Raw genomic sequence first — 57,671 nt, 5'->3', positions numbered from 1 at the left:
ATCCGCGGTGAACTCGCAGCGGTACGGGACTTCGCGTTCGTAGGGGCCGACCGCGTCCTCGAGCGCGGGGTAGCTCCGGCCGGGCGTCGTCAGCAGGACGAGGCGGTCGCTTTCCCCGCCCACGCGCCACACCGCCACTTCGAACGCGGCCGCCAGCACGGATTCGGCATCGAGTCCGTGCGCCGCGGCGAATGTGTCCACCGCCGCGGCCAGTGGTTCCGGATCCCGCAGATACGTCCGCGGACGCCCGGACCGTTCTCCGGCCCCGGTGCGCAGCGCCGCACCGCCGTCGCTGCCGTCGAGGCATTCGGCCCAGGCGGCTCGCTCGGCGATATCGTCGGCCGCGGCGAGCAGATCGTTGTGCCAGGCCGAGAAATCCGCGTACTGAAGGACTGCGCCGGTTCGCGAGAGCGCTTCCCCCGACCGGTATCCGGCGGCCAGTTCCGTCGCGACCTGATACAGCGAGCGCAGATCGGCGTTGAGCGAATGCGCGGTCAGCAGGAGTGCCGGCCCGTCGCCAGATTCAGCCAGCACGGCACGGAACCCCTCACCGGGTCCCGTGCCTATCTCGTTCCGCTCCGCGTTCGCGAGTTCGGCCAGGTCACGCAGTTCCGCCGTGCGCAGTTCGATCGCCGCGGGATCGCCGACGACCTGCGCGGGCTCGGGCCAGCCGGCTCTGGAGACGAAACTCGTGCGCAGCGCTTCGTGCCGATAGGCCACCGCTCGCAGCGCAGAATACAGCCGCGTCCGATCGATCCCGCCGGCCAGCGAGACCCACATCTGCACGGAGCTTCCGGGCGCGGACGACCCCGGCCACAATCCGCGCTGGCGAGGCGAAACCGCGAACTCCGAAATTTCCTGCGCAACCACCAGTCACCTCCGCTGTACGTGGCGCCGACGGACCGCCGCCGGAAGGCGCCCCTCGAATGTCTCCGGGGGCATCAACGACTCCGGCATTCCCGCGCGCGACGCCGGACGAGGCCGCCGTCCGCCAGCGCCTACGACTCGATCCGCGATTCCCCGGAATACCACACGGAGCTTTCTTCGAACAACCACTAATTGCACAAAAAAACATGCGACATAACGTTGAACAACCGCTCGCGGCCACTCCTGAAACCTGCTGTATTCCGCGTAGATCTCCACGGTACCAGCTACCGTGAACTTTTCGCGAAAAAGCGGCCGTCTGAGTGACGGACCGGAAGCGGTGTCACGTTCCGTCGACAGAATGAAGAAACCCGCGCCACCATTTCTCGCCGAGGGGACGCGTTCGGTCGGATCGGACGCGGACGGGGACTGCTCGGCACGAACGCTACGCCCCGGAGACAACAGCGGTCCGCAGGTTCGGGTCGGCCAGAATCGCCGGCTCGGCGAACAAGCAGTCCCGGACCGCGCCGCGGGCGAACAGCGCCTGCTGGTCGGCGAAATGCGGGGAGGCCGGGTCGCTCGATTCGGAGAAGGTGAGCAGCCCCTTGGCGACCGGACCGCGTCCGGTGAACTGGACCGCGAGCAGCATGCTCGTGCCGGTGTTCACCGGGTAACCGGCCTTGGTCAGCCCGCCGCCGGCGCCGGGCGGGACGACCGGCTCGGTCGTGGTTCCGGGTTCCGCGGTGTACTCGGCCACGTCGAGCGCGCCCAAGGTGTCGGGCGCGCCCGGCACCGGAAAGTCCCGGCCGCGTTTCTCACTGTGCTGCACCGCGCCGAGCGCTACGTCGAGCGGGAACCCGGCTGCTTCCAGCGTCCGCCGCGCTTTGTCCAGCGCTTGGCCGAGCACCTTCGGATCAGGCTTCGGCCCCCCGGGGGTATGCACGGGATCACGCGGATCGAAGGCGGAACTCAGCAACGGCCCCGGCGCGACCAGCGCGTCCGGATACGCCGCCAGCACGCCCGCCATAGTTTCCCTCCACAGGACCGAACCCCTGCTGTGCACGGAAAACCGGCCATCCCAGCCATCCAGCACCGCGCACGCTTTGACCACGTCGCGCCAGCCGTCCCCGGCCGACCCGGCGTGCTCGCGGCACAGGTCACGCACCGGCCCCAGCAGCAGCCGCGAACTCAGCGTTTCGTTGGAAAGGACCGCCGACACCAGATCGCCGAGGCCGAATCGCCGGTGCGGCCCGGGATCGGCGAGCAGCATGGCGTTGAACCGAGCGCGCGCGGGCAGTGCCGCCCGTTCTTCGCCCAGCTGCGCGGGAAATCCTTCGATCGGCTGCCGAGGATTCGCGATCCACGGACTGTTGTTCGCGTTGAAGACGTAATCACGCCGGGTCAGCCGCGGCCAGCGCGAGGCGGGCAGCAAGCCCGGTGCCGCCGCCCCGGGCTCGATCAGCCAGTCCTGACCGGGATCACTGCCGTCGAGCAGGCCGATCGGGCTCGCCAGCCACGCCGCGGTCGCCGCGGGCGAGAGATCCGGAGTGCTCGCCGCGTCGCCGTACCAGGTCGCCCCCGCGCGGTCCGCCGCCACGGTGTTCAGCCACGCGGTGCCGTACTTGGCGTTCAGGGCGGCGACTTCGGCGACACTGCTGGATTTCGCGACAGCGAGCCAAAAGTCCAGCTGCCGGACGTTGCCGGCGTTCGCGTCGCGGTACTCGACGGCGCTGGTCGTGCGCCAGCCGTATGCGGGATCCAGCGAGGACAGGTCCACGATGGGCCCGTGCGCGCCTGACCACATCGTCCGGGTCAGCACGACGGTCCCTCCGTCCGGCTCCCGGACCGGCACGGACACCGTCTTCGCACGCATGCGCAGCACCCGATCGCCGACGCGGTAGCTCGTTGGGTCTCCCGGCGCCAGCTTGAGCTCGGCGAACGTGTACCTGGCACCCGGAGCGACAGTGTGCGTCCAGGCCACTCGTTCGTTGAAGCCGATCTGAATCCCGGGCAGGCCGCCGACCCCCGCGCCGTAAACGTCCAGCACTCCGGGAACGGTGAGCTGGCTCTCCCACAACCGCAGCTCGCCCTGCCAGGGGAAGTGCGGATTGGCCAGCAGCGCACCCCGCCCGCTCGCCGATCGTTCGTCGCCGATCGCCCAGCCGTTGCTGCCCACACCCGCAGTGGCGCCTTTCGCCGCGACCAGTCTCCTGGCCGCGTTGGCCACCACGTCCGGCGGGACATGCACATCCTTCGCCCCTCCGGCACCCGGCGGCTGTGCCACAGCGATCGCGGGAAGCAGTGCACGCCCGCTCGACACCAGAGCCAGATCCTGCTGATAGGCAAGGAGATCCACGGGCGAAATGGGGCCGATCCACTGCGCTCCCGCACACCATCCGCGGACCGCCGCGGGTCCGACGGTCCTCAGGTACCGGTTGTATCCTGCGGCGTAACCCGCGAGCATGGCCCGGGCGCCGGCCGACAGCTTCGGCAATTCCTGCCCGGCCCGGTCCGTCAGGCCCAGCGTCCGGTACGCGATGTCCGACGACAGGTACCGGTCGCCCGGACCGCGACCCAGCCACCGCGAGCGCTCTCCACGCACCTTGACGACCTGGTCGGCGAGATCGCACAGCCGGTCCTCGGCATAGGCCCAGCCCTGCCCGAACGACACGCTGCCCACATCCGCGGCCAGAATGTGCGGTACCCCGTAACTCGTTCGCCGGATCTCCGCCCGGTAGCCGATTTCGGAAACAGTCTCCGGCCGATTCGATGGAATTGCGGCAAACGCAGGCGTTGCCACTGCGGAAACCGCAGCCGGGGCCGCGATTTCCAGCGCTCCGATCAACAACGAAACGATGCCGCACGCGACGACCTTCATCATCTGGCAACACCCTGTCTCTCGCACTGGGCGAAACGTCTTGCGCACAGCCGGCAACCGTCTGAGCATTTCACGCGCACGCGGCGGCCCGAGCCATCCGCACCAACGCGCGGGCCGCCGGAAACGGAGGTCCGCCGCAGCCGAACCGAAGGCGAAGTTCGACGACTTCCCAGTCGCACCCTAGAAGTGCCCGGCATCCCAGGGCAAGGCTCAGCGTCGCGAGTCGCGCCCTGCCAGCGGCATCGCCGGTGACGCGCCGCGCTCGCCAAGGGGTACATGCGCACGTCCGCGAACGATCGGTCCCCTGCGCAACTCCTGCGCAGTAACGATCGGCCGGTTCGCCGGTCGAATCGTGACTGCTCATGCCCAAATTGCCGCCGATTGGGTTAATTCCCGTTCAGAGCCTTCGGAAATCCAGTCGATCGCACGTCGCCGACGCTTGACGCGCAAAGTCTCGGCACCCCGAAACGGCCGGTATCGGCCCAGCGCCAGCGCAGCTTGAACACCAGAGCGCTGCTGTGGCACGGAGGCTGGTGTCGTGTGATTTTACTTTGTTCACCTTGGTTTGATGGTAGCTGGTGTTGGCTGGCGGGGCGGGGTTGACAGTGGACCAGCAGGCTGAGTTGCGGGGCTTGGCGAACAGCCCGGATGTGGCGGCGACGGTGGGTACCCGGGCGCGGATCGTGCTCTGGCATGCCGAGGGACGGCTGAAGAAGCACATCGCGGTTCTTGCCGGGGTGTCGCGGCCGACGGTGGATCGGTGACTGGCCAGCTGTGCCGCGGACGGGATCGCGGGGCCGCCGGATCATCGTCCTGGAGCGGGCGGCGAGCAGGTGTCCGCGTCGGTCCGGGCTCGGGTGCTGGCCCTGTCGCGCACGTCGCCGCCGGCGGGGTCGGGCTTGTCGCACTGGTCGTCGAGGGAGATGGCCGGCTGCGTCACCCGCACCGAAGGCGGGTCGATCTCGCATCATTAGGTGGCGAAACTATGGCGGGACAACGGATCGGCACCGCACCGCAGGACACGTTCAAGATCGCCAAAGATCCGGAGTTCGCGGAGAAGGCCGCCGGCATCGTGGGCTTGTATCTGGAGTCGCCTGGTGGCGCGATCGCGCTCAGCATCGACGAGAAGACGCAGGTGCAGGCCTTGGACCGGACCCAGCCGCTGCTGCCGATCACCTTCGGCAAGACCGAGAAACGCACGTGCGGCACGGCGTGACCAACCTGTTCGCCGCGTTGCACATCGGCACCGGCGAGGCCAGCGGGGAGTGCTGCCCCGTCCGCGACGCCGCGAACTTCCTGACCTTTCTGGAGAAAGCGGTGAAACCCCACGCGGGCAAGGAGATCCACGGGGTACTGGACAACCTGTCCACCCACCCCGCTCCCGGCATCCAGAAGTGGCTGGCTGCCAACCCGAACGTCCGGCTCCACTTCACCCCGAACGGTGCCGCGTGGGTCAACCAGATCGAAACCTGGTTCGGGATCATCACCCGCCAATCCATCCGGCGCGGCACCTTCACCAGCGGCAAATCAAACAGATCCGCGACTACATCACCCACTGGAACACCAACCCCAAGCCCTTCGCCTCGACCGCCACCGCAGAGGAGATCCCGGCCCAGGTCCGCCTCGTCCATGCCAACGTCAAAAAGCTCGTCGACAACAACGGAAAGTAAGAACATCAGGTTCACGAGACACTAGAGCTCTGCCACGTGATTTCGGCAGTCTCGCGAGACTCCGGACAGGCCGCTTCGCCCTGGCCGCAGCCGAACTCGCCGACCTACGCCCGGGCACGCTTGCCCGATCGGCTTCCACGGCAGCATCAGCGATCTCTTCCCGCGGCGGAAGATCGGACGCGCCTCAGCTCAGACTGGAGCCTGCGGTCGGCACACGCACTCCGGCCGTCAATCGGCCTGACCGTCGATCCGCATCCAGGCGTGTCGTCGACCCAGCCGTCTTCGCCGAAGCCTTACAGCCACCGACACAGCCTCGAACCTTCGCCTGAAGGCTCGCCCGAGGATCCGCATGCTAGAATACGGCCACATCATTAGATCATGGCGAGCGTCACCTTATGCATTTAGCGCCGAGGAGGAGCTTGTGCCAAAGACATTGCCGGACCATCCGAATCTGGAGCAATTGCGCAAGCAGGCGAAAGAGCTGCGAAAATCAGCAATTAATGGCGACACGGAAGCCATGAAGGCTATCAACGCGATCTTCCCCGCAAGCTAGTCTCGGCGCAGCCCAAACAGCGATCGCCTACGGGTTCCGCGACTGGTCAGCGCTGAAAGCGGAGATCGACCGCAGAAGCTCGATGACATAACAGGGTTGCGAAAAATGATCCCCCCAGTCCGACTTGCGGGGGATACCGCATCGGCAGGCGCAGCCAACGTTGACGCCGTCTGCAGCCTCAACGTTGCCGACCAGAACCGACGACGCACCGACCTGCGGCACCGCAGCGCTGCGCGACCTGGACACCGACGCGCTCGCGTCTGCTATCACCACAGGGATCCTCCGACACAGAGCGATAAAACCGGACTTCCCTCCTGCTTCGTCGAACGCAACGGCCCCTTCGCCGCGCCGCTGGCGCGGAAGGCGAGCAGCTCGGCTGGAACCAGCGGTGAACCCGTGAGCGATTCGGCGGGCTGCGACTTTCCTGCTGTCTGCGCAACTGGCCGACAGGTCACCGGATCCGCGCCTGTGTCCAGATTCGACCCGCACGCTGGAAGCCCCAGCCCGCTGCCCGCATCAGCATCCCGCCGTATCCGCCCCGAGCTGAGCACCGTCACCCGGTCCGCATTCAGCCCGAACCAGGAAGGATGGACGACAACGGCGAAGCCGGCAACGGCTCCTCCGCCGTCGGCGTGCCCTCAGGCGAAAGCGCCGTGACCACGGGACCGCCCCGCGGTTCGGCCGGAGGATCACTCACCGGCATCGACGGAGCACTTCCGCAAGCTGCAAGGCCAGCCACTGAGGACGGTGTCATCAGCCGCCACGGCCGATGAAATAGCTGTTCAGCTATCGCGTGCCAGCGTCTAGGACCCGGACCTCCCCGAATTCGCGACTGCGTAAAGAATCTAGCGCAAGACCCGATCTGCGTGGGACCGTTTCCTCCAACCTCGCCGGACTTCGCGACGGCGGGCCGCTCCGTTGAAGCGCCCGTACTTCGAGATCCACCGGGGCCCGCCGGGTCGAACTCTTCGCCCCCTCGGAATCTGATTGGGCGTCTTGACAGACCCCCGGGAGGCAAAGGTCTTCCGGCTACGTCGGGGATGCCTCCACGGCAGGCTGGATCACGGCAAGATGACCGCATGGCGAACTCGACTAAGGGACAGTTGTGGGATCCGGGCCGCGCGGCGCGGCGATGAGCTGAGGTCGCTGCATGACTGGCTGAGCCGCGAAGACGAACTGTGCGGTCGCGTGCGTTGCGCCCACGACAGCCTTGAGCCCGGCCAGCGGGGCGGCATGCTCGACGCGCTCGTAGTTGCCGCCGGTCCCGGCGGGATGGGCGCGGTGCTGGCAGGCACCTTGTCGTCTTGGATCGCGCACCGCCGTTCCGATATCAAGGTGACGATCACCAGCGAAGACGGCCGGAAGGTCGAACTGGACGGGCACCGGGAGCGGGGCGAGCAGCGCGTCGCGACGGTTCCGAAATTCCCGGCTGGGTGGAGCCAATGCTGGCGTAACCGGACGGCGGCCGGCTTCGCGAAGGCCTGGACTGGTCCTACGAGTACAAGCTGGACGGCTTCCGGGCCTGCATGCGGATCGCGCCGGACGGAACCACCGCACTGGCGAGCCGTAACGGCATCGACTTCACCGACGAGTTCGCGAGTATCGCCGACGTCCTCGCCCCGGCACTCGACGGTAGCGCAGCAGTGCTAGACGGCGAGATTGTGGTCTACAACGAGGCCGGGCAACCGGATTTCGGGCTGTTGCAGGAGCGTCGCGGCCGATGGCACAGCCGCCGCAGCGCCGCTCGCGGCGAGCCGTTCGACGACCTTCCGGTCCGGTTCCTCGCGTTCGACCTGCTGCGCCTTGGCACGGAATCGCTGCTGCGCGCCCCCTACGACGAACGCCGACAGCAGCTGCTGGCGTCGCCGATGCCCGACCCGTACCGAGTGTCGGTGGTGCGCGCGGTCACCTTCACCGAACTCGACGCCGATCGCCGCACGCCCGCCGACCTGCTCGCGCACGTAGCCACCTCCGGCCACGAAGGACTCGTCGCGAAGAACCGCAGTGCGCCCTACACACCGGGCAAACGCACCGACGCCTGGCTGAAGCACCCGCTGGTACAGACCGCTGAGGTGGTCGTGTGCGGGTGGCACCCCGGGCAGGGCCGTATCGCCGGGACGGCTGGCGGGCTGCTGCTCGGCGCGCACGAGCCCCGCACCGGCGATCTGCTCTACATCGGGGACGTGGGCACGGGACTGTCCGACCGCGAACGCGAAGACCTGCGGGCGCGGCTGGAATCCCTCGAACGCGCACGGCACCCGTTCGCCGCCGAGCCGCCGCGCGCGGACGTCCGCCGGGCCCGGTGGGTCGAGCCGACGATGGTCGGCGAGGCCGTGTACCGGAAGTTCACCCGCGGCGCGGGACGTCTGCGCCACACCGCCTGGCGCGGACTGCGCGAGGACAAGCAGCCAAGCGAGGTCACCGTCCCGGCCACGCCGGACACGACAACCGCACGGCCGGAACAAGCGGCACGGGTGCCGGCACCGAAATCGCGTGCGGCCGTACCGGCGCAGCCGTCGGGCGACAAGATCGCAGTCCGGGTCGAAGACCGGCAGCTCACACCGTCCAATCTGAACAAAGCGCTGTACCCGGCGGCCGGATTCACCAAAGGCGAAGTCATCCGGTACTACACGCTGATCGCCCCGGCCGTGCTCCCGCACTTCGCGGGAAGGCCCATCACCATCGTCAGATACCCCGACGGGGTCGAGGGACAGCGGTTCTTCGAGAAGAACATCCCGCGCGACGCGCCCGCCTGGCTGCCGACCGCCCGGCAGCGGATCCTGCAACAGCACCAAAACCATCGGCTGCGCTCTGTTCGACGAACTGGCGGCACTGGTCTGACCCGCCAACCTCGCCGCACTCGAACTGCACGTCCCTCAATGGACAGTCGGCACCCGCGGGCAGCGGCGGACGCCGGACCGGGTCGTGTTCGGTCTCGACCCCGGTCCCGGCACCTCGATCGTCGAGTGCGCCAGAATCGCCGAACGACTCCACGACGTCCTCGTCGACGACGGCCTCGCACCGGTCGCCAAGACCAGCGGCTCCAAAGGAATGCAGGTCTACGCCGGAGTGCGCACCCGTACCGCCGACCGGACATCGGCCTACGCGCAATCTCTCGCACTGCGGTTCGCCGCCGGGACACCGGGCCTGGTTACCGCGAAAATGGCCAAGTCCCTGCGCACCGGAAAAGTGTTCATCGACTGGTCCCAGAACAACCCCGCCAAAACCACCATCGCCCCCTGCTCGCTGCGCGGCCGCGATCAGCCCACGGTGTCGACTCCGATCGCCTGGTACGAGGTCCGCGCCTGCACCCGCCCCGAAGACCTCGTCTTCACCGCCGACCAGGTTCTCGATCGTGTCTCCGCATCCGGCGACCTCTTCGCCGCGCTCGACACGACCCGCGCCCCGCTCCCGTAACGCTGCCGCTTCGGCTCGTCGCGGTCACGTCGAGCCCTGCCGTGCCCCATGCCGCCGAAGACTACCGACCTTCGCAGTAATCCGTCGGAAATCAACCTTCCGCTCAACTGCGACGTTCGCCAACGGCGCGATCCAGCACGGCTGTGCTGGTTGCACTGATGGAAGGGCAAAGCGCGGATACCGGTTTCCGCGGCGGTCCGACGTCAGCCTGGCGGAATGCGAGGCGATGGCCGTCGGCAAGACCGGCGTGGTCATGGACTGCGCGTGCGGGTTCGGATCGCTCTCCTGCGGTGGCAGTGAGCAGGTTGCCTGCCTTGCCGCGGCGGGCAGGCGCATGGGCCTGGCCTTCCAGCTGGTCGACGATCTCCTGGGGATCTGGGGTGCGTCCGCGGTCACCGGGAAGCCGGTTTCGAAGCCAGGAGCAATGTCAAGGATGGGAAGTTCGACTCCGTTGATGGAAACCGTGTTTTTTGTCCGCTGGCACACCGTCCCGCCGGGAAATAACTTGCGGCGGCCCTTCTGGTTTCGGTCTGCTACGCCGCATGATTCTTGCGCATGGCCGGCGTTTCCGGCTTTTCGACGCCGGACGCGGTGTAGTACTGGCCGGCGTCCTGCGAATACCTCTGGAAGCAGGCAGTCCGCTCGGCGAAGTACCGCGGTGCCCAAGCCGTCGGGAAGCAGCGCTTCTGGCCGGCCACCAGCAGCTCAAATCGATTTGCCGGGCCCGCGATTGTCGGCGACGTACCAGGACCGGAGTCCTTGTTTCGAGAATTTCCCCGTGGCGGTCTTGGGTATCTCGTCGAGGAAGAACACCTGGTCCGGCAGCCACCACGAAGCCACCCGGGCGCGGAGGTGATCGCGCACGGTCTCGACGGTGGGCGTGGCCCCCGGACGGGCGACGACACAGGCCACCGGGCGTTCGCCCCATTTTTCGTCGGCGACGCCGAAAACCGCGGCTTCGGAGACGTCAGGGTGGTCCATGATGGCGTTCTCCAGCTCGACGGACGAGATCCACTCGCCTCCGGACTTCACGAGGTCTTTGGTGCGATCGACTATGCGGAGGTAGCCGTGACGGTCCACCGTGGCCACGTCACCGGTACGCAGCCACCCGTCGTCGGTGAACCCGTCCGCGACGGCCCGCGAGCCGAAATAGCGGGCGACGATGGTGGGGCCGCTGACTTGCAGCTCGCCGGACGTGCGTCCGTCCCAGGACACCTCACGTCCGTCGTCGCCGACGATGCGGACCTCGGTGAGCGGAACGGCCGGTCCCGGCGTACCCAGCAATGCGCGCCGCTGCTCGGGGGTACACCGGTCGTGCGCGGTGCCGACGCGGGAGGCGGTGACCACCGGGCTGGTTTCGGTCATGCCCCAGGCGTTGGTCAACGGCACACCGATGGTGTCCTGGTAGCCACGGGTGAGTGCTTCGTCGACCGCGCCGCCGCCGCAGACGATCTGCCGCACGGCGGGCAGGTCATGCCGGCCGAGCACCGGCAGCAGCCCGCGCCAGACGGTGGCGACCGCGGCGCCGAAGGTGACCTGATGGCGGGCGAGCATCCCCGCCAGTTCCGGCGGTGTCATCGCCGGACCGGGGAGGACGAGGCCGGCCCCGCAGAGCATGGCGCTGTAGGGCAGGCCCCAGGCGTTGACGTGGAACATCGGCACGATCGGCATGACCACGTCGCGTTCGTTGATGCCGAAGGTGTCGACCATCAGCAGCAGGCAGGCGTGCAGGACGATCGAACGGTGGCTGTAGAGCACGCCTTTGGGAGCGCCGGTGGTACCCGAGGTGTAGCACAGCGCGGCGGCGGTGTTTTCGTCGGCGACGGCGAACTCATGCCCCGGGTTCGCCGCCCGGCCGAGCAGGTCTTCGTAATCGACGACACGGGCGTCCTCGGGAATCTCGGCGTCGCTGCCGTCGTCCATCACCACCACTGCGCGCACGGTGGTGAACGTGTCGACCAGCGGCCAGATGGCGGGGAGGATAGACCGGTCGACGAACAGCACGTCGTCGGCGGCGTCGTTGACGACATAGGTGATCTGCTCGCCGAAGAGCCGGTGGTTGATGGTGTGCAGCACTCGCCCGGTGCAGGGCACCGCCAGGTACAGCTCAAGATGGCGGTGGCTGTTCCACGCGAATGTGCCGACCCGGGCTTCGGCCGGCACGCCGAGTTCGTCCAGGGCCGCCGCCAAACGCCGGGTCCGCGCGCACACCTCGGCCCAGGTCATGGTCGTCTCCCCGCCGACGCGACCGGACACCACGGTCTTGTGCCCGAAGCAGCGTTCGGCTCGCCGGAAGACATGCGGCAGGGACAACGGACGGTCTTGCATCAATCCGAGCATCTGTGAAGAACCTTTCAAATACGCCGGCCGGAACGACCGGGGCTCGCGGCTTCAGCGAGTGCAGACGAAGCTCGCGGCGTTGTCCGCGTCGCCGGAGCGATACCTGGGCCACTCCGGGTACTGGCAAAGCGGACGCGTGCGGTGGTGCTTCGCGTCGGCCACGACCGGATGCGCAGGCGGCTTTCCCCCTTCGGCCCAGCGCTCGAGCGCGGAGAGCGAATCCCAGCCGGCCGCGAACGCGGGTGTGCCGAAGTTCGCGTGGTTCGCCCCGGGCACGACGTAATACCGCAGGAATCCACTGGTCTGCTTGGCGCCCACCACATCGCGCACACGCTGGTAGTAGTCACTCGTCGAACGGGGAGAGACCAGCTCGTCCGCCGCGCCGTGGAGCATGATCAGCTTGCCGCCGGCCCGGGCGAACGGCCGAAGATCCGCGTCGTTGCGGTCCTCGAGCGTGGACAAGTAGCTGATTCGGCCGAGCCATTCGCCGGGATGGCGAGGATCGACGTCGAGAGCGTTGTGGTGCGCGTCCCGGGTCAGGAAATACTTCACCCATTGATCCCAGAACTGCATTCCGTAGCCGCTGGTGGCCGGCATGGGGTTGGCCGGAGCGGTGGTGCCGAACCCGACGAACGGCGACCTCATGTCGGCCCCGGAAAGGAACGGGAAGCCGGGGTACCCGGTCTCGCCGCTGGCGATCCGGTACGGCCATTCGAAGGCGGAGGACATCGCCCGCACCGCAGTGATCTGCGGATCCGACAGGCAGGCCGGCCCGGTATCGGCCCCGCCGGGGCAGCGAAGTGCGCGCGGGTCGAAATGACAGCCCGCCGGGTTCGAGACGAGCTGGTCCCGGACACCGTCCAGGCCGTCGCATGCGGCCAGGACGCTGTCGTACAGAAGTGTTTGCTTCGCGGCACCGGGAAAAGCGCCGGGCCGGGACAAGATCTGTGTCAGATACCCCAGGTCCAGGATCTCGCTGAGGTTGTTCCAGGCGGGATAGGCCGCGATCACACCGTCGAATGCCGTCGGCCACCGCTGAGCGACGTTGAGGGCTTCGCGGCCGCCGCTCGATCCGCCCGCGAAGTAGATCTCGACGGGTTCCGTCCGGTAGGCCTGCCGAATGAGGAAAAGGCTCGCGTCGCGCGTCTTCTTGAGCGCGTCTCCGGCGGCGAAGTTTGCCAGCGCCTCGTCGTTCGCGCCGAACGACCCGTCCAAGGTCGGCCGGGCGTCTGGACTCTGCTGGTGGCCGGAGTCGCTGGCGAATGTCGCGTACCGCCGGGCCAGCGGAACCGGTCGGTTCGCAGGGCCGAAAGGCACGTTCGCCGTCAGGTCGGGGATGGTGCCGTCGAAGCCGCCACCGCCGAACATCATGGCCTTGCGGTTCCAGCCGGAAGGCAAGTCGACGCGCATCTTGATGTGCGGAGCCGACGAATCAACGGGAAAGATGTCAGCGTCGACCTGGCAGTACTCGACAGTCTCGCCACTGACGAGACTGCGCACCACCGACGTCGACTCGACGCGGCCGCCGATTGTCGGGAGGCTCATCGCCGATGCGGGGATCTTCATCTGGTCCAGCCCGGCGCATCCCGGCACCGCCGTCTGGTACGCAGCCCCGGTCGACGTCGTCGCGGTGGCGGCCCCGGCCCCGCTGAAGGCGAACATTCCTGCCAGCGGAACCGTGGCCGCTAGCGTGACGAGCCGGCCAGCTTTGCCGCGCCTTCCCGATATTCTCCTCATAAAACCCTCACTCTCCGCATCATTCAGGCGCCGGAGGTCCGTGTTTCCGCGCTCGGACGAGTCTCAGCGATAGAGGTGCGCACCCGGGACGGCGTGCGGATCGGCACGGACCTCGGCGGGGTTCGTCTCCGGCAGGAACCATGCGCTGGCGAACGTGACCAGTCCCATGATCAGGATGTAGGCGGCGACCGGCATGGTGCTGCCGGTCTTGGCGATGAGCGCGGTCATCAGGAACGGGGTGCCGCCGCTGACGATGATCGCGGAGAGCTGATAGGCAAGCGATGCTCCCGAGTAGCGCACGTTGGGCGCGAAGAGCTCACTGAGAAAACTCGCGATCGGGCCGTAAGTGAGGCACTGGAACACGAAACCCACCAGCACCGCGACGAAGATCAACGGAAGCGAGGCAGTGTCCACGAGCAAGAAGTACGGGAACGCCCAGACGGCGACGCCCAGGCCGCCGATCAGGATCAGTGGCCGGCGGCCGACCTTGTCCGAAAGGTGACCAGACCAGGGAATCGTCGCGAGCATCGCCGCGGAGCCGGCCAGCACGACCGCAAGCAGGGGGTCGCGCTCGAGTCCGAGCGAACCGGTGCCATAGCTCAGAAGGCCGGAGACGCTGATGTAGAAGAGACTGTTGGTGGCCGAGAGGATCCCGCAGCCGAGCAGGATCGTTCCCCACTTGTTCCGGACAACCTGTGCGAGCGGCGCGCTTTGCACGGCGTTGTCCGGCCTCGACGCCGCCCGTTGCAGCTGACGGAACTCGGCGGTGTCCTCCACTTTGGCCTGAATGTAGACGACGACCGCGAACATCACGACGCTGACCAGGAACGGGAGGCGCCAACCCCAGCTGAGGAACGCCGCGTCCGGCATCAAGCCGCTGGCAGCCACGAAGATCAGATTCGAGATGATCACGGCGACCGGAACGCTGGTCTGCCCGAAGGTGCCGGCGAAGCCGCGCCGCTTGGGACTGGCGGACTCGGTGAGAAGCAGCACGATGCCGCCCCACTGCCCGCCGGCCGCAAGCCCCTGCACGAAGCGCAGCGCGACCAGCAGCACCGGGGCCAGTGTTCCGACCGCCGCCGCGCTCGGAAGACAGCCGATCAGGAAGGTCGCGGACCCCATCACGGCCAAGCAGGTGACCACGACCGGCTTCCGCCCGTATTTGTCGCCGAGGTGCCCGGCGAGCACCCCGCCGATCGGCCGCGCCACGAAGCCTGCCCAGAACGTGCTGAACGCGAGCAGCGTGCCGGTCAGAACTGAGGAATGCGGGAAGAACACGCGGGGGAACACGAGCGCCGCCGCGGTGCCGTAAAGAAAGAAGTCGTACCACTCGATCGAACTTCCGGCGAGTCCTGCGGCCAGCAGTTTGCGGAACGCCCGGCGTGGAGTCGCGGGCAAGCCGGCGTAGCCGGGCTGTCCTTCGGGGTGGGCGAGCGGGATTGCCATACATGCCGCCTTCGTCGAGAGCGGGGACGGTGATGGCGGCCAGGTTAAGTCGCCGTTACCCTGCCGTTGCAGGTGCGTATCATCCACAACTCACGCCTGCTCGGTGGGTCTTTCTGCCACCGGGTATCCGGAAAGGACAGCGCTGTGGCGAACGAATCCGCCGGTGAACCGGAGTCTTCCTCCCTGATGCGCCGACAGCGCGAGCTGGCGTCGTTGTACGCGACGGCCAAGTCGCTCACCGCGTTGGGCGAGCTCGATGCGGTACTGCGGTCGATCGTCCGCCACGCCCACGATCTGATCGGCGCGGACTTCACCTACCTCTCGCTGGTCGGTGCGGACGGGAGGCTGTCGGCGAGGGCGGCGGAAGGAACGATCTCCGCTTCCTTCCTCGCCGCGCATGTTCCGGCCGACGTGGGGCTCGGTGGCAAGGTACTGGCTTCCCGGAGCCCGCACTGGGTGCGCAACTACGCCAGTGCGACCTCGATCGACCGCGACCCGGGCTTCGACCGGGTGGCCTCGGCCGAGGCGCTGGTCGCACTTCTCGGCGTGCCACTGGTGATCCGCGGTGAAGCGGTGGGTGCCTTGTTCGCCGCGGACCGCTCCGAGCGAGCCTTTCCGGCCGAGGAAATCGCACTGCTGAGCGCCTTCGCCGATCACGCTGCAGTCGCCCTCGACAACGCCCGGCTCTACGAGGCGAGCCGGACCGCGTTGCAGGAGTTGCAGGCCGCGTACCAGAAGATCGAGGAACACGTGACCGTGATCGAGCGGGCGCAGACCAGCCACGAGGCCTTGACCGGCGCCGTCCTGGACGGGGCGACACCAGGCGAGGTCGCGCAGCTGCTTGCCGATCAACTGGGTGGGCGCATCACACTGCTGCACCGGACCGGTGCCGTTCTCGTCCACCGAGCCTCAACCTCGAGTCCCTGCCCGAAGCCTTCGGAGATCGAGCTGGCCGACGCGGTCGAGAACGCGCACCGCTCGGGCCGCTGCACGACCTCGGTCGACCCGGCTGGAATCGCTCTCAGCGTGGCGGCAATCCGGGCCGGCGACAGCCGCCTCGGCGCGCTGGCTTGGAGCCGGGAACCGCCCGCGCAGCAGGACTCACCGGACGACACGGACCTGCGCACCCTGGAGCGCGCCACCCACATCATGGGGCTGCTCATCCTCAAGGAGCGGGCCGTCGCCGAGGCCGGCGAGCGATTGACCGGCGAGCTGCTGACCGAACTCATGGTCGGCAGCCCGGCGATCAACCCGGCTCAGCGCGCCCGCGCCCGGGCCCGCAACATCGACGTCGACCGGCTGAACCTGGTCCTCGTCGCGGACTCCCCCGCGATGCCGGCAACCGATCTCGCCCGCTACTTGCACGACATCGCCCGCGATCGCGGCGGGCTGGCCGGGGAACACCTCGGCAAGGCCACGATGATCCTGCACAGCACCGACGACGACCAGACCGCCGAGGAGATCCACCATCGACTGCACCGCACCTTGGCCGGCCCGGTCGCGGTCGTCGGAGAACGGGCGCTCGGCCAGCACTGGTCCCGCGCCTTCGCGCTGGCCAGCCGCTGCAGCGCGGTGATGCGCGCGATCGGGCACACCGACCTGGGTGCCACGACGGGTCGCTATGCCTTGTATGCCATGATCTTCGACGCCGAACGGGCGCACGAACTCGACCGTTTCCTCGCCGATTCCATCGGCCCGCTCCTCGACTACGACCAGCGACGCGGTACCGACCTGGTCAGCACCCTCAGTGCCTACTTCGTCCACCACGCCAACGTCGCCGCGACCGCACGGGCGTTGCACGTACACGTCAACACCCTGCTCAAGCGGCTGGACCGGGTCAGCGACATCCTCGGCCTCGACTGGCGTCACGAGAACGACCTCGAACTGCAACTCGGCCTCCGCTTGCACCAGCTCAGAGCGAACACCCTCGGCACGGTGTGAGCCGCCGCCCTGCGCCATGCGGTCAGGCCCCATGCCGGACGGCACAATGCGCGCGGCAGCGCGGCCGGTCGGATGATTGTGCCGCGGCGGAGTTCGACGGTTGCTCCGGCCAACCGCTCAAGAGCGCGGCGCACGGTGGTCAGGTCGATGAAAGGCCTGGCGAACCTCGGCATGTCGTCGATTCCGACGACGGTGGGCGCATCCGGTAAGCCCTGTTCACGGGCCGTACACACGACTTCCGTCGCGATCACGCCGTTGCCGAACACGATCGCGGCCGGACGGTCCTCCCGGCCAGGCGGCCACCGGGCCGCCGCCCCGCCCTCGTCGTGGTCGAATGCAGGACCTCGTCCCGCCGGGCTTGGCTACCGCACACCCGGACGTTCACGACCGGTCGACGTCACCACCGGCCGTTGGCGCCGCGGAATTGGTCACTGCAGGAGTATCTGCCGGAGTATTAAGAAGCCATCGAAGCAGTGTTGCGGGCTTCTTCCGTCCGCGCCACGTTCAGGGCGCGCCGTCCTGATGCCTCTGGATCATCGTGTCCGGTGCGATCGCGTCCGGCCGGTCGCTGACCTGTCCGTCGACGATTTCGACGACTCGCCATTGGCCGTCCGCCGGCGGATTTCCCGGAGCGCGGAGCAGGATCTGTGGCGCGAACAACAAGCCGTTCACACACCGATGAGGTTTTCGCGCCTCTCCCGTCTGTATGGGTGCGATCGACACACAGGCGGCCGGCATGACACGGAAAACTGATCTTCGGCATGACCCTGACGCTGGACGGCTACATCGCCGAGGCCGGTGCCGACATCGGCTGGAGCGGGCAACGCGCGCCGCAGGTGCGGCAGTTTCAGCCGCTTCGTCAGGGCGACGGCTGCGGCGAGGGCGTCGCCGGCGGGGCCGGCGACGCGGAGTCCAGTGGTCATCAACGGTCGCCGAAGCGCGGGTCGGCCCAGTCGGCGTAGGCGCGGCGGATCGTGGTCGACCCGTAGGCCCGGCACAGCCAGGCCAGCGCTGTCGTGGGGAACGGGTCCGCCCTGTTGGGCAGGCTGGCAATCGCGCCGAGCACCAAGTTCTCGAAGTCGACTTCACCGAGCCAGGACAGCGAGTTTCCCTCTTGACCTGCGGTTTCACCATGCCGACATGTGCGTGACGCGCCGTCGGACCGGCGGTGAAAATTCACTTGTTCGCTTCATCGCCAGCTTATCGGTTCTCCGTAAGGGTGCGCTGGAGTTTGAGGGCCTCGGCCGGAATATGCCCCAACGGGGCAATGGTGACGTATTTGCGCACGTGGGGTCGCCCAAAGCGTTTGCATCCGCCCCAGCCGATGCCATCACTGGTGGTGATCATCATCCAGGCTCACTGCCCCTTTGGGGCGTATCCCGGCCGAGCCCCTGAGACAGCCGATGGATGGTCGCCCACCGGCGCGCCCTGCTACGCCAGCGGTGCCGCGCCGGCGTTCCTGTGGACGGAGAAACCGCTGCGCGAGCAGGGGCTGCGCCCGGCCGCCGGAGCGGCGGACGCGTTCGTCCAGTCCCAGCACGGGCTCGCGGCGCTCTATCTGATCGCCGCCTGCGTGCTGGACAACCCGGCCGCGTGGCCACCTCCCCGTCCTGCCGAAGGCGAGCCCGCAGCAGCCACTCCGCCGTGGTGGCCGTGACTGTCCAGGCGGATTCGACAACGCCAGCGCCAGGCCGCCGCCGCGGCGGCAGAGCAAGAACGCCGGGACAGCCAGGGCTCCGCGGTGAGCACCGGCGTGATGCTCACCGCGGTCGGCGTCCTGGCCGTCGTGATCGGCTGGGGCACCTGGTGGATCGCCGCAGGCGTCGTCGCGATCCTGCTGGCGATCTGCTCCTTCGTCTACGCCAACGACATCTGAACCTCGTTCAGGCGAGAAGGGGGTCCTGCGGCCAACGCAGGACCCCCTTCTCGCTTCGGCCCGTTTCCGAAGGAGCGGCCGGTTCGCGAGGGCACCGGTTGATGCCTGGCCAGGCGTACAGTGCGCGTTTCAGCCGGGCGTGGAGGTCGGCGGGCTGCCTGACCAGCTGTCTCACGAGAGTCGGCGGCTCGTGACACCGTCCTGACGACGGGCCGTCTCAGGTCGCGACCGCGGCGCACCCGCGCCGGGACGGGGACTCCCGGCCCGGCGCGGCACAGAGCCCGAGCGCGCCGCAGATCTCGTCCTCGGGCACGCCGTTCTCCAGCAGCGCTGCCACCGCGCCCCCGTATGTCTCCAGGAGCTCACGGCACTTGCCCTGCTCGGACTCGGGAAGCCAGTTGCACGCGTTGCTGATCATGGTCGCGATCCGTTCCGGGTTCGTGCTGCCGTCCAGCGCCGTCGTCAGGTAGTGCAGGAAGTACTCGCAGAACGCGCACGCCTCGCCGGTCGCCGCCGCGGGCCCGGAGGGGACCGCGGTCCTGGCCGTCGCCGCTGAACGCGCTCCCGTGGCGGCGGACGCCACCGGACCGGCCGCCAGCGCCAGCACCGCTGCCAGGCACATCGCGGTCCATGCCGTACGGGCACGCATCACCCTCACCTCGTTTCGATCGAACGACCCACCGAACACCGGACCATCCCTGCCTAGCACTCCCGGCCGGGCCGGGGTACCGGGCTCACCCGACGGTGTTCGTCATCGATCCGGGTCGCGGCCGTGCTGCGGCGCGGTCACGTCTGCGCCGCGACCCCCCAGCTCTGTCACGAACAGGTGTTCGAGAACGATGCGGTGGTCGTGACCGTTGCCGACGACCGTGCGGGCCCGGGAGCCCGGTGCGCGGGCTTCTGGAGGGCTGGCGCGCCGACGTCGAGGCCGAGCCGCTCGCGCCGGGCCTGGACGTGCCGGCGATGCGCCTCGGCTGGCTGGCCAGCCGGGGCCGGGACCGTGCGCGACCAGGCGCCGAGCCGGCCCGCCGCACGGCCTGACCTGCCCGCCGCGGCCGCAGCCTGGGGCCGCGCCGGACGGTTTGCCGCCAGTAGGTCCGTGCGGGCGCATGCGGATTCGCGTGAGTGGCACTGCCGCCCGCCGCGAGTGGCCGCGTGCCCCCATGGGGCCACTGTCGGCAATCCGCTGAGCCCACTTTGGGCCGAGCGGATTGCGCGGGGCGCGTGTCGGTTCTCCGGTCGGAGTGATTGTCGGGAATGCCATTTTGTACCCGGCCGGTAACGGATAGGTTGGGCTCGTCCACACGCGACAGGAGAAGAGGGCGGGACTTCTCCCCGTCGCGAGCGCGGTATCCCACGAGAGCGTTACTCCAGATTCACACAATGTCGGGAGGGTCGAGCGAGGGGCCGGACGTCCCGCGGGTTCGGAATCCGCGGTGCCGAATCAGGACAATTTCGTTTTCCCCGTGCCCGGACCGAGGTCCGGGCACGGCGAGGCGAGGACTCGCCGCCGGGGAACACCCGCACAGACAGGATCCGTATGCGCATAGCTCGCGCATGACCACCTCCGCCCCGGACCTCCCGCCTCCCCGGCGGGACCGGCCGCACCGGCGGGACCGGCCGCTCCGCGCTCGCCGCCCTGACCTCCACCGCCGCGTTCAGCAACCCGCGCCTGTCCGTTCGCGACCGCCACACCGTGCTGTTCGCGATCGCGAGCCTCAGCGACGGCACCCTGACCCGGGCCTACACGGCCGTGCTGGACCACTCCACACTCGCCTACCGCACACCACACGAAACCCGCCTGAACTACCGTCACCACCACGCCCACGCGGCATAAAACCCAGTGACCGACCCCCCGGGGAACCTCACCCCGTCCAGCCGCCTCCGCGCAGCGCGCCTGCCGGTGACAGACCCGGTCCGGGCTTGCGTCGGCACTGCGGCCTCCGCGATCTTCTTGATCCACCGCTCGTTCGGCTGGGTGGCTAGCGTCTGCTGCCCGAACGGCTCAGTTCCGCCCGCGTTCCCGATGCGCCGAGCAGATCGCGGGTGTTGTGCCCGTGCCGGGAAAGTCCCGCTCGATGTGGTCGCAGAGTTGCCGGATCGCGTCGTCGACGTCGGTGTTCCACAGGATGACGGTGTTGTCTTCGCTGCTGCTGGCGAGCACGCCGGTCCCGTTCCAGTAGATCCCGGTGATCTTTCCGGCGTGGCCGGTGAGAGTCGCCCAGCGGGTCCCGGTGGCGGCATCCCAGAGGGTCACGGCGTCGTTGTTGCCGAATGTGGCGATGTAGCGGCGGTCCGGGCTGAAGTACGGCACACTCGCTGCCGTGCCGGGAGTGAAAAACTCGGCCCTCTTCGCGAAGGTCGCCGTGTCCCAGATGAGGAGCTTTCCCGAGACGGTGAGCATGTTGTCGTTGGAAACCAGCAGCGATCCGTCGCGGCTGAACCTGTACCCCGGCCACGCCTCGCCAGGGTTATCGACGACCTTCAGTTTCTTGATCAGGCTGTAGCCATCGGTGCTCAGGATGTTGATCGTCGTGCCTTCGCTGGTAAAGGCGAACATGCGCCCGTCCGGGCTGTAGCGCGTATTCGCCGCGTCGATCCCTTCGGCGACGTTGCGCACGTACCGCCGTGCGCCGAGGTCGTATAGCCAGACGCCGCCATTCAGCATCGCCACGGCCAAGGTGCGGGAGTCCCGGCTGAAGTCGAACGACTTGGCGTACATCAAGTCTGAGGTGCGAGGCACCTCGACAAGGGCCGAGCCGGTTCTCGCGTCGAGAACGGTGATGCGACCGTTGTCGTTGAACGCGACGACTTTCTCGTCCGGGCTGAGAACCGCGAGACCGCTGACGATGTCGCGCCTGGGGACTGTTGCGATCACTCGGCCTTGCCGTGTGCCGGTGTCCCAAATGACGGTGGGCGAACCGCTGCCTCCCGCGAGTACAGTCCTGCCGGATTCGCTGACCTGCAACGAGGTCGTAACCGGAGGAACCCCGAGAAGCGGGAGATGCGTGCGGTCCCACAGCGCGATGCCGTTGCCGACGATGCCGGCGATGGTTTTCCCGTCGGAACTGACCGCCGCCGACCCGGTCAGTGAGACGTTCTTGGCGAGCGTTGCCAGGAGTGTCCGGCGGCCGAGGTCCCAGACGTCGACTGTGCCGCGAACGTTGACGGTGATTAGCTGTGCATTGGCGCGATCGACCACGACACTGTTCTGAGGGACCGAGTCGCCGGCCAGCTCCGCGACCTGCCGCCGGGTCGTGACGTCCCAGAGCCGGATCGCCGCTGACGCGCGGTTGACGGTTACGAGAGTGTGCCCGTCGGATGTGAAGTCTGCGGAGCTCGTCCACGCGCTCGGCGCCGGCAGTGGTTCCGCGCGGGTGGCTGTATGCAGATCCCAGAGCGCGAGCGCGCCGGTAGCGTCTGTAAAAGCGAGCAGGGCACCGTCTGGGCTGAATGCCACGGCAGGGTTGCCGGCGAGATCCGGCCCGTCGTGTTGTGCGGCGAGAGTGACGGGGGTGCCTCGTCCGCCGGTATCCCACAGCTTCACCTGGTTGCGTCGATCCGCAGAAGCCAGCAGCCGCCCGTCCGGACTGAAGCGGAGCACGGCGACGGCCGTGTCGGGCTCGGTAACGGTGAGCGAGGCCGCGATCGTGCGGGAGGCCAGGTGCCAGATGTGAATATGGCCGTCGACCGTCCCGGCTGCCAGCCGCTGGCTGTCCGGACTGAACATGACCGCGGAGACCCGGTCGAACGGGGCGCCGAACACCGCCACGCGGCGCCGGCCGGGAACATCCCACAGCGTGAGCCTGAGGTCGCCCCCGGGCGCGGCCAGCCACCGCCCGTCCGGGCTCAGCGCGACCCCGACTCTGGCTTTGGACGACGAGGGCAGCAGCGCATGGTAGGCACGATGGGACGCGAGGCTGAGAATCGCGCTGCGGGCTTCGGCGGTCGGCTCGGCGTGGTAGGCGTCGAGGCTCTTCCGGATCGCCGCGGCCGGGTCCAGTCCGGCTTGGGTCTGTGCTTCGGCGGCGAGCTGCCGTGAGGTCGCGGTGCGTTCCTGGGCGAGCGCGTGTTCGCGCTGGCGCACGGCCACGACCGCGACCGCGAGCGCGGCGACCAGCAGCACGGCCAAGCTGGCGGCGAGCCAGCGCAACTGCCGGGTGCGCCGCCGGTGCCGAGCCTGCTCGCGCTTTTCGGCAGCCCGGCTCGCATCAAGGAATTCCCGCTCTAGCGCGGTGAGCCGGACATCCCCGCCGCCGGCCCAGTCGGAGGCGGCGGTCAGGCGGAGACCCCGGTAGAGCGTGCCGGGGTCGCGGTCGAGGCCTGTCCAGTCGCTCGCGTCGCCGGAGAGGCGGCGGTGCAGCCGTAGTCCGTCGCGGTTTTCGTCGAGCCATCCGCGCAGCCGGGGCCAGCCGCGGATGAGAGCTTCGTGGGCGATCTCGACGGTGTCGTGGCCGAGCACGATCAGCCGCGCCGCACTGAGCTTGTCGAGCACGGTCTCGAGATCGCGGTCGGGCAGGTCGAGTTCGCTGCGGCGCAGCCTGCGTTTGGTGTCCTCGGTGCCTTCGCCCAGAGCGGTGAGCCGGATGAACAGCTCCCGCGCCGCACGCTGCTGTGCCGGGCCGAGATCGGTGAACACGGTCTCGGCGGTCTGCGCCAGCGCGTGCGCGATCCCGCCCGCCGCCTGATAACCGCTCAAACTCAGCACCGTGCCGCGGCGACGCCACCACGTCTGCAACATGGCGTGCGACACCAAAGGCAGCGCCCCGGGCTCGCCCAGCGCGTCAGCGGTCACCTCGGCCAGCAGCGCGCTCTCCACGCTGAGCCCGGCGGCAGCAGCAGGCCCGGCGATCGCGGCGCGCAGCTGCTCGGAGGTCATCGGCCCGACCACGACCTGGGCACCGTTCATCGCCTGCGCCAATTCGGGATGAGCGCAGCAATGCGCGTAGAAGTCCGCGCGCAACCCCACCACGACACGGGCGCGGCTGGTCTCGGCGGTCGCGGCAGTGATCAGCGCAGCGACGAATGCCGTCCGCTCGGTGCTGTTTTGGCACACGGTGAACAGTTCCTCGAACTGGTCCACCGCCACCAGCAGATCACCATCAGCCTCGCGGGCCGCCAACAGCTGTCGTACGGCGTGGTGCAGCCCGGCAGGATCGCCGACGATGTCCCGGCGCAACGCCGTCGCCGACCCGCCGGACACCGCGGCCAGCGCGACCGCGATCTCCTCCACCGGGGACCGTCCCGGCGTCACGGCAATGACCGGCTCGCGGGCACCATCCGCCCGCGCGATCAAGCCCGCCTGCAACAGGGACGACTTCCCCGCCCCCGAGGCACCGACCACAGTGACGAACCGGCGGTCCGCGACCGCCGCACGGAGCTGAGCGGACAACTCGTCCCGCCCGTGAAACCGTGCCGCGTCACCGGGCCGGTAGGCACGCAGTCCCAGGTACGGAGCCGCGCTGTCGTCGTCCGAGCGTTCACGAGAGATCGGGGGTGACTGGCACTCCGCGGCGAGCCGGGACGCGGTCTCGTGCCAGCGTCGCTCCCACTCTGCTTTGTCCGCGCCGCATGCCTCCGCGAACGCCACCGTCACCGCGAGACTCGGCAGCTTCTTCCCGCCGACCGCCTCGGCCAGGGTGCTGGACGAGTAGTGCGCACGCTTCGCCAGCGCCCGGTACGTCGGCGTCCCCGCCGCGGTACGGACATCGCGCAGCGCCCGCGCGAACCCGGTCAGCACCGTGCCGTCCGCCGGCAACGGCTGTTCAGCACGCGGCATCGCGTCCCCTCCCCGTCACTGAGGATCGCAGAACGGTGGCCGGCCGCGCATCGGCTGTCCGGCGGACAACCCGCACGGAGCAATCCGGCCGACCGCCAACCCCCTGCACCCGGGCCTGTTCTAGCCGAGCAGCGGTTCTCCGGTCGCCGCGCTGCCGACCAGCGCTTATGCGTCATTTCCTTCTGCGGTCGCTGCCTGGCTGGACCACGACGCGTTTGTCCGGGCCTGTTGTCCGGTGCGACGCGGAGCGACACAGGACAACAGCGGTGAGCTAAACCTGGAACCCGGCCGCCGACGTTGCCGAGCAAACCAGGTTCCGCGCAGCGGCCTATCCCGAATCACGCCCGGACAGTTACCGAGGGGAGACCACCACCTCCGTGCCGTCGAAGACACTGCGCTGTCGCGCCGCCGCCTAGATCGCCGACGGGACAGCCATGGCCTGGCTCGACCTTGCAGCGGCACCGACTGCCGCGTCCGCCGCCCAGCCCGATCGAGCGGCAGCGCAAGCAGGGAAGACCAATTTCGGCCCGCGATGACATTGAGACATAAAGAAAGGTTTCAGTCGACATGGCAAAACCCTCCATAGAAGCGCGGCGTCGGTTCTTGTCGCGTCGAACTCCCACTGGACGTGCGACATCTCCTTGCTCCCCTTGACCACAAGATCGGCAACCGGGCCGTCAGCCTCAGCGGCCCACATGACCACAACGCCCGCAGATCCGCCTTCCGGCGTGGCACGGTACGGCAAAGGATGAGAGCGGGACAGCGAGCGACGTCCTCCGACATTTCCCAGTCGAAGCCGCGCGGGGGCGTTCCCGGCGCAGAAAGGGCAGCCCTGTCGCCGGAACCCGGACAGCACACGAAGGCCTCGCCGACCAGCCAACCAGGAGAAATCATGCATCACCTGCGAATAGCCCTGACCGTGTCCACTGCCGCCCTCGCACTGAGCGGAGCGAGTGCCGCAGCAAGCACCTCGCCTGGGAACGCCGACCCTGCCCATAATTTCTCCGCACACGCCGCTGCCACAACCACTCCCCCGGCCAACGAGCAGATCGGGGCCTGGTGGGGTCCGATCCGGACCTACTCCTACTGCCTCACCGAGTCCAACGACGCAGTGCGGTTCGGGCAGCATGTCTTGGCGACCTGCGCCTGGTACGCGGTCGACCCGTCAGGCAAGCACCGGGGAGACGGCTACTACTACGGGACACTCGAAGGGGACGGCCCGGCATCTCGGCGCGGGTGAACCAACTGGTGGCCGTCGTGGCTCTCGGGTGACCGATAGCGACCGGACTCCTGCTTGGCCAGCCGGCCGCGTCAAACGGATTCGCGGACATCAAGGGGAAGAGGAGAGGCTACGCCGCGATCCATGCATTCACATTCTGGGGCTGGACCGTCGACAACGTGTGGATGGACTGGTCCAGAGACGGCGGACGCGCCTGGATACAGTGCGGCCCCTTCGGCACCCCGAAGAAAAGGCTGTCGATCACCTCGGCCGCAATGGTCACGTCCAGGGACCCGAGCTGGGTGTTCCGGCCAGGAGCGAGGTACGACGGGCGGATGTATCTCGGCAACTGACACTGACCACCAGCGATGCGCCCGGCGGAGACGCTGCTCCTCAAGCTGTTTCCAGCTCGGCCCCGCTTCGCCAGATACCGCGACAACCGCTTGTCCAGCCTCGAGCCGCAAAGGAACTCGCCGTGACATTTCCCAGAGTGCCACAGTATCGGCATTCGCGCGCACAGGAGCGGCGGTGCCCGGGCAACCCTTTCAACAGCGCCCGCCGGCGCGACCCGCCCTCCGCAGTATGACGACGCTGTCAGATCGGGGCTCTGGCACGGTGCCTGCGGTCACCGCTACGCCGACCCTCGGCTGACCGCCGTGCCTGACACGCTCATCGCGAACTGAGCCGCGGGTGCCCGGCTAGAACGGGGATCACGCTGTAAGCCCCAGGGGGCTCGAACATGATTGTTCCGCTCTTCCGACAATCACCCGAACGATGAATTCAGGGGCGCACAGAATCGTCCGCGTTCACGCGAACGCCTATTCAACAGCGAAAGGAAATAAGCATGAAGTTGCGTATAGTATCAGCCGTCGCCGCCGCGTTGGCGACTCTCTCGCTGGCCGCACCCACCGCGAACGCAGCCCAATCAGAAAGTTCGGCGTTCGCCAAGATCTATCTGACTATGATTGTTTCCCAGTGGACACACTGGTCACCGGATTCCAAGCCGTCCTCGCATGCGGGCACGTTGCGAGCAGGAAAAAGCTACTTCCACTGCCGCACAAAAGGCGAACTTTTCCACGACAATGCCCGAGAGAGCGATTGGTGGTTGCGAACCGACGATGACACCGGCCATCGCAACGTGTATGTGAGCGATGTATTCCTTGACGAGGAAAGCTGGAGCAGGGATAGCAGCTTACCGTGGTGCTGATCTGATGCAAAGACCGATCATTCTCCACCGGGCAGGAGAATGGGGGACGAGCCGACCGCGCGACAGTGACCTCAAAGCAGGCCGACCGCGCGATCATATTCGCGTCAAGGGCAAATCGCATCAGGAGGGTGAAGCATGGCAGATCCGAAGGTACTGGAAGCGCAGAAGTGGGTAAACGCGACATACGGGGCGGTCGCCGGATATCGACGGTGCCCAGAGGACGGCCGCCCCGCCTGGAGCACCATGTACTCGTTGACCCGGGCCTTGCAACATGAGCTGGGTATCGCGGATTTGACCGACGCCGTAGGCCCGCTGACCCTGTCCAAGCTTGCGGAAAAAGGACCGCTGGGCCCTGGTTTTGCCAATGACAATATCATTCGAATCGCGCAGCACGCCCTGTTCTGCAAGGGCTACTGGGGTGGAGACACCTACGGCCGATACGATGCCAGCACAGCAGAATCGGTAAACTCGCTCAGGAGCGATACCGGAGTCGGAAACCTCATTGGAACTGTCGATCCGAAGCTATTCAAAGCCATCTTGACAATGGACGCCTATGTTCTTCTCGCTGGCGGAACCGAGCAGATCCGCCATATTCAGCAGTGGCTCAACGGCAGTTACGCGGGGAAGTCGACCTACTTCATAGGACCTTGCGATGGCCTATACTCTCGCGACGTCCAGAAAGCACTGGTGAAAGCACTGCAGTACGAGTTCGGAATCCCCGAGAGCGATGTCAACGGAAATTTTGGCCCAGCGACAAAGGCTGGATTGCGCAATCATCCTCTCCAGTTCGGCGATTCCGGAATATTTGTGCAGCTTTTCAGTGCGGCCTGCGTGTTCAACGGCACGGTGGACAACACGTCAACGGCGTTCAAGAGCACGTTCGACGGCAAACTCGTCGAGTGGGTCAAGGCATTTCAAGTCTTCTCCGCGCTTGAATCCAGCGGCCGCGGAGACTACCCGACCTGGGCACAACTGCTGATTTCGACGGGGGACCAGGACCGCCCGGCCGGAGCAGGCGACACCCGGCACCACATCAGCGTGGATCGGGCCAAGGCTCTGAAGGCGGCCGGCTACCACGTGGTGGGCCGGTATCTCGACGAGCCACCGGACAGCACACTCGACAAGGAAATCCAGCCCGGTGAACTGGAAGCAATCTTCGCCGGCGACATGAGGGTTTTCCCGATCTGGCAGTACAACTCACGACGGCTCGAGGACTTCACTTACGCCCAGGGCCACGAACACGCGAGAAGAGCACACGACCGGGCGCTCGGCTATGGGTTCAACGCGGGCACGGTGATCTACTTCGCGGTGGATTACGACGCGACCGGCGAGGAGATCACCAGCAACGTTGTGCCGTACTTTCTCGGCGTGCAAGCCGGGTTGGGCACCATGGGCAGACGCTACATTCCAGGGGTGTACGGCTCACGCAATGTGTGTGCGCAGGTCAGCAGCCACGCCTACACCAGGTTCTCGTTCGTGTCCGGCATGTCCTGGGGATTCTCCGGGAACCTGGGTTTCCCCCTGCCGTCGAACTGGTCGTTCAACCAGATCAAGGAAATCCGCTTCAGCGCGGGGGGCGACACCTTCGACTGGGACCGCGATGTCATGAACCCGCGAGCCGGCAGCGACCGTGGCGCCGGCCCGGAGAACGTCAACGGCCGTGACTCCGCGCTGGATCGGGTGTTCCGCTACATCGACGAATTGTTCGCCGCTGCTCTCCGTTACAATAGAGGGGATCCCAGCCTGCGGGTCTTGGAGTACCTGCGCTACCCACACTATGTCGATCTCTATGACGGCTGGCAGACCCTGATCGGCGACGTCGATCGTGACTGGATCAGCTACGCGCAGGCCAATGGCCCAGCGAAGCTCGACCGTTTCAACGATACCGCAGGCGGCGTTTCGATCGATCTCGACCACCTCGGCGCTACTGCGAACGCCGTACTGCTCAAGGGCGGTGGTTCTGGCATTGTCCCGGGTCGCGGCGATTTCGGTGGCTGGGGAGGAGACTTGTGCACCTTCTACGGCGAATGGCGCGCGCACAGCGAGGAGTACGCCTCCGGGTACCTCTTCTGCAAAGATCGCCTCGCGAAGATCACGGTACCGTCCACGTTCACCCTGGACGACCTGATCGAAGACGTCGACGGCTACCTCGTCGGCACCGCGGTTCGCAACGGCGTGAAGATCACCGACGCGGTACGAACTTATCTCGGCGGCGACGGACCGACGAAGAGGTTCGCCAACTTCTTCGCCCTCCGGCACGGGGGTGCCGAGCAGACCGTGTTCGACCTGGCGTGGAACATGCTCACCGGCAACACGTACGACGACCTGCAGCTCACCAGCTTGCGGTGGCTGGCGATCAAGTCGACGAGCGGAATGTTCGCCCTCGCCCCCGAAAGCCTGCCGAAGGACAAACTCACTCCGTTCGTCCAGGGCTACGCCGAACTGATCAAGACGCTCGCAAGCCCGTAGCAACGGACCAGGACGACCCACGCTTGTCATCGCAGTGCTCGGATCGGCGGGCATCCTCGTCTCGTTCGCGGTACACAACGCCGGCCGGAGTGCTGCGAACAAGCGGGTCAGGTGGTGTACGAACTTGCTCACCGCGGAGCGGGATCGCCTGACCGCACTGGCACTCGTCATGCAGATCGGGCTCAGCGTGAGGGAGCGTGTTTCCCCTGCGCCACATCCGGGCAAAGATGGGCATGCATCCCCGATCCGGCCGCCGCCTGCGGGGCAGCCACGCAAGCCCGCCGGGCCCGCCGTCGATGACGCGCCGAGCGACCCTGTCCGCCCGGCGATGACGGTGGTCACGCCGTGACGGACACGCACCTGCGCAGATCCCCGCGCAGCGGGACCTGGTGTTGCATCTGATGAATAGTCCACCCTCACGGCGGCTGCTCGCGCTCTGGTGCCCGGACTGGCCTGTCGTGGCCGCGGGCAGGGCTCCCGGTCGGTGCTCCGGCGGCGGTTTTTCTCGCCAACCGTGTCGTCGCCTGCTCGGCGCGAAGCCCAGTCCAGATGCCCGAACTTGGTGGTGTTCGGCCACGATCCCGATCGCGACGCGCGACATTGCGAGGCTGTCGCGAGGGCGGTCGAGACTGTCGCCGCGGGCCTGGAGATCGTCCGACCGGGCATGATCGTGCTCCCGGTCGCCGGCCCGGCCGCGTTCGCGGGCTCCGAAACCGCGCTCGCCGAGCAGCTTGTCGACCAGGTCGCCGCGCTCGCGGGCGTCGAGAGCCAAGTCGGGATCGCGGACGGCTTGTTCGCTGCGACGCTGGCTGCGAAACGCGGGCACCTCGCCCCGCCCGGGACTTCCTCGTTCCCCTGCCGCTGACAGAGCTGAGCCAGCCCGGCGCCGACCTGGTCGGCCTGCTGCACCGGCAACGGGGCAGAACGCGCCCCGCGCAGCCGAGGATCTCCGGACGCCGCGACCGGATTCCTGGCGGCGCGAGCGGCAGGATCTGAGGATCTCGGCGAGGGCCTGTGAACGAGGAGCCGGATCGCACGGCGAACGACCGCGCGGAGTCGCGCTGGCGAGGTGCGCAATGTCGCGGCGCACGTCGAAGGCACCGCGGTCCAGATCGGCACTGTCGGCGGCGGACGTCTACGTAAGCGGGCAGGCGCGCCGCTCGTCGTCACCGTCCAGCAGCCCTCTCCTGATTTCGTAGCATCACTCGACGCTGCTGCGCCGGCCGAGCGCACTCCCCCGCCTCCTGAACCGAAACCCGTGAGCAGGCAGGGATGCTTCGATCTCCACGACCGCCCGCGCTTCGCGGCTTGGCAAGGCTGGAACGACGCTTTGACGGTCCTCGTCGAGGGTCGCGGTGCCCAGGCGGTCGTTCTCGCAGGCTTGCGGCCGGTCGTGCTGGCACGCCGCCGGCACGACCGATGACGAGCGTCTCCTCCGTCCGCCAGGTCTCGGAACCGCGTCGGTTCGTCCTGGATCTCGACGGCGTTCCCGCGGTTGCACCCGTCCGGGGGTCCGACTTCCCTTTCACGGTCACCGCGAGCGATCCCGAGCAGTTCCGGACCACGCTGGAACTCGGTGAGCCTGTCGACGTCGACTGGGTCATGGAACTGGACCGGATCTGCACAGCCTGCACCGGCACGGTCCGGATCCCGGAAACCGGTCACTACACCCACTTTCCGCTGCCCGAGAAGTACCCTCCTCCGTGCAGCGCATGCCGCCCCGCTCGCACACACCGCGTCGACCGCGAACTGCATGACACGCAACCGCCGGACCACGACGTCGACGTGCGGAGGGAGAGCCGACGCGTTCACCGGTGCCGAGATTTGACGGTTCCGGAGGGAGCGACGGTCCCTGCGGAACCCTGTCCTGGTCCGGCGGCATGCATGCAGGTCCAGAGCCCGGGTCGCCGCGTCGCGCAGCATCCGGGCGCTGACTCGCGATTGCCAGCTCAGTTAGCCGGGCGACTCAGCTCGCAGTCCTCGCGAAGGACTGGGATGCGTTCGCCGGTCGCGTGAAAGTCCGACACCTCAACCCGTGAGGACCGCCCACAGGGGCCGAAGCCATCCCGACCTGCTCGCTCCGCAGCGGAGGTCCAGCAGTCGCACGCCGCAGTCTCGCACGGATGCTCGCCGACCACGCGGCGCGACAGGACCGCGCGTCAGCACAGAAAGCCGCCACGAGCGCACTGGTACCGCCCGGGATGCGGGCCTCGGGCACCCACCAGGCCGAAACGGCGTTCCAGCTGTCACTCCCGGCCGGACACGTCCAGCTTGTTCGCACGGGCACGAGCGAACACTCGTTCCTTCGCGGCCAGCGTGACGGCTGCGACCAACTCTCGGACACGAGACGCGTCAGCGTCCGCGATGGACGTCCACTCCGCTCGCGCGCGACCGATGAACAGGACCGTACCCGCGAAGACGTAGAGCGCCTGCCGCAATCGGGCAAGCCCCGTCGCCGCCGACGTGGCATAGGCATTGTACTGATCCGGCTCAGGTTTCCCCTCCAGCTCCCGGTGCACCATCACAAGGCCCGGCGACAGCTGGAACTCGTGCACGCATCCGGCGACCTCGCCCTGCAGAACACGCGACAACACGTCGGCGTCGTCGCTGTCCGCAGCACGCTCAGCGACCACGCCCGCTGGGCTCACCGTCAGGTACTTCACGACAGCCATGGTTGCCTCCTCCAATACGATCCGGCTCTCTTCGCGGGGCTGCGTTCAGCGCTTGAAGGACCGCCCGGGGAGAGCTGGCGAGCGGCGCGTTTGCGGCCGCTGTCGAGGACCGGAGCCGGACGTCGGCCGCATCCTCGCACGTCTGCCCTACGCGGACGCAGCCAGCGTGATGCCACCGGTCGTCATCGCACCTGTGGGCCGCGCACGCTCCTGCGCCAAGCCGGGATTGGCAGCCACGATCGCGGCCGCTGCGGGCCAGCCATCGCCGTCGTCACCGGGTCTGCCGGCTGCCGCCTTCTGAAATCGTCCGCTCCATCCGCGCGATCATCGCGCCACGCACAAGCTTTTCGATCTTTATCAACCCTGCGCAACGAGACACAGCTGAAGCATAGCGAGACGCGACGCTATTCGGGCGGCAACCGCAGAGGAAGGCCGTCCAGACGAATATCGCGCCAAGCGGCAACGTGAGAAACAGACCCGAATTGGCGTGTTTAAAACCGCAGAAACTGGATAGGTGCGGTCACCTGGCGTGACGCAGGTGGGCTTTTGGAAGAGTATTCCCCGCAGGCGTTGTCTCGATCAGGTGTCGTTGCTATACCGGAACATGAAGCGCCGTCACGCCGCGACGGACGTCGGCCAGCACTTGCAGGAACGGGCGGGGACAGCAAGCTGCGGGCCCAGAGAGCACGAGGCGTAAGGGAGATCGGTGTGCGCAGGCCATTAGGCGACTTCGTGCTGATCGACTCGGGCGGTTTCGACGAGGCCCGGACGTGCATGTCCGGCATTTGCGGCGCCGTCGAGTTCTGCTCTTGCTCTGAGAAACCGGCACCCGGCATTCGAATTCACTCACAAACAACAGGAAATCTTACGATTTCCTACGTCAGCAGCGCGGAGCCCTTTCGGATGCGTCTCACCAACTCGGAGAACCTCTTCCTGGTGTGGCTTTCCTGCTCGGGGCGTTCGACGGTCGAGGCGAGCCGCTCGCGGACGCTGGTCAGCGAGCGGCGGGGCTGGGTGGGCAATCCGGGCTCGGGCACCGAGATCAGCTGGTCGCGCGATTGTGCGCAGCTGATCGTGGGCATCGATCGATCGAGCCTGGAACGACGTCTCGGCAGGCTGCTCCGGCAAGCCCTTCCGCAACCGCTGGCTTTCGAGGGCCCGCTCGACACCGCAAGCCAGCCGCTCAGCGGCTGGCACGACGGAGTGCAACTCTTCGTGAAGTCGCTCGACAGCCGAAGCAGCGCCCTCGAACACCGCGCGGCAGCGGATTCCGTGGAGGATGCCATCATGACGACATTTCTCGTATCGCATCGGCACAATTACTGGGATGTGCTCCAAGAGAGCGTGGACCTGGTGCCGTCACGGGCGATCCGGGAAGCCACCCGGCTCATCGAGAGCCGCCCTGACCATCAACACTCGGTCGCCAGCCTGGCGCACGCGGTAGGGGTCAGCGTGCGTGTTCTCGAACGAGGCTTCCGCCGTTACCTCGACATCACCCCGCACAACTATCTGAGAGACGTCCGATTGCGCCGAGCGCGGCAAGATCTTGAGGTCAGCGTCCCTGACGCCGTCACCGTTGCCGAAGTGGCGCGACGGCACGGCTTCTTCCATTTCGGACGTTTCGCGGCGACCTATCGCGACCGGTTTGACGAAGCTCCTTCGGATACGCTTCGGCGTGCGGGCGAGCTTTTCGGCTGATCGCCGTCATGGTCAGGCGCGATCGGTTGCGGGACGGCCGGGCGAGCACTATGCAGGAACCATGACCGCCCGTCACCGCAGCCGCACTCCGGCCGGCCCCCTGGCACCGTTCGCGCCGGAAGACCGGATGCGCGCGCGTGGGTGAAGTCTTAGCGCTGCTGTCGGCTTTGTGTTTCGGCCTCGCCGATTTCTCCGGCGGTCTGCTGTCGCGGCGCTCTCGTGCCGCATTGATCGGCTTCCTCGGCCAGGTCAGCGGGCTGCTCGCGACGGTCGTGGCGTCGTTGGTGGTCGCCGCGCCGCACGTGGACGCGCCGAGCCTGCTGTGGGGTGCGCTCTCCGGGATCGGCACCGGAACCGGGGTGCTGTTCCTGTATCGCGGCATGGGCCGGGGGCGGATGAGCGTCGTGGTGCCGCTCAGCGACGTCGGCGGGGTCGCCCTTCCCGTGCTCGCCGGGGTGGTCCTTCTGAGCAATCGCCCGTCGCTGCCCGCGTGGGGCGGCATCGTCGTCGCGCTGCCGGCGTTGTGGCTCATCGCCCGTGAAGGCGGCGACAAGGGCAACGGCTCCGCGAACGGAGCACTCGACGGACTCCTCGCCGGAATCGGATTCGCTCTGCAGAACATCGCGCTCGGTCAGGTCGACCCGTCTGCCGGAATGTGGCCGATCGCGATCAGCAGACTGCTTTCCGCACTCACGCTCTTCCCCGCCGTGCTCGCGACACCGGGCCGATTCCGGATTCGTCCGCGGCTGCTGCTGCCGGCCGCCTTGACGGGAATCGCCGCCGCCGCGGCGATCGTCCTCTACACCTTGGCGACCCGCCAGCAACTTCTCGCGATCGCGGTCGTGCTCTCCTCGCTCTACCCCGCCATCCCGGTGGTGCTGGGAATCCTGCTGCTCAAGGAAAAACTGCGGCCTTCGCAAGTAGCAGGCCTCGTCGGCGCCGGCGCCGCGATCGTGCTCCTGGCCATCTGAGGGACCGCGGGCCGTACGCATCTTGGACATGACGGGTCGCTGAGGTGATCGCGACGGGCGCCGCCCGGCACTAATGTCGTCGACATCCCAGATTGCGGCGGCACTCCGCCAGCGCGACGGAATTGCTTAAACAGCAGGCATTCCGGCTTGCCGCCGTCTTCGACGCCCCCAAGGAGTGTGTTGTGACTTCGGTGTCGTACGCCACAACCGGCGGTCGTGAAATCGCGGAATCCGGTCATCCTCTCGACCCGCTCACCGCGGCCGAGATCCGCAGTGTCACCAGGATGGTTCGCACCCGGCCGGAGGTGAACGACCGCACCCGGTTCGTCAGCATCACGCTGCTGGAACCGGCCAAGCACGCGGTGCAGGCCTATCCGGAAAAGCCCTGCCCGCAACGGGATGCGTTCATCGTGCTGCGTCAGCCCGACCGGAAGACGAGCTACGAGGCCACCGTGTCCCTCACCGGCTCCCAGATCACCTCCTGGCGGCAAGTGCCGGACGTGCAACCGGCGATCACGCTCGAGGAATTCATGGCCTGCAAGGCTGTCGTGCGCGAAGACGAACGCTGGCGCTCAGCGCTGCACGACCGCGGCGTGGCCGACGTCGAGGAAACGGTAGTCGATGCCTGGACGGTCGGACATCATCGGGAGGACGGCCGCTTCGACGACCGCCGGCTGGCGCACGCCCTGACTTTCGTTCTCGACGGCGAAGGCGACAACCCGTATGCGCGCCCCGTCGACGGCCTGCGCGTGCTGGTCGACCTGGACGAGATGTCGGTCGTGGACGTGGAGGACCGCGGCGGGCCGCCCTTGCCGCCGCACGCCGGAAACTACACCGAGGACCTCATCGGCCGCGAGGACAACTGGACACCGGTCGACCGGGTGCGCGACGATCTGCATCCGATCGTGCTCGCGCAGCCGGAAGGGCCCAGCTTCCGCGTCGACGGCTATGCCGTCGAATGGCAGAAATGGCGTTTCCGACTGGGATTCACCCCCCGTGAGGGGCTCGTGCTGCATCAGCTCGGCTTTTCCGAGAAGGGCAGGACGCGGCCGGTCGTCCACCGGGCGGCCTTGTCGGAGATCTTCACGCCGTACGGCGACCCGGGACTGGTCCACAGCCACAAGCAGGCGTTCGACGAAGGCGAGTACGGCGCCGGGTACATGGTGAACTCGCTCAGCCTCGGCTGCGACTGCCTCGGCGACATCACCTACTTCGACGTCGTCGTCCACGACGACCGCGGCGAGCCGATCACCATTCGCCAGGCCATCTGCATGCACGAGGAAGACTACGGCGTCGGCTGGAAGCACACGGACTTCCGCACCGGCGACGCCGTGACCCGCCGTGCCCGGCGGCTCGTGGTGTCGACTTTCTCCGCGCTCGGCAACTACCAGTACGGCTACTTCTGGTACCTCTACCTCGACGGCACGATCGAGTTCGAAGTGAAACTCACCGGCATGATCTCGACCGGCACCGTCGCCCCCGGCGAAAAACCCGTCTACGGCACGCTGGTCGCGCCGGGCCTGTACGGCCCGAACCATCAGCACTTCTTCAACGTCCGGCTGGACATGTGCGTCAACGGCAACGACAACTCGGTCTACGAGGTCAATTCGGAACTCGCCCCGCCTCAGGACAACCCGTTCGGACACGCGTGGCTGGCCCGCCGAACGCTGCTGGCCACCGAGCGGGAGGCACAACGGACCATCGACCCCGCGCACGGGCGGCACTGGCTGATCGTCAATCCGAACGTCCGCAACAGACTCGGCGAGCCCGTGGGCTACAAGCTCGCCGCGGGAGCCAATGTGCTCCCGATCCAGGCCGAAGGAACCGAAGCCCATCGCCGAGCCGGATTCGCCTACAAACACCTGTGGGTGACCGCGTACGACCCGGCACAGCTGTACGCCGGGGGCGACTACCCGAACCAGCACCCGGGCGACGGCCTCCCAGAGTACGCGAAAGCCGACCGGCCCCTGGACAACACCGACGTCGTCGTCTGGTACACCTTCGGCGACCACCACGTGGTCCGGCCCGAGGACTGGCCTGTCATGCCCGTCACGACCGTCGGATTCCAGCTCAAGCCCTTCGGCTTCTTCGACGGCAACCCCGCACTCGACGTGCCGGCGCCCACCCCGCACTGCGCGCCGGAGAACTCTCCGCACACCGGCACCGACGACGGAAGGAACCAGCGATGACCTCGACGCTGGCCGACCGCTACCCGACCCGCACAGCGGATACCCCGCAGATCCTCGAACGCCCGGACCCCGCGGTATGGGGCGACCGTCCAGGCCCCCTTGCCGATACCAGCCTCGACGCATACGCCCGCACCGGCTTCCTCGCACTGGAACACCTCTTCGACCGCGCCGAAGTGCAGACCTGCCTCGACGAACTCGATCGGCTCGGCGCCGAACTCCGTGCCGCGGAAGACGAACGCGTCGCCTTCGAGGGCGACACGAGACAGGTGCGGTCGATCTTCGAAGTACACCTGCTGAGCAAGGAGATCCGCGGAATCCTCGTCCAGCCGAAGGTCGTCGACATGGCCCGGCAGATCCTCGGCTCCGAGGTCTACGTCCACCAATGCCGGATCAACTGCAAACCAGGGTTCGACGGCGGGCCGTTCCACTGGCATTCCGACTTCGAAACCTGGCATGCCGAAGACGGAATGCCGCGGCCGCGCGCGTTCAGCATCTCTGTCGCCCTCACCGAGAACTACCCGTTCAACGGGGCGTTGATGATCATGCCCGGAACCCACGCCAAGTTCATCACCTGCTGCGGAACCACCCCGCCGGGCTACTTCCACGATTCGCTGCGACGCCACGAACCCGGAGCCCAGGTCGGCATGCCCGACCGCGCTTCCCTCACCCGCATGAGCGACGAGCACGGCATCGAGTGCTTCGCCGGGAAACCGGGCTCGGCGACCGTGTTCGACTCGAACTGCCTGCACGGGTCGAACGGCAATGTCACCCCGTTCCCGCGCTCGAACCTGTTCGTGGTGTTCAACAGCGTCGAGAACACCCTGGTCGAGCCGTTCGCCGCACCGGAACGACGGCCGCCCTTCATCGCGGCCCGCGACTTCACTCCCTTGGCCGAACTGGCGAAACGATGATCGCACTGAGCAACGTCGTCGGAGGCACGCGGACCGAATCGCAGAGCCGCGACCGGCTCCCGATCCGCAACCCCAGCGATGCGGTCGTGTACGCGACCGCTCCTCGATCCGGCGGCGCCGACGTCGACGCCGCGATGAGCGCGGCCGCCGCGGCGTTTCCCGGCTGGGCATCGGCCACGCCGAGCCGGCGGCAGCAGAGCTTGCTCGATCTGGCCGGCGTTCTCTCCGATCACGCCGACGAGCTCGTCGACGCGGAGTGCCGCAACACCGGAAAGCCGCGAGCGCAGATGTCCCGGGAAGAGCTGCCCCAACTGCTGGACCACATCCGGTTCCTCGCCGGAGCGTGCAGGTGCCTCGAAGGGCGCGCGGTCGCCGAATACGAAACCGGCTACACCTCCGGCGTCCGACGGGAACCGGTCGGCGTGTGCGCGCAGATCACGCCCTGGAACTACCCGTTGATGATGGCCGTCTGGAAATGCGGGCCGGCGATCGCCGCGGGCAACACGGTGGTCCTGAAGCCTTCGGAGCTGACGCCCGAGTCGACGGTGCTGCTCGCCGACCTCGCGGCCGCAGTCCTGCCTGCCGGCGTCCTGAACGTCGTCTGCGGCGATTCTTCGACCGGGCAGCACATGGCGGCCCACCCCGTCCCGTCGATCGTCTCGTTGACCGGGAGCGTCCGAGCGGGCATCGACGTCTCTTCCGCCGCGGCAGCGACGCTCAAACGAGTCCACCTCGAGCTCGGCGGCAAAGCTCCGGTGATCGTCTTCGACGACGTCGACGTCGAACGCACAGCCGCCGGAATCGCCGCGGCCGCCTTCTACAACGCCGGTCAGGATTGTGCCGCCGCCACGCGAGTGCTCGTCCACGACAGCCGGCACGACGAGCTTGTTTCAGCGCTGGTGAAAGAAGCGAAGGCGATCCGGATCGGGGCGCCCGGGGACGCCACCGCGACCTGCGGGCCCCTGATCAGCGCGGCACACCGCGATCGCGTCGGCGGCTTCATCCAACGGCTGCCGCCCCACGCCGCGGTAGCGACCGGCGGCCGGGCGCACAGCGGGCCCGGCTACTACTTTCCGCCCACCGTCGTCACCGATGTCGCCCGCGACGACGAGATCGCCCGACAGGAAGTTTTCGGCCCAGTGCTCACGGTGGAACGCTTCGGCACCGAAACGGACGCCGTCGCCGCCGCCAATTCGGTCGACTACGGCCTGACCGCATCAGTGTGGACCCGCGATCACGGTCGCGCCCTGCGCACGAGCGCCGGACTCGATTTCGGCACCGTGTGGATCAACACGCATCTCACCGCGCCGGCGGAAATGCCGCACGGCGGATTCAAAAAGTCCGGCCACGGCAAGGACATGTCCGCCTACGGGCTGGAGGAATACACCCGGCTCAAGCACATCACGGCCGACCACCGGGCGTGACTTCGCCCCGACCACCGCCCGTGCGCAGTGACAACAGACCGGCAGGCGAAGCCGAGGGAGACCACCGTGACCTTGCTGACCGATGACCGGCACATCCTCGTCGGAGACATCCCGAATTGGCTCACGTCGATGATTTCCCGCTGCCCCACCCCGGACACCGACACCGCCGCGACCGACTGGGCCCACACCGCCCAGCACTGGATCCACTGCTGGGCGGCCGCCGCCGGCCGCCCGGTACCGACGATGTACGAGGCACTCGACCGGTTCGTCGCCACCATGCGAGCCGAAGGCGACCTCTCGGAGAACCAGATCGCCCAGGTCTGCCATGCCGTCGATCCCGGCAGGGCGCCGAGCCTGGCCGAGGGGATCGGGGCCGCGACCGAACGGTTCCTCTGGCGGGTCCGGCCCTGGATTCTTCTGTGGATCTCTTTCGCGCACTGGACCGTCAGCTGGTGCACGCACCGCCAGCGCGGGCATCTGCTGTTCCTGGCGCGCGACATGCTGACGACCTACCTGACCGCGCGCCGCCTCCACCAGAAGACGCCGTCCGGGCTGGACATCCGCCTCGCCCACGCCTCGCGCAGCGACCACGGCACGCTTTCCGACGTGCTCGGCCTGCGCACCGGCGAGCAGTACCGGCCCGGACGGGTCGCTCTGGTCGACTCGGGGTGCTACGGCACGGTCATGTCCCGCCTGGCAGGGCAGCTCGACCCGGCGGCCGTACCGGAGGACGAGGCGGCGTGCCTGTTCTTCTTCAGCCGCAACCCGAGGATCTTCGGATACCTCAACTACCTGCTGAGCCCGAGCATCCTCGAGTTGGACGTCGCGGGCACCGACGTGGCCGACTTCGTGATCTACGCCGGCGACGTGCTGGAAGCCATGCCCAAGCCGTACCGGGTCGTGCGCTCGAACGGCGTGCTGACGACCGAACTGCAGGACCTGCTGACGTTCTGCCTGGGCATGGCCGTGCTCAAGGAGGTCGACGACTTCTCCGTGGCCGGCCCGCCCGTCACCGTGCCCCAGGCCCAGCGGCGCGCCTTGGAACTTTACGCCGCCTACGCCCACGCGGGCCGCAGCCGGATGCTCGCCGACTCGCTGCTGTTCCACGCCCCGGCGCCGCAACAGCTGCCCGACAGCTACGGCTTCGCGTCCCTGGACTACCAGAGCTTCCCGCCGCAGAACGAGATCTTCGGGTCCGCGCCCGGATGACCGACCGGAAGGAGCGCACCATCATGACCGAGCCCGCCTCATTCGTCGGCCGCTGTCGCGACAGCGCCGGTCTGCTGGTCGAAACCGACGAAGACCGGCCCAGCCTCGAGGCGACCAGATTCGGCGCCGAGGTCCTCGCCTTGACCGGATCCGGGCCCGAAGCCGCCGACCTCGGATTCGTCGCCGGCGCCCGGCGGGGCCCCGCCTACGCGATGCACCGGGGCGGCGAGCTTTCCCTCGGCGCGACCTACTACGCGCTGCGGCTGCACGAGCTCGCCGGCATCGCGGTGCCGGCCCCCGCCGAGACCGGCGCCTGGGTCGCCTCGATCCTCGTCCGCGACGGCTCCGTCGGCGTCGACATGGACGACCTGTTCTACGGCATCCGTTCGTTGCTCATCCTCGCGCTCAGGCTGGACCGGCCGGCCGAAGACGCCGTCCGTGAGTTCCTCGGCCGGTGCACCGCCGACGGCGGCGGATGCGCACTCGAGCCGGGCCATTCCGCTGACATCGAACGCACCTACTGCGCCGTCGCGATCCTGCAGTGGCTCGGCGCCGACGACGATCAACTCGCCGCACAACGGCACGCCGGCTTCGCGACCGCGTGCGACGACGGCCGGGGCCACATCAAGATGCGGCCTGCCGAACCCGCCTGGTCGTTGGCCAGCGCCTACTGGGGCGCCCGTACGGTTCAGCTTCTGGGCCTTCCCTGGCGGTGGGAGGCACTCGGCTCGGCAGTCCGCGAGTGCGCGCGGCCGGACGGCGGCTACAGCGCGCACGACGAGTCGACGCTGTGGGAGACCTACTGCGCGCTGCGCGTGCGGCGCATCACCGCTGTCCGGCAGGGACAGCCGACATGACCGCGGCACTGCGCGCGGCCGCCGCCCCGCCGGATCGGCTCGGGTTCGGGCTCTACCTCGTCCCGGGGTACCCGACCTGGGACGTCAGCCTGGCCGCAGCGGAAGCGGCGGCAGCGCGCGGGATCGACTTCCTCGAGTTCCCGGTCCTCACCGAACCGGAGTTCTCCGGGAGCACCGGCGGGGTCGTGGCCGAAGCCATCGCCCTCGCAGGCGAGCACCTTGACCCGCATTCGCCGCGGCTGCGGGACTGGCTGCGGCGGGTGCCGGCGGCAGTCGGCATCGTCTACCGCTCCGCCTGGCCGATCCCGGGCGATTGGCGGGCCGGCACGAGTGTGCTGTCCGCCTGCTCCGGGTTGTTGTGCGAGCACGACGCCCAGCCGTTCGCCGAGTACGCCGAAACCGCACGCCGCCACGGGATCCCGCTGGTGCCCACGGTCCGCGCCTCGGCCGAGGGCCTCGCCGACACCGAGGTCCTCCACCACGGCGACGGGTTCGTCTACTGCGCACTGAGCGGGGAGACCGGCTCTCGCGGCGACTTCGGCGACGGGCTCGAACGGACCCTGGACTCGGTGCACGACGCACGGCCGGACCTGCCGGCTTATGCCGCCTTCGGCATCCGCACGCCCGGCGACGTCGCCGAGATCGCCGCGCGCGGCGCGGACGGGTTCATCGTCGGCAGCCACGCACTGGCCCTCCTCGGCACCGCCGGCCTCGACGGCTTCGAAGGCTGGCTGGACGACATGCTCGCGGCCCGCACCGGCCCCGCGCCGGTTTCGGCTCCGCGCGCCGGAAACTAGGAGAGATCATGTTCACCGCGCCCTTCACCTTCACCTCCGAACAGGAGCGGCTCCGCGAGGACGTGCGGACGTTCCTCCGGGTCGACTGCCGAGAGGACCTCGTCAGGACCCGGCGCGCACGCCCGTGGCGGCACTCCGACCTCGCCTACCGCGGGCTCGGCGAGCGCGGCTGGCTCGCGCCCGACTGGCCCGCCGAGTACGGGGGCCTGGGACTGTCCATTGTGGAGTCGGCAATCGTCGCCGAGGAGATGGCGCTGGCCGGTGTGCCCGACAGCGCCCGGGTCAACACCGTCGACAACGCCGGCTCCACCCTCCTCGCGGCCGGCACCGCCGAGCAGAAGGCGGAGTTCATGCCTCCGATGGCCGCCGCGGAACGGCTGTTCGTCGTCCTCTACAGCGAACCCGAAGCCGGCTCGGACCTCGCCTCGCTGAGCACCCGCGCCACCCGGGACGGCGACGGCTGGCGGCTGACCGGCGAGAAAATCTGGAATGTCGGGGCCTTCAAAGCCGACTACGGCGTGTGCCTGGCCCGGACCTCCGAGGGCCGCAGCAAGTACGCGGGCCTGAGCCTCTTCCTCGTGCCGCTGCGCGCCGAGGGAGTGCGGATCGCCGAGGTCGCGGGGTTCAACCCGGAAACGTTCAACCGCATCGTGTTCGACGACGCCCCGCTGACCGCCAGCGCACTGGTCGGAGCCGAGGGCGACGCTTGGCAGATCGTCAACGAGGCGCTCGCGGTCGAACGGACCGGGGTGTACTTCTACGGGCACGCCCAGCGCTGGCTCACCCTGCTGACCGGGTTCGAACTGCCGCCACGGGCGATGCCCGAGGTCGACCGGCTGCGCTCGGACCTGTCCGCGGCCCGGTTGCTCACCTGGCGCTGCGTGGACCTGCTGGCCCGCGGAGAGGACGCCACCGCCGCGGCCGCCGCCGCGAAATGGTGGACCAGCGAACTCACCGCCCGCGTCGCCGCGCTGGTGTGGTCGGTCCGAGAGGTCTTCTCCGGCACCGAAACCATCACCCCGCGCTGGGAAGGCAGCGTCGAACGGATCGACGGCCTGCCCACAGCCGGCGTCGAACTGGGAGTCTCCCTCAGCGAAGCCCCGGGGCTGACCGTGGCAGGAGGGACGTCGGAGATGATGCTCGAGACGGTGTCGGCCGCCCTGCTCGACGACGCCGAGGCGGTCATCTGATGCGTACCCGGCTTTCCAACGCGCAGGAAGAGCTGCGCACGCACCTGGCAGCCGTGTTCTCCGACGACCACGAGGACGTCTGGACGGGCTGCAGCCGGCACGGCTGGCTCGGCCTCACCGTCGACTCCGCACACGGCGGGCTCGGCCTCGGCGAGACCGAAGCCGTTGTGCTCGCCGAAGAACTGGGGGCCGCCGCGCGGCCCGCGGCTGTCCTGGAACACGTCGCCTGCGCGGAAACCCTGGCCGCGCGACACAACGCGGCCACCGACGAAATGCTCGGCGAGGCCCTCCTCGGACGCCGACGGCTCCGGCTGGACCTGCCCGTCGTCCCGCGCGACCGAGTCGAACAGCCGTCCTGGTGGCTGCGGCTGAGCGCGCACCTGCTGGGACTGAGCCGCCGAGCTGTCCGGCTCGCCGCCGAACGCAGCCGCGAGCGCCGTCAGTTCGACGGTCCGATCGCCCGGTTCCAGGGCCTGGTCCTTCCCCTTGCCGCGCACGCGGCCCGCATCGGCGGTCTGCGACTGCGCCTCCACCAGCTGGCCGGCGAACTCGACCGCGGCGTCGCCGACCCGCGCGACGTCGCGGTGTTCGCGCAGTCCGTGCGCGCTCATGCCTACGAAGCGGTCAACCACGCCGTGCACGTCTTCGGCGCGGCCGGGCTCACCTACGCCGAGCCGATCAGCGCCTGCCATCAGCGCATGCTGGAAACCGGCACCCGGCTCGTCCCGGACACCGGCCACGACCACAAGCTGCCCGCGCCGGAACCGTACTGGCGCACGGCATTGCGGCGGCGCGTGCCGGAAAGCCGGTGGGCGGGCAAGCGCGTAGCCCGGACCGCTGAACGGGTCCACGACCTCGTCCGCGCCGCAGCCGCCCGCCACCACGACCAGACCGCGGTCACGATGGCGGGCGAGGAACCGCTCAGCTACCGCGACCTCGACCGGCGCGCCAACCAGCTGGCCCGCCTCTTGCGCGAACGCGGCGCAGGGCCGGGGGAACTGGTGGCAGTCTGCCTCCCCCGCTGCGTCGACCTCGTCGTCGCGCTGCTCGGCGTGCTCAAGAGCGGCGCCGCCTACCTTCCGCTGGACCCGGAATACCCGGAGACCCGCCTGGCCTTCATGCTCGAGGACAGCGGCGCGTCGGTCGTGCTCACCCAGGACTGGTTCACCGAATGGCTGCCCGAGACTCCGGCCGCCGTCGTCCGGCTCGACACCGACGAAGACCTCCCCGGTCAGCCGGCGACGCCGCCGGAAGAACAGGCCACCGCGGCCGACCTCGCTTACGTCATCTACACCTCCGGGTCGACCGGCACACCCAAGGGCGTCGAGATCGAGCACCGCGGTCTGGTCAACCGGCTCTGCTGGGACATCGGCACCTTCCCGCTCGGCCCCGGCGACGCCGTGCTGCACCACACCTCGCTGTCGTTCGACATCTCCGCGATGGAGATCTTCGGCGCGCTGGTCAACGGCGCCCGCGTGGTGCTCGCGCCGCCGGGAACCGAGCGCGACACCGCGACGCTCGCCCGGACCATCACCGAGGAACAGATCACCGCGGTGCCCTTGGTCCCGTCCGTGCTCGACGTCCTGCTGGAGGAACGCCCGGGGCTCAAGGAAGCGACTGCGCTGCGGTACCTGTTCTCGGGCGGTGAAGCACTGTCCGCCGACCTCTGCCGCCGAGTATTCGCCACGGTGCCCTGGGCCGAACTGCACAACTTCTACGGCCCCAGCGAAAACAGCGTCGACGTCACCGCATGGCACTGCACGCCCGACAGCATCCGCGACAGCGTCCCGATCGGCGTCCCGCTGGACAACGTCACCGTCTACGTCGTCGACGACACCGGCACCCCTGTCGCCGGCGGCGCCACCGGGGAACTGCTCGTCGGTGGCGCCGGGCTCGCCCGCGGCTACCGCAACCGGCCGGAGCTGACCGGCGAACGATTCCTGCCCGACCCCTTTTCCCTCGACCCGCACGCACGGGTTTACCGCACCGGCGACCTGGTCCGCCACCGCCCCGACGGGGCTCTTGAGTACCTGGGCCGGCTCGACGAACAGGTCAAGATCCGCGGCTTCCGCATCGAACCCGGCGAAATCGAGACGGCGCTCGAGCAGATCGCGTCCGTCCGCCAGGCCATCGTCAAACCAGTCGGCAACGTCCGGCTCGACGCCTACGTCACCTGCTTCGACGACCGGACGCGGCCGGATGAACTGCTCGACCAGGTCCGCCACCGGCTTCCCGCGCACCTGGTGCCCAGCCGTCTCGACATCCTCCCGGCGTTTCCGCTCATGCCCAACGGCAAGATCGACCGCTCCGCGCTCGCCCCCTCCGACGACGCCGGAGGCGGCAGTGAACACGAAGGCGGCGTCCGCGGCACGGTCCGCCGGCTCATGGCCGACGTGCTCAACCAGCCCTCGGTCGAGCCTGCCGCCGACTTCTTCGACCTCGGCGGCACCTCGCTGCAAGCGGCCCGATTCGTCGCCCGCGTCCGCAGCTCCACCCCGATCCGGCTCGACCTCGGCCGGTTCATCCAGGACCCGACCTGCGAAGGGGTTCTGGCACACCGCTCGGAGGCATCATGACGACGCTCTACTGCCTGGTGCACGCCGGCGGCACCCCCGCCGGGTACCGGAGCTGGATCAAAGACCTCTCCCCCGGCCTGAAGGTCGTGCCGGTGCAGCACCCTCGGCCGGGCGGGGGAACATCGATGACGCTGCAGGCGTCGGCGCGCGGTGTGGCCGAGCAGGTCGGCACCGAAGACTACGCGTTCTTCGGCCACAGCCTGGGCGCCGTGATCGCCTTCGAGGCGGCGCGCGTCCTCACCCAGGGCGGAGCGCCACCGCGGCGGCTTTTCGCCTGCGGCAGCGCGGTCCCTCCGGTCGAGTCGGCCCGCGCCCGCGACCTGCGGCTGCTGCCCGACCGGGAATTCCTCGACGAGATCGCCCGGCTCGGCGGCCTGCCCCCGGCCGTGATCGCCGACGCGGAACTGCGCCACGAGTTCCTGCCCGGACTGCGCGCCGACTACACCCTGGCCGAAACCTACGACTACCAGGAAGGCCCGCCGCTGACCTGTCCGATCTCGGCGTTCCGGGGCCGGACCGACCCGCACGTCGACCTGGCGGGACTGCGCCGCTGGCACGAGCACACCGAAGACGACACCGTCGTCCGCGAAGTGCCCGGCGGCCACTTCCCCCTGCAGCACGCCAGCCTCTTCCTGCATCGCGCCATCCGGAAGGACCTGGACATCGACCTGCCCGCGCACCGCTGAAGGAAAAGAGAAAGCCATGCACACCGTCGTTCTCGCCACCGCCACCGACGAAGCCTGCAAGACCGAAGCCCACGAGCTGCACCGGTTCACCAGCCTCGTGGACCGGCTCGAACAGCACGACGCCCGCTTGGTGGCGGCGTGGAACCTGCTGGGCAAATACGACTACCTGATGGTGCTGGAAACGCGGGACGATCCCCGTGCCGCCTTCGGCGCGATGTCGCTCATCGCCCAGTCCGGCTCCATGCGCACCGAAACCATGGTGGCCATGCCGCTGACCGAGTACTTCGAACTGGCCGGCGAAGTCGCCGGTCAGTCCCCGGCCCCCGCGGCGCGCCGAGCGGAGAACTTCACGTAGACCAGCGCTCCGGCCGCCAGCGCCGCCGGGAACACCACATACCAGCCGGCGAGCACGAACACCCCCAGCACCAGCACCACGGCCGCGAACGCGACCCACCACTGGCGCCGACGGGTGGGCAACAGACGCAGACCGGAGAGCATCGCGACAAGGTAAATGCCCGCGAGGCACGCGTTCTCGGCCCGCAAAGCCGGTTCGAGCCGGAATCCCGTCAGAACCGTGATCACGAAACTGACCGCGATGCCCGCCGTCACGACCAGCAGGCTCCGGCGCGGCACCTCGCCCGCATCGCTTCCCTTGGCCAGCCACGACGGCAGCGCCCCGTCGCGGCCAAGGGCGGCGCCCAGCTTGGACATGCTCGCGACGAAAACGTTGAGCACCCCGAGCGTCACGACCACCGCCACAACCGCGGCGATCACCCGGACAGACGTGCCGAGCGAGCGGCCCAGCAACTCGGCCAGCGGGGCCTGCGCGGAACCGGCGGCCGGACCGAGCACCAGGATCGTCATCCCGCCCACCGCCAGATACAACACGCCGATCACGACGATCGAGATCCCGGTCGCCAACGGCAGGTCCCGCCGCGGGCGGCGGAAATCGGGAGCCAGGTGCGTCACGGTCTCCCACCCGGTGAAGGACCACACCAGCAAGCTGACCGCCGTCGCCACGCCTCCGACACCATGCGGCGCGAAAGGCCGAAGGTGCTCCGGCCGGGCATGAGGCGCCGAAACCACGACCGCACCGACCAACAACACCGCAAGGAACGCAGTGAGCACCAGTTGCACACGCCCTGAGAGCTCGACACCGACCGCGTTGACGCCGACCGCGACGAGCACGAGCACCACGGCGACAACCACCGTCGTCGTGCGCCCGCCGCCGATCAGGGCAGTCACATAGGCGGCACCGAAGGCACTCGCCGCGGGCATCCCGGCCAACGCACCGAAGTAGAACCACCAACCGGCCAGAGCCGAGGCGCGGCGGCCGAAAGCGCGATGAGCGAACGTCGCGGGCCCGCCCGCGTCGGGATGGCGGCCCGCCAACGCTCCGAACGTCGCCGCCACTGGCGCCGAGACCACGACCAGGATGAGAAACGCCACCAACGCGGCCGGTCCCGCCGCCTTCGCCGCCAGCGACGGCAGCACGAGCAGGCCGGTTCCCAGCACTGCTCCGACATAAAGACCCACCCCTTGCAGCACGGACAGCTGGCGCTTCGCAGTGTCTCGCTCGGCCCGCGCCGTCGGTTGCCCTCCCATGCCCGCCGAGTACCCGATCACCCGCGCCCGAACACCCCGGGCCTGGGCGCAGCCGCTGGGCCGTGTTTCACAAGGCGTAGCCACTCGTTGATGGTGGCGATGTGGATGGCGGCTTCGTAGCGGAGGGCGAGCTTGTCGCAGCGGGTGGCCAGTGCTCGGTGGTGTTTGAGGCGGTCGATGCCGCATTCGACACCGTGGCGTTTCTTGTAGATGTCCCGGTCGAAGGCTGGTGGCCTTGATGCTCCTTGACCTGAGCGGCATCGGCTCCGGCTGGCGGCTGGGTGCCCGATGGTGTGAAGGGCATCCGCAGGTAGGCGCAGATGATGTTGACGATGCTCTGCCGTTGGCCGGGGTTGTCATGGGCCAGGCGCTCCAAGGCGTACAGCCCGGTGACGTTCTTCTCCGTCGCGTTGCTGCTCGCGCCAAGAGAACAGCACAACGCCTGCCCGGCGAATTCGCCGGGCATGACGGAACACTGTGGTAATTTCACGATCGTCGCGGCATGGTGCGACCACATGCGGTCGTCGCGGCCGACGCGAACGCGCCCGCGATCGGCACCAGCGCGAACGGCTGGACGTTCCTCCTCGCCGTCGCCGACAACGGGAATATGCCGGTGGCCCGCCAGACCGGAGCCGGGACACGCCCCGTTCACCGGCTGGGTGCCGGTCGGCCCGCAGCGTCCGTGCCGAGCCCCCGGCCCGGCGGGACGCGCGCCTCCGGAGCGGACCGGGTCACGCCGACCCGGGCAGGGACGCGGGTTCGACCGCACCAGCCTCGGCCATGTTGCGGAGTGTGTCAGCAGTGATGACCGCCGCGGCGCGAACGATGTCGCCGTTGCGGTACGTCACTCTGCAGTCCGAGTCGATCGCGTAGATCAGTGACGAACCATTGGTTTCGCGGTAGCTGGCGACCGCGTCGCCGGCGCTGTCGTCCGTCTCCGAGGATGTCTCGACAGTCTCGGGCACCAGTTCTCTCCGTCCGGCCCCGTCTGATGCGCCTGATGTTCCGATCGACGCGCCTCGCGCGCCCGCGATGCTAGTTCGACCGATCGGGAGCGGCGATGCGACATGCTGTGGCAGGTCGCGTAGCGTTCGACAACCCTCCGTCCTTCCAGACGCGACCGTGCGGGGTATCGCTTGGCCCGAGGGCGGCACACGGTCGCGGTGTCCCGGCACTTCGGAATGCCCCGAAGGCTGCCGGTAACCACCCAGGATCGGCCCATGACGAAGGTCGTCGACTACGCATCCCCGGATCGCTCCCCAGTCTCGAATGCTTCGGGTCGCGTGGTGGCCGTCGCGACGATGAAGGCTTCGTCTTCAGGGCCGGACTGGCCATGCCCGTCTGGTTGAACCGATGGATCACGTCCTCGTCGCCCCGCACCAGCCAGGCGATCGCCGGGACAGTGTTACCGCCGACCGAGGCGAGCACCACCATCGCCCGGCGCAGCCGCCGCTGCCCTTCATGATCGGTCAGCCTGCGCACCCGGACTGGATCTGCCATCCATCCAGCCTGACGGCAAACCCATCACCCACCCCGAACGCTGACCGGCGTGGCACCAAACCGGCCAACGTTCATGGACAGAGCACTAGCATCGCCGCCGAGCACGCACAGTTCCGCGATCGAGGACTGGTCTCCACCCAGCGCAGCGTCCAGGATTCTGTCGAGTACGTCGACTGGCCTGTCCCCTTCGGTCAACTCGATCTGGGCGGCCCATCGCTGATCAGGCCGTCCTCGGCGAACGCGTTCACTGCGACGCCGTCTCGCGCAACTTCTTCGCGTGCAGGTCCGGAACGTATGGCTCAGCAGCGATGGCTTTCCTCCACAGCGCAGCAGGAACAAAACCGGCCCGGTTTCGGCACCCGGCCCCGTCGCGTTGTTCCCGATGCCTGGCCTGACCAGATACCAAGCACATCCCGCCGGACCGGCTGCCAGCCGAGCCGCTCCAGCGACGCCGCGGCCCGAACACCCGGGAACCAGTTCCGTCGAACGGGAAACTGTGCAAGACCCTGTCCACCGCGTTCGGGGTGAACCTCAAGTACTCATCGGGTGGCTGGGTGCGAGTTCGACCGAGACCGGCACCACGTTGCTGAGCGTGTGACCGACCGGCGACGAGGCGATCACTCTGGCGTGCAGTGCTTCGAGGTCAGTGCGTGACGCCTCGGCAACGATCCGGACGCTCGCGGTGATCGAGTCGAAGCCCGCGTGGCCCTCCTTCAGTCCCAGAAAGACCTGGAGGTCCAGGCTCCCCCGAATCTCGACGGAGAGTTGTTCGATCGTGATCCCGGTCAGGGCGGCGTTCGCCGCGTAGCCCACCGCCAGGCAGTTGCCGAGCGCGCCGAGGAGATGCTCGACCGGGCTCGGTGCACTGTTTCCACCCGCCAGTTCCATGGGTTCGTCGGCCTCGGTCGGGGCGAGGCCGCGGGTTCGGGCTTCCGAGCGGAAGCCGCCGAGCCACCTGACGCGGCTGCTCCACGTGGTGCGAGCGTTCGCAGGGTCCTGCCGGACCGACTCCACCAGCGTTGCCAAGGACTGCATGTTGACGTCGTTGATCCCTGCCTCGTTCACGTTTCGCCCTCCGGCCGGTCCGGTCGTCCACGGTCAGGAATCTCTTTGCGAGCAAGTGACATCGCTCGCAGTGAGTTCGCCGCGTGCCGGTGGCGCCGACCGGTAGGCCAGCGCTCCCCAGGCCATGCCGGCTCCGACCGCGGGCATCAGGATCAGTTGTCCTGGGCGCAATGCGCGTTGCCGGCGCGCGGCGACAAGGGTGATGGGGATCGAGGCCGCCGCGGTGTTGCCGAGTTCCGCGTAGGTGGACACGACCCGGTCGCGGGGATAGCCAAGTACGTCCCCGTAGCGAGTGAGAACCTCGTCTGAGGTCTGGTGGGGCACGATGAGCGAGACGTCGGACAGGGTTGCGCCCGCGCGGTCCAGCACCGTCCGGGTGGCGTGCACCATGCGGTCGACGGCCCACGGCCCGATCCTCGCGTACCGCAGCCGGAGGTGGCGCCGGCCGCGGTTGGGCGGGTGCCCGCCGCCGGGCTCGCGGAAGGTGACGTAGTGGCTCAGGTGGCCGTCCGAGCCGGCGCTGTGCGCGATGATCCCCACACCGTCGTCCCGGTGGTGTTCGACCACGACCGCGCCCGCGCCGTCTCCGAACACTGTCCGGGAAACCCAGTCGTCCGGCGCGAACAGCGGAGAGCTGACGTCGGCTGCGACGACGAGGGCCCGCTGGTACCCCTGGCACCGCAACAGTCCGTCGGCCACGAGCATGGCATCGACGAATCCGGTGCAGGCCGAGTCGAGCTGGAGGAACTTCGCACTGCACCCGAGATCACCCTGCACGTGGCTGGCCGCGGGGGGCACCCGGCCTCCGGTGAAGGTGGACAGGACGATCACGTCGATGTCGTCGGCACTCACGGCGGCGTCGTCGAGGGCGGCCCGGGCCGCCCCCGCTGCCAGGCTCGATGTGCTCTCCGGCGGCCTGGCGACCCGCCTGGTCCGGCCGCCGTGCTGACTTCGCGACCATTCGTCCAGGCTGACACCCGCGTACCGCGCGCGGTCGTAACCCGAACTCCGTTCGATTTCCGGATTGGTTATCACTTGTTCGGGCAGGCGCCGGCCGATCCCGATGATGACGGTTCCCACGACAGCCCTCCGTGTCCTGATCCGGTAGGTCCCGCGCCGAAATCCCTGAGGGGTGCCGTAAATTGATCATTAATAAGGAAGCCGACCAAAGCGGATCGAGGTTGTGGCGTGGTTCGGAGAATGGAATCCAATAATGTCCACGGCGACGGTTCGGCTCAACCATACAGTGCGCTTTATCGCTCGGCAAGGCCCCCGCCAGGCCCGTGCGGGAATTCGCCGCATTGGCGACAGGCAGGTCGAGAGCAGGGGTCGCTGCCGTAGTTCGGCCATATTCCGCGCCGCCCAGCGCGAAGGATCCGACAGCCTGGGCGATGGCACAGCCCATCTTCCAGCGACTGGCGTGCCTCCAGTTCTCTCGTGCGCAGCCGCACCGACTCGGACAGCGCGCGATGTTCGGCTGCCGAGGCGATCAGCCGGATATTCCAGCTTCGGCTTCGTACCAGGCTATTTCCTTTTCGCGGTTCACGAAGAATAGTGGGTCGACGCTTTCGGTCAGCTCTGGGATCGGCGGATGCCGGACACCGGGCACCGCTGCCGGAGTGACGTTCTCCTCCGCGCAGCGGCAGAACCCCGCGTCGCTCTTCCTGTCGCGCTCGCGCGTACCGCAATCCGCCCGGCACGCAACCGAAACAGCCGAACCGCCGTCGAGCGTGCCCCGTGCGCCTGGCCGCGAACTCCCTCCCTCGGCTCGGCCGCCCCAGCCGGCGACGACGACGGGTTCGCCGCGACCTCGGCTTCATCCACGCCCCACGCACGAGCGGACCTGGAATATTCCGTCAGACCCACACTCGGTTTCATGCCCCCACGGAGCTCGTCCACGCGCAACTGCGAAGCGCCTGCGCGCGAGTTTCGACCGACGATCACCGGATATGAGTATGTCCCGGGGAGGTGTGCTCGTCTCCGGCCCGGTTCGGGCGACGTGCGTACTGTGGTGAAACTGCTCGCGGATCTGGCCGTTCCCGAGGTGATGGGCAGCTCGTTCTTTGATTCGCCGGCTGCCGACTGGTCGGTTGAGCCGCCGTGGCAAACCCTGTCCAGGAATCACGTGCACAAGCTGACGGCATGGGATCGCGAGAATCTTGCGGAGTTCGTCGACCTGGAGCGTCACGTCTGCGACGTGTTGTCCGCCGGAATCGGCATCGCGCACGGGGACGTGTCGGAGTCCAGCATTCTGATTGACCGCAACGGGTTTCCCAGGATTGTGGGGTGGACATGGGCGGCTCGTTCTCCCACGTGGGTCGACGCCGCTGTTGTCATCGTGCGGCTCGTGGAGGCGGGATGCGCACCGGAAGAAGCCGAGAACATCGTGTCGGCAGTGCCGGCATGGGCAGAAGCCAGCCCGGCTTCGCTGAACGCGTTCGCCGTTGCGCTGCTGGGGTGTTGGATACTCAGCAGTCGGCAGCCGAGTCTTACTGACGCGGCACGGTGGTATGCCCAATACCGGCTCTACGACGCGACCCACTGTGCGCAGGGCGACATGACGAACGAGGTTGACTACCACGCGCTCGCTCCGTCGGCGATGATCCTGCTTCTGCCTGTCATTTCCACCGCGGTGTCCATCAGTGGTTCATGGTTCATCGCGCGCCGCAAGGAGAAGAAGATGAACGCCGACAACGCGGACGACACTGTCCAGTTCAGGCGGACGGCCGAGCTGGGGAAGCCTCTCACGGTTGACGACCAGACGATCGGCAGATCGTCGTCACGGCCCGGCCGCCACGGCGCTCGCCACCGCTTGCCCGGCATCGCGGCTCCGCAGTGGCCGGGAGGCGATCCGGATTTCCCGGATCGCATTCGAAACGAGCGGGGCGGCGGCCGTGACCGCGGTCGCGCGCTCGACAAATTCGACGACAGCCTGCTGGGCCAGCACTCCGGCCCCACCCGCGTCGTGCTGAGCACCTACGTCGACTTCCAGTCCTGGGCCATGAACGACCACCTCGGGATCCCCGACGCGGCACAGATCGCCTGGGACCGCGGGCGCGCCAACGCCGATTCCATGATGTCGGTGCGCGCCAGCGCGCTGGCGATCAACAAGCAGTCCCACGGTGCCACCTACGCCGGCATCGACGCCGGGAAGAAAGCCGGCGACGCCCAGACCGCCTGGCGCGAGGGCACCACGGGCGTCGACCGCACGGCGGCCGACGACGCCAAGGCGGTGTACGCGACGTTCGGGATCGTCGGCGACTACATCGCCGGCAACGAAGTCGCGGCCAGCGACTGCTCGACGCCGAGCTTGCCCGCGCTCTTGTCGAACGAGTGCAGGGTTTCGTCGTAGCCGTAGTCGCTGATCCAGATCTTGGTCTCCACGAACACGTCCGAACGGTCCACTTCGGACCGGCGGATGCCTTCGCCGACCTCGCGCTCGTTGAAATACGAAGCCGCGGTGTCGATCAGCCGGTAGCCGACGCGCAGCGCCTCGGCCACGGACGCGGAGGTGGTCTCGGGCGGGGTCTGGAACACGCCGAAGCCCAGCGCGGGCATCTCGACGCCGTTGTTCAAAGTCAGTTTCACGCTCATGCCTCCACGGTAAATCCCCCGCTGCGATTCAGGGAGCCCGCCTTCATCGGGCAGGCATAGCCAGAAAACCGTTCCTGTTCTGCGATACTTATTCCCACAGACCCCGCCAGGACCCTGACGCCGAGGCGCGGCCCACGGGCGCGAACAGCTCGAATACCGGGATGCGGCGACCCTCCGGGACGGTCGCCGCGCTGCTGCGGCTCCGGTGGCTGTCCGGCTTCCCGTACCGGACGGCACGATCACCGCCGAGCAGCCGTCCGGGGCGAGGTTGGGTCGAACACGGTATCTGCGGAACTGCGACGGCGCTGTCGGGTCTCGTTGTTTCAATACCGGCAAGGGGACGGTACGCCCCGCGGTCCTGGTGTTATCTCTTTCTTCCGGCTCCTGCGAGGATGACGTACACGCTGGGGTCGTCGCAGGAGAGGCCAGGCTCGGCGGGGAGTTTCTCTTCGGGATGCCATCGCGTGGTCCAGGTCAGTCCTGGAGATATGAGGTCGAATTTTCCGAACAGTTCCCGCACAGCGGCCGACACGGTCGCGAGATGCTTTCCGTTCCGGCAAAGCGCCAGGCCCGCGCTCCGGTTCTTTCCGGCCTCGCCGACACGGCAGGGCTGGCGCCGCCAGGACGTGGGCAATCGCTGTGCGGGAGAGCGCGGTGGCGCACACATGCCGAGATCGCAAGTCGCCCTGCGGAGAGCATTGCTCCGGCGAATCTCCGGGGGGGTGTCCACTCGACCGTCGACGTTCCGGCAGGCCAGGTCGCCGAGCGAATCTGCCGCGGCACCTCGGCGCGGCCCGCGCCTCGATCACGATGGGATACCCCGCTACGCATTGGGCGGGGAACAGATCCTCCCCGATTTCGCGGAATGGACGGCAGAACGGAACGAGGCCCGCGGACTCGGCCGGAACTCCGCGCTGCTCCGGTCCGCTTCGCGGTGAGCACCCCGCAGGACCGAGTGCCGCACGCGGTTCGCTCGCAAGAACGAGACTTCGGGCGGGCAGGGTAGCCACGGCCCACGGCACGCACAATCCAGAGCCCTCAATTGTGCGCCTAGGGATATCCGTGCGAACCCAACGCGCTCCCCCTCCGGCGAAGTATTGCCTTCGCCATTCTCGCAATGTGCAATTACCGGATCGTGTTCGGCCCGCCCAACTCGCTTCCCGCGCTGGAGTCGCCATGTTTGCAGCTGTGTTGCACGGTCCCCGCGACGTCCGGTTGGACCGTGTTCCCGACGCCCGGATCGAACGGCCGACCGACGCTGTCGTCGAGGTCGCGCTGAGTGCGGTGTGCGGCACGGATCTCGGCGGCTACCTCGGTGTCGACCCGGTCTCGGGCGCACAGCGGATGGGGCACGAGTTCGTCGGCGTGGTCTCCGACGTCGGCCGTGCTGTCCGGTCCGTCCGGCCGGGCCAGGCCGTCCTCGCGCCGATGGGGTGGTCGGACGGCACCTGTTCGTTCTGCCTCCGCGGGTTGCCGACATCGTGCCGCAGCGGCGGGCTCTGGGGCGAGGCGGGCGCGGACGGCTGTCAGGCCGAAGCGGTCCGGGTTCCGCACGCCGACGGGACTCTGGTGCCGGTACCGGGCACCGCAGATGCCGAGCTGCTGCGACGGGTGCTGCCGCTGGCCGATGTGTTGTCCGCGGGCCACCACGCGGGCGTCACCACCAAGGTGCGGCCCGGCCGGACGGTCGCGGTCGTCGGAGACGGCGCGGTCGGCCTGTGCACTGTGCTGGCCGCGCGGCGGCTGGGCGCCGAACGGATCATCCTGATGGGCACTCATGCGCCCCGGCTCTCGATGGCCCGCGAATTCGGTGTCGACGACATCGTCCTGAGCAGGGACCAAGCCGCGATCGACGAGGTCCGGGCGCTCACTGGCGGAGACGGCGCCGACGCGGTCATCGACGCGTTCGGCAGCGAACAGTCTCTCGCGACGGCGGTGGGCGTAGCGAAAAGCGGGGGCGACGTCTGCCTCGTCGGCGTGACCGGCCAGCCGACCTGGGTCGATGTGAACGCCATGATCCGGCGCAACATCACCCTTCAGGCGGGCGTCGCGCCGGCGCGCAACTACCTTCCCGAACTGCTGGACGCGGTACTGGCCGACCAGATCGACGCCTCGCGGCTGTTCGACAAGAGCGTCCCGCTGGCCTCGGTGGCCGACGGGTACGCGGCGATGGGCGAACGCTCGGCGATCAAGGTGCTGGTCAGTCCCTGAGTTCTTCATTCCAGGCACGGCGAGGGAGATCGGATGACCGGTTCGGCCGCGATTGTCGTCATCGGCGACGAAGTGCTTGAGGGCAGCACGACGGACACGAACAGCAGCTGGCTCTGCCGTCAGGTGAGCGGGAGAGGCAGCCGGGTCGTGCAGGTCTGCGCGGTACCTGACGACCGGGAGCGCATCTGCGCCGCATTGACAGATTCTTTCTCGCTCGGAGCGAACCTCGTACTCACCTCGGGGGGGCTCGGCCCGACCCGCGACGACCTCACCGCGGCGGCGATCGCCGGATACGCCGGAGTGCCGGTTCGGCTGAACGAGACCGCTCGCGAACTGGTCGAGCAACGCTACGCCGAACTGGCTCGCGCTGAGGCCGCAGAAGCAGTGCCCTCCGACGAAACGCTGCGCGCCAGAACGAAGATGGCGCTTCTTCCCGAAGGCGCGGAGGCGGTGCCGAACGAGATCGGCGTGGCGCCCGCGATCCATCTGGTCGTCGCCGCCGGTTGCATTCTTGCTTTGCCGGGCGTGCCCGGCGAACTGAAATACATTGTGACACACCGGGGCGGCCATATTCTGCAACGCCGGCTCGGCATCGGTCATCTTCGCTGCGCCACGATTGTGACGTCGACGCAAGAAGAAGCTTCCTTAGCCGGTGCCCTACACGATTTCGACTCGTGCGGAATCGGCGACGTGTACCTGAAGTCGCGTGCCCGAAAATTCGGCCGAAACGTACGTGTGACCGTCACCTTGTCAGTGCGGGGCACGGATCCGGGCCAAGTTCAGCACCTGCTTGAACACTCGTTGACGCTGTTAGGCAAGACGCTCTCTCGACGCGGGATAGAAGTCACAGAGGTGACCTTCGACCATCCCGAGCCAATGCACCACGAAGGTCGGACCTGAGGTAAACCACCGCGAGTGGTCATTTCCCGCGCCGCCTCTCCCCGCTGCCCAGCACTCGGCACCGTGTTCGCCCGCCTCCGCGGCGGTCTCGGCGAACTGGCTTCCTTTGTGCCCGCTGTTACGCGGCACGCGCCGTTCGAGGACGTGGCGGCGGTGCGCGACGCCGGGGCGGACCGCTACGTCACGACCGGCGGCGGCTCCAGTGCGGTTGACAGCCGCG

Annotated in this window: 48 protein-coding genes and 3 pseudogenes (1 of these 51 running past the window's edge); 34 read left to right on the top strand and 17 right to left on the bottom strand. The window is 68.2% G+C overall.

Going from position 1 to position 57,671, the window contains the following annotated elements; translation table 11 throughout:
- Both BM362_RS40855 and BM362_RS40850 read right to left on the bottom strand, forming a co-directional pair.
- Nucleotides 1–870 carry the beginning of a non-ribosomal peptide synthetase gene (locus tag BM362_RS40855; RefSeq protein WP_093576791.1) on the bottom strand. The gene continues 5,439 nt to the left of window position 1, outside the view, so only the first 870 of its 6,309 coding nucleotides appear in the window; the start codon lies at nucleotides 868–870; its stop codon lies beyond the left edge, outside the window.
- Nucleotides 871–1,309: 439 nt separating this feature from the next.
- Entirely contained in the window at nucleotides 1,310–3,745 is a 2,436-nt protein-coding gene (locus BM362_RS40850; protein WP_093576790.1) for a penicillin acylase family protein, read from the bottom strand.
- Nucleotides 3,746–4,347: 602 nt separating this feature from the next.
- Between BM362_RS40850 and BM362_RS48560 the strand changes: the two genes are divergently transcribed.
- The 8 genes and pseudogenes from BM362_RS48560 to BM362_RS49680 form a co-directional block, all read left to right on the top strand.
- Complete coding sequence (locus tag BM362_RS48560) at nucleotides 4,348–4,506, top strand: helix-turn-helix domain-containing protein (RefSeq protein ID WP_208865487.1); 159 nt, start codon at nucleotides 4,348–4,350, stop codon at nucleotides 4,504–4,506.
- Between the two features lie 221 nt (nucleotides 4,507–4,727).
- Nucleotides 4,728–4,958 (top strand): hypothetical protein, encoded by a 231-nt coding sequence (locus tag BM362_RS48555; protein WP_208865486.1) that lies wholly within the window; start codon nucleotides 4,728–4,730, stop codon nucleotides 4,956–4,958.
- The gene (locus BM362_RS48550; protein WP_208865485.1) at nucleotides 4,955–5,437 is read left to right on the top strand and encodes a transposase; all 483 of its coding nucleotides are present in this window, start codon (nucleotides 4,955–4,957) and stop codon (nucleotides 5,435–5,437) included. The genes BM362_RS48555 and BM362_RS48550 overlap by 4 nt, the downstream gene beginning before the upstream one ends.
- Nucleotides 5,438–5,833: 396 nt before the next feature.
- The gene (locus BM362_RS50155) at nucleotides 5,834–5,965 is read left to right on the top strand and encodes a hypothetical protein (RefSeq protein WP_280142773.1); all 132 of its coding nucleotides are present in this window, start codon (nucleotides 5,834–5,836) and stop codon (nucleotides 5,963–5,965) included.
- A 1,071-nt stretch (nucleotides 5,966–7,036) separates the two neighbouring features.
- On the top strand, nucleotides 7,037–7,615 hold the full coding sequence (locus BM362_RS50855) for an effector-associated constant component EACC1 (RefSeq protein ID WP_425285770.1): 579 nt from the start codon (nucleotides 7,037–7,039) through the stop codon (nucleotides 7,613–7,615).
- Nucleotides 7,498–8,700 (top strand): annotated as a pseudogene (gene ligD / locus BM362_RS50420) (non-homologous end-joining DNA ligase LigD); the annotation flags it as partial. The gene BM362_RS50855 and the pseudogene ligD (BM362_RS50420), both read left to right, overlap by 118 nt.
- A 130-nt stretch (nucleotides 8,701–8,830) precedes the next feature.
- On the top strand, nucleotides 8,831–9,382 hold the full coding sequence (gene ligD / locus BM362_RS50415; RefSeq protein ID WP_342029840.1) for a non-homologous end-joining DNA ligase LigD: 552 nt from the start codon (nucleotides 8,831–8,833) through the stop codon (nucleotides 9,380–9,382).
- A gap of 226 nt (nucleotides 9,383–9,608) precedes the next feature.
- A pseudogene (locus BM362_RS49680) lies at nucleotides 9,609–9,731 on the top strand (hypothetical protein); the annotation flags it as partial.
- A 184-nt stretch (nucleotides 9,732–9,915) separates the two neighbouring features.
- Here BM362_RS49680 and BM362_RS47970 read toward each other — a convergent pair.
- From BM362_RS47970 to BM362_RS40820, 4 genes are all read right to left on the bottom strand, one after another.
- Nucleotides 9,916–10,080 carry a hypothetical protein gene (locus tag BM362_RS47970; protein WP_167545624.1) on the bottom strand — a complete coding sequence of 55 codons (165 nt, stop codon included), beginning with the start codon at nucleotides 10,078–10,080 and terminating at the stop codon, nucleotides 9,916–9,918.
- A gap of 7 nt (nucleotides 10,081–10,087) precedes the next feature.
- Nucleotides 10,088–11,722, bottom strand: coding sequence for a long-chain fatty acid--CoA ligase (locus tag BM362_RS40830; protein WP_093576789.1), 1,635 nt, complete (start codon nucleotides 11,720–11,722; stop codon nucleotides 10,088–10,090).
- A 51-nt stretch (nucleotides 11,723–11,773) separates the two neighbouring features.
- On the bottom strand, nucleotides 11,774–13,384 hold the full coding sequence (locus tag BM362_RS40825) for a tannase/feruloyl esterase family alpha/beta hydrolase (protein ID WP_093576788.1): 1,611 nt from the start codon (nucleotides 13,382–13,384) through the stop codon (nucleotides 11,774–11,776).
- Between the two features lie 138 nt (nucleotides 13,385–13,522).
- On the bottom strand, nucleotides 13,523–14,905 hold the full coding sequence (locus BM362_RS40820; RefSeq protein WP_093576787.1) for an MFS transporter: 1,383 nt from the start codon (nucleotides 14,903–14,905) through the stop codon (nucleotides 13,523–13,525).
- 144 nt (nucleotides 14,906–15,049) lie between these two features.
- On the opposite strand from BM362_RS40820, the gene BM362_RS40815 reads away from it, so the two are divergent.
- A complete protein-coding gene (locus BM362_RS40815; RefSeq protein WP_244287445.1) occupies nucleotides 15,050–16,846 on the top strand; it encodes a helix-turn-helix domain-containing protein in 1,797 nt (598 codons plus the stop codon).
- Here BM362_RS40815 and BM362_RS50920 read toward each other — a convergent pair.
- Together BM362_RS50920 and BM362_RS47965 are read right to left on the bottom strand one after the other, a co-directional pair.
- A pseudogene (locus BM362_RS50920) lies at nucleotides 16,771–17,139 on the bottom strand (hypothetical protein); the annotation flags it as partial. The gene BM362_RS40815 and the pseudogene BM362_RS50920 sit on opposite strands and share 76 nt — an antisense overlap.
- A gap of 211 nt (nucleotides 17,140–17,350) precedes the next feature.
- On the bottom strand, nucleotides 17,351–17,518 hold the full coding sequence (locus BM362_RS47965; protein ID WP_167545623.1) for an ATP-grasp domain-containing protein: 168 nt from the start codon (nucleotides 17,516–17,518) through the stop codon (nucleotides 17,351–17,353).
- Between the two features lie 89 nt (nucleotides 17,519–17,607).
- On the opposite strand from BM362_RS47965, the gene BM362_RS50150 reads away from it, so the two are divergent.
- The 3 genes from BM362_RS50150 (at nucleotide 17,608) to BM362_RS50145 (ending at nucleotide 18,722) form a co-directional block, all read left to right on the top strand.
- Nucleotides 17,608–17,808, top strand: a complete 201-nt coding sequence (locus tag BM362_RS50150; RefSeq protein WP_093576786.1) for a hypothetical protein — start codon at nucleotides 17,608–17,610, stop codon at nucleotides 17,806–17,808.
- Between the two features lie 362 nt (nucleotides 17,809–18,170).
- Entirely contained in the window at nucleotides 18,171–18,503 is a 333-nt protein-coding gene (locus tag BM362_RS40805) for a hypothetical protein (RefSeq protein ID WP_143132619.1), read from the top strand.
- Between the two features lie 84 nt (nucleotides 18,504–18,587).
- Entirely contained in the window at nucleotides 18,588–18,722 is a 135-nt protein-coding gene (locus tag BM362_RS50145) for a hypothetical protein (RefSeq protein WP_280142772.1), read from the top strand.
- Between the two features lie 217 nt (nucleotides 18,723–18,939).
- On the opposite strand, the gene BM362_RS40800 is transcribed toward BM362_RS50145, so the two are convergent.
- Nucleotides 18,940–19,371 carry a saposin domain-containing protein gene (locus tag BM362_RS40800; protein ID WP_143132618.1) on the bottom strand — a complete coding sequence of 144 codons (432 nt, stop codon included), beginning with the start codon at nucleotides 19,369–19,371 and terminating at the stop codon, nucleotides 18,940–18,942.
- 239 nt (nucleotides 19,372–19,610) lie between these two features.
- Between BM362_RS40800 and BM362_RS47955 the strand changes: the two genes are divergently transcribed.
- Both BM362_RS47955 and BM362_RS47950 read left to right on the top strand, forming a co-directional pair.
- Nucleotides 19,611–19,763, top strand: a complete 153-nt coding sequence (locus tag BM362_RS47955) for a hypothetical protein (RefSeq protein WP_167545627.1) — start codon at nucleotides 19,611–19,613, stop codon at nucleotides 19,761–19,763.
- A 655-nt stretch (nucleotides 19,764–20,418) separates the two neighbouring features.
- The gene (locus tag BM362_RS47950; RefSeq protein ID WP_167545626.1) at nucleotides 20,419–20,559 is read left to right on the top strand and encodes a hypothetical protein; all 141 of its coding nucleotides are present in this window, start codon (nucleotides 20,419–20,421) and stop codon (nucleotides 20,557–20,559) included.
- Nucleotides 20,560–20,727: 168 nt separating this feature from the next.
- Here the strand turns inward: BM362_RS47950 and BM362_RS40795 are convergent, their stop codons facing one another.
- A complete protein-coding gene (locus BM362_RS40795) occupies nucleotides 20,728–24,501 on the bottom strand; it encodes an nSTAND1 domain-containing NTPase (RefSeq protein WP_093576783.1) in 3,774 nt (1,257 codons plus the stop codon).
- A gap of 892 nt (nucleotides 24,502–25,393) precedes the next feature.
- Here BM362_RS40795 and BM362_RS47120 point away from each other — a divergent pair.
- From BM362_RS47120 to BM362_RS50410, 4 genes are all read left to right on the top strand, one after another.
- Nucleotides 25,394–25,741: a hypothetical protein gene (locus BM362_RS47120; RefSeq protein ID WP_143132617.1), complete on the top strand. Its 348-nt coding sequence runs from the start codon at nucleotides 25,394–25,396 to the stop codon at nucleotides 25,739–25,741.
- An 823-nt stretch (nucleotides 25,742–26,564) separates the two neighbouring features.
- Nucleotides 26,565–26,927 (top strand): hypothetical protein, encoded by a 363-nt coding sequence (locus tag BM362_RS47115; RefSeq protein WP_143132616.1) that lies wholly within the window; start codon nucleotides 26,565–26,567, stop codon nucleotides 26,925–26,927.
- A 135-nt stretch (nucleotides 26,928–27,062) separates the two neighbouring features.
- Nucleotides 27,063–29,396 (top strand): glycoside hydrolase domain-containing protein, encoded by a 2,334-nt coding sequence (locus tag BM362_RS40785; protein WP_093576781.1) that lies wholly within the window; start codon nucleotides 27,063–27,065, stop codon nucleotides 29,394–29,396.
- 562 nt (nucleotides 29,397–29,958) lie between these two features.
- A complete protein-coding gene (locus BM362_RS50410) occupies nucleotides 29,959–30,261 on the top strand; it encodes a DNA polymerase Y subunit UmuC family protein (protein WP_093576780.1) in 303 nt (100 codons plus the stop codon).
- Between the two features lie 1,381 nt (nucleotides 30,262–31,642).
- On the opposite strand, the gene BM362_RS40770 is transcribed toward BM362_RS50410, so the two are convergent.
- A complete protein-coding gene (locus tag BM362_RS40770) occupies nucleotides 31,643–32,068 on the bottom strand; it encodes a hypothetical protein (RefSeq protein WP_093576779.1) in 426 nt (141 codons plus the stop codon).
- A 732-nt stretch (nucleotides 32,069–32,800) separates the two neighbouring features.
- On the opposite strand from BM362_RS40770, the gene BM362_RS40765 reads away from it, so the two are divergent.
- The 12 genes from BM362_RS40765 (at nucleotide 32,801) to BM362_RS40710 (ending at nucleotide 46,931) form a co-directional block, all read left to right on the top strand.
- Complete coding sequence (locus tag BM362_RS40765) at nucleotides 32,801–33,766, top strand: helix-turn-helix transcriptional regulator (RefSeq protein WP_093576778.1); 966 nt, start codon at nucleotides 32,801–32,803, stop codon at nucleotides 33,764–33,766.
- A gap of 137 nt (nucleotides 33,767–33,903) precedes the next feature.
- Nucleotides 33,904–34,737, top strand: a complete 834-nt coding sequence (locus BM362_RS40760) for an EamA family transporter (RefSeq protein WP_093576777.1) — start codon at nucleotides 33,904–33,906, stop codon at nucleotides 34,735–34,737.
- A gap of 182 nt (nucleotides 34,738–34,919) precedes the next feature.
- Nucleotides 34,920–36,926, top strand: coding sequence for a primary-amine oxidase (locus BM362_RS40755; RefSeq protein WP_244287444.1), 2,007 nt, complete (start codon nucleotides 34,920–34,922; stop codon nucleotides 36,924–36,926).
- Nucleotides 36,923–37,837 carry an ectoine hydroxylase gene (gene thpD / locus BM362_RS40750; RefSeq protein WP_093576776.1) on the top strand — a complete coding sequence of 305 codons (915 nt, stop codon included), beginning with the start codon at nucleotides 36,923–36,925 and terminating at the stop codon, nucleotides 37,835–37,837. Before BM362_RS40755 ends, thpD begins: the two co-directional genes overlap by 4 nt.
- The gene (locus tag BM362_RS40745; protein ID WP_093576775.1) at nucleotides 37,834–39,261 is read left to right on the top strand and encodes an aminobutyraldehyde dehydrogenase; all 1,428 of its coding nucleotides are present in this window, start codon (nucleotides 37,834–37,836) and stop codon (nucleotides 39,259–39,261) included. Before thpD ends, BM362_RS40745 begins: the two co-directional genes overlap by 4 nt.
- A 66-nt stretch (nucleotides 39,262–39,327) precedes the next feature.
- On the top strand, nucleotides 39,328–40,470 hold the full coding sequence (locus tag BM362_RS40740) for a hypothetical protein (protein ID WP_093576774.1): 1,143 nt from the start codon (nucleotides 39,328–39,330) through the stop codon (nucleotides 40,468–40,470).
- Nucleotides 40,471–40,493: 23 nt separating this feature from the next.
- The gene (locus tag BM362_RS40735) at nucleotides 40,494–41,327 is read left to right on the top strand and encodes a prenyltransferase/squalene oxidase repeat-containing protein (protein ID WP_143132615.1); all 834 of its coding nucleotides are present in this window, start codon (nucleotides 40,494–40,496) and stop codon (nucleotides 41,325–41,327) included.
- Nucleotides 41,324–42,124, top strand: coding sequence for a tryptophan synthase subunit alpha (locus BM362_RS40730; RefSeq protein ID WP_093576772.1), 801 nt, complete (start codon nucleotides 41,324–41,326; stop codon nucleotides 42,122–42,124). Before BM362_RS40735 ends, BM362_RS40730 begins: the two co-directional genes overlap by 4 nt.
- Before the next feature lie 8 nt (nucleotides 42,125–42,132).
- Nucleotides 42,133–43,314: an acyl-CoA dehydrogenase family protein gene (locus BM362_RS40725; protein WP_093576771.1), complete on the top strand. Its 1,182-nt coding sequence runs from the start codon at nucleotides 42,133–42,135 to the stop codon at nucleotides 43,312–43,314.
- Nucleotides 43,314–45,890 (top strand): amino acid adenylation domain-containing protein, encoded by a 2,577-nt coding sequence (locus BM362_RS40720; RefSeq protein WP_093576770.1) that lies wholly within the window; start codon nucleotides 43,314–43,316, stop codon nucleotides 45,888–45,890. Before BM362_RS40725 ends, BM362_RS40720 begins: the two co-directional genes overlap by 1 nt.
- The gene (locus tag BM362_RS40715; RefSeq protein WP_067588458.1) at nucleotides 45,887–46,576 is read left to right on the top strand and encodes a thioesterase II family protein; all 690 of its coding nucleotides are present in this window, start codon (nucleotides 45,887–45,889) and stop codon (nucleotides 46,574–46,576) included. Before BM362_RS40720 ends, BM362_RS40715 begins: the two co-directional genes overlap by 4 nt.
- A gap of 16 nt (nucleotides 46,577–46,592) precedes the next feature.
- Nucleotides 46,593–46,931 carry a GYD domain-containing protein gene (locus BM362_RS40710; protein WP_093576769.1) on the top strand — a complete coding sequence of 113 codons (339 nt, stop codon included), beginning with the start codon at nucleotides 46,593–46,595 and terminating at the stop codon, nucleotides 46,929–46,931.
- On the opposite strand, the gene BM362_RS40705 is transcribed toward BM362_RS40710, so the two are convergent.
- From BM362_RS40705 to BM362_RS40680, 5 genes are all read right to left on the bottom strand, one after another.
- On the bottom strand, nucleotides 46,886–48,181 hold the full coding sequence (locus BM362_RS40705; RefSeq protein WP_093576768.1) for an APC family permease: 1,296 nt from the start codon (nucleotides 48,179–48,181) through the stop codon (nucleotides 46,886–46,888). The two genes, BM362_RS40710 and BM362_RS40705, sit on opposite strands and share 46 nt — an antisense overlap.
- Nucleotides 48,182–48,248: 67 nt before the next feature.
- Entirely contained in the window at nucleotides 48,249–48,647 is a 399-nt protein-coding gene (locus BM362_RS50850) for a hypothetical protein (protein WP_425285769.1), read from the bottom strand.
- Nucleotides 48,648–48,912: 265 nt separating this feature from the next.
- On the bottom strand, nucleotides 48,913–49,146 hold the full coding sequence (locus tag BM362_RS40695; protein ID WP_093576767.1) for a hypothetical protein: 234 nt from the start codon (nucleotides 49,144–49,146) through the stop codon (nucleotides 48,913–48,915).
- 1,066 nt (nucleotides 49,147–50,212) lie between these two features.
- The gene (locus BM362_RS40685) at nucleotides 50,213–50,746 is read right to left on the bottom strand and encodes an OsmC family protein (protein ID WP_244287443.1); all 534 of its coding nucleotides are present in this window, start codon (nucleotides 50,744–50,746) and stop codon (nucleotides 50,213–50,215) included.
- Between the two features lie 33 nt (nucleotides 50,747–50,779).
- Nucleotides 50,780–51,826, bottom strand: a complete 1,047-nt coding sequence (locus tag BM362_RS40680; RefSeq protein WP_093576766.1) for a 3-oxoacyl-ACP synthase III family protein — start codon at nucleotides 51,824–51,826, stop codon at nucleotides 50,780–50,782.
- Between the two features lie 928 nt (nucleotides 51,827–52,754).
- On the opposite strand from BM362_RS40680, the gene BM362_RS40675 reads away from it, so the two are divergent.
- Nucleotides 52,755–54,098 (top strand): hypothetical protein, encoded by a 1,344-nt coding sequence (locus BM362_RS40675; protein WP_093576765.1) that lies wholly within the window; start codon nucleotides 52,755–52,757, stop codon nucleotides 54,096–54,098.
- Here BM362_RS40675 and BM362_RS40670 read toward each other — a convergent pair.
- Nucleotides 54,008–54,340, bottom strand: coding sequence for an aldo/keto reductase (locus BM362_RS40670; protein ID WP_244287442.1), 333 nt, complete (start codon nucleotides 54,338–54,340; stop codon nucleotides 54,008–54,010). The genes BM362_RS40675 and BM362_RS40670 overlap by 91 nt on opposite strands.
- A 1,176-nt stretch (nucleotides 54,341–55,516) precedes the next feature.
- Between BM362_RS40670 and BM362_RS40665 the strand changes: the two genes are divergently transcribed.
- The 3 genes from BM362_RS40665 to BM362_RS40655 form a co-directional block, all read left to right on the top strand.
- Nucleotides 55,517–56,551 (top strand): zinc-binding dehydrogenase, encoded by a 1,035-nt coding sequence (locus BM362_RS40665; protein ID WP_093576764.1) that lies wholly within the window; start codon nucleotides 55,517–55,519, stop codon nucleotides 56,549–56,551.
- 33 nt (nucleotides 56,552–56,584) lie between these two features.
- Nucleotides 56,585–57,451 carry a competence/damage-inducible protein A gene (locus tag BM362_RS40660; protein WP_093576763.1) on the top strand — a complete coding sequence of 289 codons (867 nt, stop codon included), beginning with the start codon at nucleotides 56,585–56,587 and terminating at the stop codon, nucleotides 57,449–57,451.
- Between the two features lie 15 nt (nucleotides 57,452–57,466).
- On the top strand, nucleotides 57,467–57,671 hold a 205-nt coding region (locus BM362_RS40655), incomplete at its 3' end, for an iron-containing alcohol dehydrogenase (RefSeq protein WP_143132614.1).

This window comes from Amycolatopsis rubida (assembly GCF_900115345.1).
In the GTDB taxonomy this organism is placed as follows: domain Bacteria; phylum Actinomycetota; class Actinomycetes; order Mycobacteriales; family Pseudonocardiaceae; genus Amycolatopsis; species Amycolatopsis rubida.
This window is presented reverse-complemented; position numbering and strand designations above follow the sequence as displayed.

Bases quoted from the DNA above. Each gene is read 5' to 3' on its own strand.
- BM362_RS40850 (WP_093576790.1), bottom strand. From the start codon at position 3,745: ATGATGAAGGTCGTCGCGTGCGGCATCGTTTCGTTGTTGATCGGAGCG.
- BM362_RS48555 (WP_208865486.1), top strand. From the start codon at position 4,728: ATGGCGGGACAACGGATCGGCACCGCACCGCAGGACACGTTCAAGATC.
- BM362_RS50855 (WP_425285770.1), top strand. From the start codon at position 7,037: ATGACCGCATGGCGAACTCGACTAAGGGACAGTTGTGGGATCCGGGCC.
- BM362_RS40830 (WP_093576789.1), bottom strand. From the start codon at position 11,722: ATGCTCGGATTGATGCAAGACCGTCCGTTGTCCCTGCCGCATGTCTTC.
- BM362_RS40825 (WP_093576788.1), bottom strand. From the start codon at position 13,384: ATGTTCGCCTTCAGCGGGGCCGGGGCCGCCACCGCGACGACGTCGACC.
- BM362_RS40820 (WP_093576787.1), bottom strand. From the start codon at position 14,905: ATGGCAATCCCGCTCGCCCACCCCGAAGGACAGCCCGGCTACGCCGGC.
- BM362_RS50150 (WP_093576786.1), top strand. From the start codon at position 17,608: ATGACCCTGACGCTGGACGGCTACATCGCCGAGGCCGGTGCCGACATC.
- BM362_RS40805 (WP_143132619.1), top strand. From the start codon at position 18,171: ATGCCATCACTGGTGGTGATCATCATCCAGGCTCACTGCCCCTTTGGG.
- BM362_RS40800 (WP_143132618.1), bottom strand. From the start codon at position 19,371: ATGCGTGCCCGTACGGCATGGACCGCGATGTGCCTGGCAGCGGTGCTG.
- BM362_RS40795 (WP_093576783.1), bottom strand. From the start codon at position 24,501: ATGCCGCGTGCTGAACAGCCGTTGCCGGCGGACGGCACGGTGCTGACC.
- BM362_RS47120 (WP_143132617.1), top strand. From the start codon at position 25,394: ATGCATCACCTGCGAATAGCCCTGACCGTGTCCACTGCCGCCCTCGCA.
- BM362_RS47115 (WP_143132616.1), top strand. From the start codon at position 26,565: ATGAAGTTGCGTATAGTATCAGCCGTCGCCGCCGCGTTGGCGACTCTC.
- BM362_RS40785 (WP_093576781.1), top strand. From the start codon at position 27,063: ATGGCAGATCCGAAGGTACTGGAAGCGCAGAAGTGGGTAAACGCGACA.
- BM362_RS40770 (WP_093576779.1), bottom strand. From the start codon at position 32,068: ATGGCTGTCGTGAAGTACCTGACGGTGAGCCCAGCGGGCGTGGTCGCT.
- thpD (WP_093576776.1), top strand. From the start codon at position 36,923: ATGACCTCGACGCTGGCCGACCGCTACCCGACCCGCACAGCGGATACC.
- BM362_RS40745 (WP_093576775.1), top strand. From the start codon at position 37,834: ATGATCGCACTGAGCAACGTCGTCGGAGGCACGCGGACCGAATCGCAG.
- BM362_RS40735 (WP_143132615.1), top strand. From the start codon at position 40,494: ATGACCGAGCCCGCCTCATTCGTCGGCCGCTGTCGCGACAGCGCCGGT.
- BM362_RS40730 (WP_093576772.1), top strand. From the start codon at position 41,324: ATGACCGCGGCACTGCGCGCGGCCGCCGCCCCGCCGGATCGGCTCGGG.
- BM362_RS40725 (WP_093576771.1), top strand. From the start codon at position 42,133: ATGTTCACCGCGCCCTTCACCTTCACCTCCGAACAGGAGCGGCTCCGC.
- BM362_RS40720 (WP_093576770.1), top strand. From the start codon at position 43,314: ATGCGTACCCGGCTTTCCAACGCGCAGGAAGAGCTGCGCACGCACCTG.
- BM362_RS40715 (WP_067588458.1), top strand. From the start codon at position 45,887: ATGACGACGCTCTACTGCCTGGTGCACGCCGGCGGCACCCCCGCCGGG.
- BM362_RS40710 (WP_093576769.1), top strand. From the start codon at position 46,593: ATGCACACCGTCGTTCTCGCCACCGCCACCGACGAAGCCTGCAAGACC.
- BM362_RS40705 (WP_093576768.1), bottom strand. From the start codon at position 48,181: ATGGGAGGGCAACCGACGGCGCGGGCCGAGCGAGACACTGCGAAGCGC.
- BM362_RS50850 (WP_425285769.1), bottom strand. From the start codon at position 48,647: ATGCCCGGCGAATTCGCCGGGCAGGCGTTGTGCTGTTCTCTTGGCGCG.
- BM362_RS40670 (WP_244287442.1), bottom strand. From the start codon at position 54,340: ATGAGCGTGAAACTGACTTTGAACAACGGCGTCGAGATGCCCGCGCTG.
- BM362_RS40665 (WP_093576764.1), top strand. From the start codon at position 55,517: ATGTTTGCAGCTGTGTTGCACGGTCCCCGCGACGTCCGGTTGGACCGT.
- BM362_RS40660 (WP_093576763.1), top strand. From the start codon at position 56,585: ATGACCGGTTCGGCCGCGATTGTCGTCATCGGCGACGAAGTGCTTGAG.